The sequence below is a fragment of the Granulicella sp. S156 genome (assembly GCF_009766105.1).
Classification (GTDB): domain Bacteria; phylum Acidobacteriota; class Terriglobia; order Terriglobales; family Acidobacteriaceae; genus Granulicella.
This window is the reverse complement of sequence record NZ_LMUH01000025.1, coordinates 541,547-599,217: the sequence shown is the minus strand read 5'-3', so window position 1 is coordinate 599,217 and position 57,671 is coordinate 541,547. Positions and strand designations below refer to the sequence as shown.

Annotated in this window: 48 protein-coding genes and 1 tRNA gene (1 of these 49 cut by a window edge); 27 read left to right on the top strand and 22 right to left on the bottom strand. The window is 58.3% G+C overall.

Annotation, left to right across the window (positions count from 1 at the left end; translation table 11 throughout):
- Positions 1 to 1,046 carry the 5' end (the start) of an efflux RND transporter permease subunit gene (locus GSQ91_RS21145; protein ID WP_158823721.1) on the bottom strand. It extends 2,131 nt beyond the left edge of the window, so 1,046 of the gene's 3,177 nt are visible here — the first part of the coding sequence; its start codon is at positions 1,044 to 1,046; its stop codon lies beyond the left edge, outside the window.
- A 103-nt stretch (positions 1,047 to 1,149) separates the two neighbouring features.
- Between GSQ91_RS21145 and GSQ91_RS21140 the strand changes: the two genes are divergently transcribed.
- A complete protein-coding gene (locus GSQ91_RS21140; protein WP_254064785.1) occupies positions 1,150 to 1,443 on the top strand; it encodes a helix-turn-helix transcriptional regulator in 294 nt (97 codons plus the stop codon).
- A 254-nt stretch (positions 1,444 to 1,697) separates the two neighbouring features.
- Here GSQ91_RS21140 and GSQ91_RS21135 read toward each other — a convergent pair whose 3' ends face one another.
- On the bottom strand, positions 1,698 to 2,267 hold the full coding sequence (locus GSQ91_RS21135; RefSeq protein WP_158823719.1) for a hypothetical protein: 570 nt from the start codon (positions 2,265 to 2,267) through the stop codon (positions 1,698 to 1,700).
- Between the two features lie 69 nt (positions 2,268 to 2,336).
- Here GSQ91_RS21135 and GSQ91_RS21130 point away from each other — a divergent pair, with 69 nt between their 5' ends.
- The 3 genes from GSQ91_RS21130 to metH all read left to right on the top strand — a co-directional run bounded on the left by GSQ91_RS21130 (position 2,337) and on the right by metH (position 6,776).
- Positions 2,337 to 2,834, top strand: a complete 498-nt coding sequence (locus GSQ91_RS21130) for an NADH-quinone oxidoreductase subunit I (protein ID WP_158823718.1) — start codon at positions 2,337 to 2,339, stop codon at positions 2,832 to 2,834.
- A 115-nt stretch (positions 2,835 to 2,949) separates the two neighbouring features.
- Positions 2,950 to 4,065, top strand: a complete 1,116-nt coding sequence (locus GSQ91_RS21125) for a homocysteine S-methyltransferase family protein (RefSeq protein WP_254064784.1) — start codon at positions 2,950 to 2,952, stop codon at positions 4,063 to 4,065.
- A complete protein-coding gene (gene metH / locus GSQ91_RS21120; RefSeq protein WP_158823717.1) occupies positions 4,062 to 6,776 on the top strand; it encodes a methionine synthase in 2,715 nt (904 codons plus the stop codon). Before GSQ91_RS21125 ends, metH begins: the two co-directional genes overlap by 4 nt.
- 570 nt (positions 6,777 to 7,346) lie before the next feature.
- On the opposite strand, the gene ybaK is transcribed toward metH, so the two are convergent.
- From ybaK to GSQ91_RS21100, 4 genes are all read right to left on the bottom strand, one after another.
- The gene (gene ybaK / locus GSQ91_RS21115; RefSeq protein ID WP_158823716.1) at positions 7,347 to 7,829 is read right to left on the bottom strand and encodes a Cys-tRNA(Pro) deacylase; all 483 of its coding nucleotides are present in this window, start codon (positions 7,827 to 7,829) and stop codon (positions 7,347 to 7,349) included.
- A gap of 17 nt (positions 7,830 to 7,846) precedes the next feature.
- Positions 7,847 to 8,551, bottom strand: a complete 705-nt coding sequence (locus GSQ91_RS21110) for an ATP-binding cassette domain-containing protein (protein ID WP_254064782.1) — start codon at positions 8,549 to 8,551, stop codon at positions 7,847 to 7,849.
- 358 nt (positions 8,552 to 8,909) lie between these two features.
- Positions 8,910 to 9,377 carry a cytochrome c maturation protein CcmE gene (locus GSQ91_RS21105; RefSeq protein WP_158823715.1) on the bottom strand — a complete coding sequence of 156 codons (468 nt, stop codon included), beginning with the start codon at positions 9,375 to 9,377 and terminating at the stop codon, positions 8,910 to 8,912.
- Between the two features lie 167 nt (positions 9,378 to 9,544).
- Positions 9,545 to 10,654 (bottom strand): Gfo/Idh/MocA family oxidoreductase, encoded by a 1,110-nt coding sequence (locus GSQ91_RS21100; protein ID WP_158823714.1) that lies wholly within the window; start codon positions 10,652 to 10,654, stop codon positions 9,545 to 9,547.
- A 554-nt stretch (positions 10,655 to 11,208) separates the two neighbouring features.
- Between GSQ91_RS21100 and GSQ91_RS21095 the strand changes: the two genes are divergently transcribed.
- The 3 genes from GSQ91_RS21095 (at position 11,209) to GSQ91_RS21085 (ending at position 15,070) form a co-directional block, all read left to right on the top strand.
- Positions 11,209 to 12,708, top strand: coding sequence for a TolC family protein (locus GSQ91_RS21095; RefSeq protein ID WP_158823713.1), 1,500 nt, complete (start codon positions 11,209 to 11,211; stop codon positions 12,706 to 12,708).
- Between the two features lie 2 nt (positions 12,709 to 12,710).
- The gene (locus GSQ91_RS21090; RefSeq protein WP_158823712.1) at positions 12,711 to 13,943 is read left to right on the top strand and encodes an HlyD family secretion protein; all 1,233 of its coding nucleotides are present in this window, start codon (positions 12,711 to 12,713) and stop codon (positions 13,941 to 13,943) included.
- A 170-nt stretch (positions 13,944 to 14,113) separates the two neighbouring features.
- Entirely contained in the window at positions 14,114 to 15,070 is a 957-nt protein-coding gene (locus GSQ91_RS21085) for a VTT domain-containing protein (RefSeq protein WP_158823711.1), read from the top strand.
- 83 nt (positions 15,071 to 15,153) lie between these two features.
- Here GSQ91_RS21085 and GSQ91_RS21080 read toward each other — a convergent pair whose 3' ends face one another.
- Positions 15,154 to 15,888 carry an energy transducer TonB gene (locus GSQ91_RS21080; protein WP_158823710.1) on the bottom strand — a complete coding sequence of 245 codons (735 nt, stop codon included), beginning with the start codon at positions 15,886 to 15,888 and terminating at the stop codon, positions 15,154 to 15,156.
- A 224-nt stretch (positions 15,889 to 16,112) separates the two neighbouring features.
- Here GSQ91_RS21080 and GSQ91_RS21075 point away from each other — a divergent pair, with 224 nt between their 5' ends.
- The 6 genes from GSQ91_RS21075 (at position 16,113) to GSQ91_RS21050 (ending at position 23,491) form a co-directional block, all read left to right on the top strand.
- Positions 16,113 to 17,330, top strand: a complete 1,218-nt coding sequence (locus tag GSQ91_RS21075) for an acyltransferase family protein (RefSeq protein WP_216845351.1) — start codon at positions 16,113 to 16,115, stop codon at positions 17,328 to 17,330.
- Between the two features lie 82 nt (positions 17,331 to 17,412).
- Positions 17,413 to 18,999, top strand: coding sequence for a UbiD family decarboxylase (locus GSQ91_RS21070; protein WP_158823709.1), 1,587 nt, complete (start codon positions 17,413 to 17,415; stop codon positions 18,997 to 18,999).
- Positions 19,000 to 19,025: 26 nt separating this feature from the next.
- Positions 19,026 to 19,781 carry an acyloxyacyl hydrolase gene (locus tag GSQ91_RS21065; RefSeq protein ID WP_158823708.1) on the top strand — a complete coding sequence of 252 codons (756 nt, stop codon included), beginning with the start codon at positions 19,026 to 19,028 and terminating at the stop codon, positions 19,779 to 19,781.
- A 58-nt stretch (positions 19,782 to 19,839) separates the two neighbouring features.
- On the top strand, positions 19,840 to 20,703 hold the full coding sequence (gene mtnP, locus GSQ91_RS21060; RefSeq protein WP_158823707.1) for an S-methyl-5'-thioadenosine phosphorylase: 864 nt from the start codon (positions 19,840 to 19,842) through the stop codon (positions 20,701 to 20,703).
- A 122-nt stretch (positions 20,704 to 20,825) separates the two neighbouring features.
- Positions 20,826 to 21,752: a PfkB family carbohydrate kinase gene (locus GSQ91_RS21055; protein WP_158823706.1), complete on the top strand. Its 927-nt coding sequence runs from the start codon at positions 20,826 to 20,828 to the stop codon at positions 21,750 to 21,752.
- Positions 21,753 to 21,814: 62 nt separating this feature from the next.
- Complete coding sequence (locus GSQ91_RS21050; protein ID WP_216845349.1) at positions 21,815 to 23,491, top strand: hypothetical protein; 1,677 nt, start codon at positions 21,815 to 21,817, stop codon at positions 23,489 to 23,491.
- 51 nt (positions 23,492 to 23,542) lie between these two features.
- On the opposite strand, the gene GSQ91_RS21045 is transcribed toward GSQ91_RS21050, so the two are convergent.
- The 3 genes from GSQ91_RS21045 to GSQ91_RS21035 are packed head-to-tail and all read right to left on the bottom strand — an operon-like array spanning position 23,543 to position 25,380.
- Complete coding sequence (locus tag GSQ91_RS21045; RefSeq protein WP_158823705.1) at positions 23,543 to 24,082, bottom strand: hypothetical protein; 540 nt, start codon at positions 24,080 to 24,082, stop codon at positions 23,543 to 23,545.
- A complete protein-coding gene (locus tag GSQ91_RS21040) occupies positions 24,066 to 24,935 on the bottom strand; it encodes an N-acetylmuramidase family protein (RefSeq protein ID WP_158823704.1) in 870 nt (289 codons plus the stop codon). Before GSQ91_RS21040 ends, GSQ91_RS21045 begins: the two co-directional genes overlap by 17 nt.
- A 22-nt stretch (positions 24,936 to 24,957) precedes the next feature.
- Positions 24,958 to 25,380 (bottom strand): hypothetical protein, encoded by a 423-nt coding sequence (locus tag GSQ91_RS21035; RefSeq protein WP_158823703.1) that lies wholly within the window; start codon positions 25,378 to 25,380, stop codon positions 24,958 to 24,960.
- A 552-nt stretch (positions 25,381 to 25,932) separates the two neighbouring features.
- On the opposite strand from GSQ91_RS21035, the gene GSQ91_RS21030 reads away from it, so the two are divergent.
- The 4 genes from GSQ91_RS21030 to mpl are packed head-to-tail and all read left to right on the top strand — an operon-like array spanning position 25,933 to position 29,883.
- Positions 25,933 to 26,709, top strand: a complete 777-nt coding sequence (locus GSQ91_RS21030; protein ID WP_158823702.1) for an MgtC/SapB family protein — start codon at positions 25,933 to 25,935, stop codon at positions 26,707 to 26,709.
- Complete coding sequence (gene dapF, locus GSQ91_RS21025) at positions 26,706 to 27,518, top strand: diaminopimelate epimerase (protein ID WP_158823701.1); 813 nt, start codon at positions 26,706 to 26,708, stop codon at positions 27,516 to 27,518. The genes GSQ91_RS21030 and dapF overlap by 4 nt, the downstream gene beginning before the upstream one ends.
- A gap of 28 nt (positions 27,519 to 27,546) precedes the next feature.
- On the top strand, positions 27,547 to 28,416 hold the full coding sequence (locus GSQ91_RS21020; protein WP_254064780.1) for an LD-carboxypeptidase: 870 nt from the start codon (positions 27,547 to 27,549) through the stop codon (positions 28,414 to 28,416).
- Positions 28,417 to 28,419: 3 nt separating this feature from the next.
- Positions 28,420 to 29,883, top strand: coding sequence for a UDP-N-acetylmuramate:L-alanyl-gamma-D-glutamyl-meso-diaminopimelate ligase (mpl, locus tag GSQ91_RS21015; RefSeq protein ID WP_158823700.1), 1,464 nt, complete (start codon positions 28,420 to 28,422; stop codon positions 29,881 to 29,883).
- A 160-nt stretch (positions 29,884 to 30,043) separates the two neighbouring features.
- On the opposite strand, the gene GSQ91_RS21010 is transcribed toward mpl, so the two are convergent.
- Positions 30,044 to 31,876 (bottom strand): DNA mismatch repair protein MutS, encoded by a 1,833-nt coding sequence (locus tag GSQ91_RS21010; protein ID WP_158823699.1) that lies wholly within the window; start codon positions 31,874 to 31,876, stop codon positions 30,044 to 30,046.
- 91 nt (positions 31,877 to 31,967) lie between these two features.
- Here GSQ91_RS21010 and GSQ91_RS21005 point away from each other — a divergent pair, with 91 nt between their 5' ends.
- Positions 31,968 to 32,657, top strand: coding sequence for a 1-acyl-sn-glycerol-3-phosphate acyltransferase (locus GSQ91_RS21005; RefSeq protein WP_158823833.1), 690 nt, complete (start codon positions 31,968 to 31,970; stop codon positions 32,655 to 32,657).
- Between the two features lie 41 nt (positions 32,658 to 32,698).
- Here GSQ91_RS21005 and GSQ91_RS21000 read toward each other — a convergent pair whose 3' ends face one another.
- The 7 genes from GSQ91_RS21000 to GSQ91_RS20970 all read right to left on the bottom strand — a co-directional run bounded on the left by GSQ91_RS21000 (position 32,699) and on the right by GSQ91_RS20970 (position 39,773).
- The gene (locus tag GSQ91_RS21000; protein WP_158823698.1) at positions 32,699 to 33,397 is read right to left on the bottom strand and encodes an SPOR domain-containing protein; all 699 of its coding nucleotides are present in this window, start codon (positions 33,395 to 33,397) and stop codon (positions 32,699 to 32,701) included.
- Between the two features lie 24 nt (positions 33,398 to 33,421).
- The gene (locus GSQ91_RS20995) at positions 33,422 to 34,105 is read right to left on the bottom strand and encodes a hypothetical protein (protein ID WP_158823697.1); all 684 of its coding nucleotides are present in this window, start codon (positions 34,103 to 34,105) and stop codon (positions 33,422 to 33,424) included.
- Entirely contained in the window at positions 34,102 to 34,590 is a 489-nt protein-coding gene (locus GSQ91_RS20990) for a hypothetical protein (protein WP_158823696.1), read from the bottom strand. Before GSQ91_RS20990 ends, GSQ91_RS20995 begins: the two co-directional genes overlap by 4 nt.
- A gap of 84 nt (positions 34,591 to 34,674) precedes the next feature.
- Positions 34,675 to 36,273 (bottom strand): tetratricopeptide repeat protein, encoded by a 1,599-nt coding sequence (locus GSQ91_RS20985; RefSeq protein ID WP_158823695.1) that lies wholly within the window; start codon positions 36,271 to 36,273, stop codon positions 34,675 to 34,677.
- An 86-nt stretch (positions 36,274 to 36,359) separates the two neighbouring features.
- Positions 36,360 to 37,640: a UDP-N-acetylglucosamine 1-carboxyvinyltransferase gene (gene murA / locus GSQ91_RS20980; protein ID WP_158823694.1), complete on the bottom strand. Its 1,281-nt coding sequence runs from the start codon at positions 37,638 to 37,640 to the stop codon at positions 36,360 to 36,362.
- A gap of 68 nt (positions 37,641 to 37,708) precedes the next feature.
- Positions 37,709 to 39,235, bottom strand: coding sequence for a hypothetical protein (locus GSQ91_RS20975; protein ID WP_158823693.1), 1,527 nt, complete (start codon positions 39,233 to 39,235; stop codon positions 37,709 to 37,711).
- Between the two features lie 103 nt (positions 39,236 to 39,338).
- Entirely contained in the window at positions 39,339 to 39,773 is a 435-nt protein-coding gene (locus GSQ91_RS20970) for a hypothetical protein (protein ID WP_158823692.1), read from the bottom strand.
- Positions 39,774 to 40,209: 436 nt separating this feature from the next.
- Between GSQ91_RS20970 and GSQ91_RS20965 the strand changes: the two genes are divergently transcribed.
- Positions 40,210 to 42,528, top strand: coding sequence for an isoamylase (locus GSQ91_RS20965; RefSeq protein ID WP_158823691.1), 2,319 nt, complete (start codon positions 40,210 to 40,212; stop codon positions 42,526 to 42,528).
- A 324-nt stretch (positions 42,529 to 42,852) separates the two neighbouring features.
- On the top strand, positions 42,853 to 43,143 hold the full coding sequence (locus tag GSQ91_RS20960) for a hypothetical protein (RefSeq protein WP_158823690.1): 291 nt from the start codon (positions 42,853 to 42,855) through the stop codon (positions 43,141 to 43,143).
- Positions 43,144 to 43,573: 430 nt separating this feature from the next.
- On the opposite strand, the gene GSQ91_RS20955 is transcribed toward GSQ91_RS20960, so the two are convergent.
- Complete coding sequence (locus tag GSQ91_RS20955) at positions 43,574 to 44,866, bottom strand: hypothetical protein (RefSeq protein WP_158823689.1); 1,293 nt, start codon at positions 44,864 to 44,866, stop codon at positions 43,574 to 43,576.
- A 373-nt stretch (positions 44,867 to 45,239) separates the two neighbouring features.
- On the opposite strand from GSQ91_RS20955, the gene GSQ91_RS20950 reads away from it, so the two are divergent.
- Positions 45,240 to 47,792: an ABC transporter permease gene (locus GSQ91_RS20950; RefSeq protein WP_158823688.1), complete on the top strand. Its 2,553-nt coding sequence runs from the start codon at positions 45,240 to 45,242 to the stop codon at positions 47,790 to 47,792.
- Positions 47,793 to 47,934: 142 nt separating this feature from the next.
- Here the strand turns inward: GSQ91_RS20950 and GSQ91_RS20945 are convergent, their stop codons facing one another.
- Entirely contained in the window at positions 47,935 to 48,432 is a 498-nt protein-coding gene (locus GSQ91_RS20945; RefSeq protein ID WP_158823687.1) for a hypothetical protein, read from the bottom strand.
- Positions 48,433 to 48,663: 231 nt separating this feature from the next.
- Positions 48,664 to 49,587 carry an N-acetylmuramic acid 6-phosphate etherase gene (murQ, locus tag GSQ91_RS20940; protein ID WP_158823832.1) on the bottom strand — a complete coding sequence of 308 codons (924 nt, stop codon included), beginning with the start codon at positions 49,585 to 49,587 and terminating at the stop codon, positions 48,664 to 48,666.
- Between the two features lie 171 nt (positions 49,588 to 49,758).
- Here murQ and purH point away from each other — a divergent pair, with 171 nt between their 5' ends.
- Positions 49,759 to 51,339 (top strand): bifunctional phosphoribosylaminoimidazolecarboxamide formyltransferase/IMP cyclohydrolase, encoded by a 1,581-nt coding sequence (gene purH, locus GSQ91_RS20935; protein WP_158823686.1) that lies wholly within the window; start codon positions 49,759 to 49,761, stop codon positions 51,337 to 51,339.
- A 217-nt stretch (positions 51,340 to 51,556) separates the two neighbouring features.
- On the top strand, positions 51,557 to 53,665 hold the full coding sequence (locus tag GSQ91_RS20930) for a tetratricopeptide repeat protein (protein ID WP_158823685.1): 2,109 nt from the start codon (positions 51,557 to 51,559) through the stop codon (positions 53,663 to 53,665).
- Between the two features lie 278 nt (positions 53,666 to 53,943).
- On the opposite strand, the gene hpnH is transcribed toward GSQ91_RS20930, so the two are convergent.
- Positions 53,944 to 55,056: an adenosyl-hopene transferase HpnH gene (hpnH, locus tag GSQ91_RS20925; protein ID WP_158823684.1), complete on the bottom strand. Its 1,113-nt coding sequence runs from the start codon at positions 55,054 to 55,056 to the stop codon at positions 53,944 to 53,946.
- Positions 55,057 to 55,134: 78 nt separating this feature from the next.
- Between hpnH and GSQ91_RS20920 the strand changes: the two genes are divergently transcribed.
- From GSQ91_RS20920 to GSQ91_RS20905, 4 genes are all read left to right on the top strand, one after another.
- The gene (locus tag GSQ91_RS20920) at positions 55,135 to 55,779 is read left to right on the top strand and encodes a TetR/AcrR family transcriptional regulator (protein WP_158823683.1); all 645 of its coding nucleotides are present in this window, start codon (positions 55,135 to 55,137) and stop codon (positions 55,777 to 55,779) included.
- 130 nt (positions 55,780 to 55,909) lie between these two features.
- A complete protein-coding gene (locus GSQ91_RS20915) occupies positions 55,910 to 57,019 on the top strand; it encodes a deoxyguanosinetriphosphate triphosphohydrolase family protein (protein ID WP_371417135.1) in 1,110 nt (369 codons plus the stop codon).
- 99 nt (positions 57,020 to 57,118) lie between these two features.
- A tRNA-Glu gene (locus tag GSQ91_RS20910) sits at positions 57,119 to 57,193 on the top strand.
- A gap of 178 nt (positions 57,194 to 57,371) precedes the next feature.
- Complete coding sequence (locus tag GSQ91_RS20905) at positions 57,372 to 57,626, top strand: hypothetical protein (RefSeq protein WP_158823681.1); 255 nt, start codon at positions 57,372 to 57,374, stop codon at positions 57,624 to 57,626.
- Positions 57,627 to 57,671 lie beyond the last annotated feature (45 nt).

Genomic DNA, 57,671 nt, shown 5'->3' with positions numbered 1-57,671 from the left:
ATCATCAGCGCCGTAAGGCATGCTGCGATGGCTCCTTCGCGCAAGACACCCACGATGGCTGCTTTCACAAAGATGGACTGATCGAAGAGTTCCTTGATGTTGAGCCCCTTCGGAGCCGCAGCTCGTGAGGCGGGAAGAACGTCGTTCTTGATCTGGTTGACGATGTCCAGCGTCGAGACCGAGCCTGTCTTCATGATGGCCAGCAGGACCGCAGGCTTGCCGTTGGCGCGGGCCGAATTCTGTTGCACAGCCCAGCCGTCCCGTACGTGAGCCACATCTCGCATATAGACAAGAGAGCCGTTGACGGTCTTGATGGGCACGTCATTCAACATCAATGCATCGACAGGACTGGAGTTGGTGCTGACGGTGTACTCCCGGTTGCCAACCTTTGCGGTGCCTGATGGAAGCGTCACATTTTGGGCATTGATCGCTGCGGTGATATCGATGGGCGTCAGACCTTTGGCGAGAAGGGCATTCTGATCCATGTCCACCATGATCTGCCGGGCTACGCCGCCATAGGGTGCTGGCAATAAGGTCCCGGGAACTGTGGATAACTGCTGTCGAACACGAAACAAACCGTAATCGTAAAGTTCCGATTCCGAGAGCGTGTCGCTGGAGAGTGCAAGCTGGATGATGGGTACGGTTGACGCGCTAAAACGCAGAATCCACGGCGGATTTACACCGGGTGGCATACGGAAGCGAATGGAATTTACCGCGGCGTCGATTTGGGACATGGCGCTATCGATTCGTACCTGGGGCTGGAACGAAATCTTGATAACACTGGCGCCACTGGTCGTTTGCGAATCGATGGACTTTACGTCATTGACGACGGCCATGACGAACTCACTGAAGGTGGTGACGCGCTGCTCCATCTCCTTGGCGGGGAGCCCGGAGTACGACCAGATGACCGTGACAACAGGGATATCGATATTAGGAAAGATGTCGGTCGGCGTGGTCGCGATCGACGAAAAGCCCAGAACCAGAATAAGGATCGAAGCTACAATGAACGTGTAGGGTCGGTTTAGCGCAAGTCGAACAATCCACATCGTGATATCTCCATCTACACAGCACTTCGGAAGCGTGATGTGTATTTAGATGAGCATCGAAATAGTTGGATTCAGAATTGTGTTTGCCGCGTCTGATATACCTATGGGAAAAATGACGGACGACGAGGTGGCGCAGATAGGAAAGGCTCTTGGAGACCCCAATCGCCTGGCTATCTATACGCAGATCGCGGAGCACGATGAGTTGTTCTGCGGTGAGATGCATGCAAAACACGCCATCTCAGGAGCGACGCTGTCGCATCATCTTAAGGTGCTGACAGATCTGGGGCTGATTACCTCTCGCAAAGAGGGACTCAATGTTTACTACCGGGTCGTGCCGGAGAAGTTCGCGAAGTACCTTAAGTATCTGACCAATATTGGGTCGATGGTGAGCCGGTAGCTCATTCGTGTACCGGAGTCGTTTTTTGGCTTGTCGCCTAAAAAATTGTCATCTCGACCGAAGGCGCGTACTTTGCGCCGTAGTGGGGAGACCCCTGTATTTTGCCCATAGCCGTAATGCTGCTCCAGGAAAAATACAGGGGTCTCTCCACTACGCATGACTTATAGCTGTCATGCTTCGGTCGAGATGACAATTTTGGTGGGGTATGCAGAAATATGCGTTTTGCACCCGATCTCCCACCGGGGAAGCCACCACTACTTCGTAACCGTCTGCGAGAGGCTCATGACATTGAGGCTGGTCAGACCGTGGACCCAGCGGGCGGCCTTGGTGTCCGTCGTATTGACGAGTTGGATGAGGCCGCCGTCGTTGTCCGGCAGGCCGAATTTCATGACTGCGACGATGACCTTGCCGGTGCTGAACGCGGGTTCCACTTCGGCGGCGGAGTACAGGACGTAATAGTGGTCTGTACCGGTGGCCACGACGCTGCTGTGGAGGATGAGCGGCTGGGTCTCGCGGGAGGAGACGAGGCCGGCTTTGGCCAGAACATCCGAGACCAGCGGGCCGGTATAGGTTTCGTCCTTATTCGTGTGGGCGTTATGCACGTTGACGGTGACCTGGGGCAGGTTGATCAGGTCTTCCAGGGAGAGTGTCGTGATCCTGCCTTCAAAGGTGATGCTCACGGATTTTGAAGGGGGGACGGGAGCTTTGGCGTGCTCCACAGCCATGCCGTCCTGGGCTTTGCTGTCCTGCCCCGCGGGGGCCTGGGCGACAAGGGAGAGCGGCGCGAGGGCAAGGAGGAGAGCGGCAAAAATAGAGGTCTTCATCTGCCCAGAGTACGCCGCCTGGGCGGGGACGTATAGATCTTCAAGGAAGAACACGTATACTTAAGTTCTATGTCGATCATCCGCAACGTCGCCGCCATTGCGAAGGGTATGAGCATCACGCTCCGAGAGGGTTTCCAGCCGACCGAGGTGGAGAACTATCCGGACGGCAAGGGACCGCTACGCGGTGCGCAGTTGCAGGAGCGCTTCCGCGGCAAGCATCAGCTGCAACGCGATGAGAATGGCCTGGAAAAGTGCGTGGCCTGCTTTCTGTGCGCGGCGGCCTGCCCGTCGAACTGCATCTACATTGAGGCCGCGGACAATACCGAAGAGACTCGTATCTCCTCGGCTGAGCGCTATGCAAAGGTCTACAACATTGATTACAACCGCTGCATCTTCTGCGGATACTGCGTGGAAGCCTGCCCGACCGATGCGATTACGCACGGGCATGGTTTCGAGCTGGCGAGCCTGAACGCAACCACCATGGTCATGCGCAAGGAAGACCTGCTGGTGGCTGTGTCCACAGGTCTTCCGAAGTCGGACAAAGAACACGCCGAAGTGCTGGCTTAGGAGCGGTTAACAGAGATATATCGTTAGCGGCGAACAAGATTCACCAGCGGCGAGCCTTCGGGCTCGCCGCACTGCGATAGGCGCGTGAGCAAACCGCGACGATGAAAGGTATGAGATGGCTAATACTCTGAGCTATCCGGAAGAGATAACGAAGGCTTCCAGGCACCCCCTTGAAAAGATCCTCGAGAATCGAATCGCGATTATCGATGGGGCGATGGGCACGACGATCCGCACCTACGGCATGACGGAAGCTGACATCCGCGGGGAGCGCTTCAAGGACTCGACGAAGGACCTGCTGAACAATGGCGATCTCTTCTCCTTGACGCAGCCGCAGATGATCTGCGATATCCATCGCCGGTTTCTGGAGGCTGGGGCGGACATCATTGAGACGAACACCTTCGGCGCGACCAGCATCACGCAGAGCGAATTCTTCGTGGAAGATCCACGGGAGCATGGCGGCAGGAAAGACCCCGAGTTCTACCAGAAGATCATCGACGACTCATTCCTCGACGGGCTGGCCTGGGAGATCAATGAGCAATCGGCGCGGCAGTGCAGGGAATGGGCCGATCGTGTGGGGAACGAGACGGGGCGCCAACGCTTTGTGGCGGGGGCTATCGGACCGCTCACCGTATCTCTTTCGAACTCGCCCGATGCCGATGATTCCGGCTTCCGTGTGGTCACGTTCGATCAGGTGAAGGCTGCCTACGCCCAGCAGGTGCGCGCACTGATTGCCGGTGGTTCAGATTTACTTCTGGTTGAGACGATCTTTGACTCGCTGAACGCCAAGGCGGCGCTGGTCGCGATTCGTGAGGTATTCGATGAGGATGGCAAGGAGTTGCCGGTGATGATCTCTGCGGCGGTGGGGCGTGGCGGCGAGACGCTGATCTCCGCACAGACCACGGAGGCTTTCTGGAACGCTGTGAAGCATGTGAAGCCGCTGTCGGTGGGGCTGAACTGCTCGCTGGGGCCTGACCTTATGTATCCGTTCCTGGAGGAGCTCTCGGAGAAGGCGAACGTGGCGATCTCGTGTTACCCGAATGCCGGATTACCGAATCCTCTTTCGGAGACGGGGTTCGATCTTGGGCCGCCGGATATGGCCCGGTACTTGAGCGATTTTGCACGGGGTGGGCTGATCAATATCGCCGGTGGCTGCTGCGGCAACACGCCTGAACACATTGCGGCGATTGCCAAGGCGCTCGAAGGTAAGGCTCCGCGAAAGTGGGTAGCATGAGCGGGACCGCCCTAAGGGAAACAAAGCCGCTCCGTCTTTCGGGATCGCAGCCGTTTACGCAACAGTCCGGTGTCTACATCATGATCGGCGAGCGGACCAATGTGGCCGGTTCGCCGAAGTTCGCGAAACTGGTCAAAGAAGGCAAGTTTGAAGAAGCAGTAAGCGTGGCTCGGCAGCAGGTCGAGAACGGGGCCAACGTTATCGACATCTGCATGGACGAGGGGATGATCGATGGCGTAACTGCCATGACCCGCTACCTGCAGCTGCTGGCGAGCGAGCCTGAGGTCGCCAAGGTGCCTTTTATGGTGGACTCCTCGAAGTGGGAGGTCATCGAGGCAGGGCTGAAGTGCCTGCAAGGCAAGGGCATTGTGAACTCGATCTCGCTGAAAGAAGGCGAGGAGAAGTTCCGCCAGAATGCGGCGAAGGTGCTGAAATACGGCGCGGCGGTAGTGGTGATGGCCTTCGACGAGCAGGGCCAGGCTGCGACCTTCGACGAGAAGATCCGCATCTGCGAGCGGGCTTACAAGATCCTTGTAGACGAGGTCGGTTTTCCGGCCGAGGACATCATCTTCGATCCGAACATCCTGACGGTTGCCACAGGGATGGAGGAGCACAACAACTACGCGGTCGACTTCATCAACGCCACGCGCTGGATCAAGGCCAATCTGCCGCATGCGAAGGTTAGCGGCGGCGTCTCGAATATCTCGTTCAGCTTCCGAGGCAACAACACGGTTCGCGAGGCCATGCACTCGGCGTTTTTGTACCATGCCATCGGGGCGGGCATGGACATGGGTATCGTGAATGCCGGGATGCTCGAGGTGTATGAGGAGATCGAGCCCGAGCTGAAGGTGTTGGTCGAGGACGTGTTGTTGAATCGTCGTCCTGACGCGACAGAGCGCCTGGTGGAACACGGCGAAAAGCTGAAGGACGTTGGCAAGGTCGTCAACGAGAAGAAGGCCGAAGAGTGGCGCCATGGCACGGTGGAGGAGCGTCTTTCGCACGCACTGGTCAAGGGCATAGATGCGTACATCGAGATCGATGCCGAGGAGGCCCGCGTCAAGCTGGGTCGCCCGCTGCTGGTGATCGAAGGCCCGCTGATGGCCGGCATGAGCGTGGTAGGCGATCTGTTTGGCGCCGGCAAGATGTTCCTGCCGCAGGTGGTGAAGTCTGCCCGTGTGATGAAGAAGGCTGTGGCGCACCTTACGCCGTTTATGGAGGCCGAGAAGGCGGCCATGGTTGCGGCTGGAGAGGTCGTCAAGGCGCAGGGAAAGATCCTGCTCGCGACGGTCAAGGGGGATGTGCACGACATTGGCAAGAACATCGTCGGTGTCGTGCTGGCCTGCAATAACTACGATGTCATCGACCTTGGAGTGATGGTTTCGTGCGAGAAGATTTTGGAGCGTGCCAAGGCGGAGAAAGCGGACATGATCGGCCTGAGTGGCCTGATCACGCCGTCTCTGGACGAGATGGTGCATGTGGCTCGCGAGATGGAGCGCCAGGGTTTCAAAGTGCCGCTGCTGATCGGCGGGGCAACCACCAGCCGGGCACATACGGCGGTCAAGATTGCGCCGCATTACAGCGAGCCAGTGGTCCATGTGCTGGACGCCAGCCGGGCAGTGCCTGTGACGTCGAGTCTTTTGAGTGACGATGGCAAAGCGGAGTTTGTGGCGCAGCATCGCGCTGACTATGAGGCGCTTCGCAAGGCACATGCAGCGCCGAAGCTGAAGGTTGTTCCGCTTGAGACTGCGCGCGCGCGGCGAACTCCGATTGAGTGGCGTGCCGAAGACTTGCCCACGCCGTCGTTTACCGGGGTGCGCGTGTTGGATAACTTTCCTCTGGCGACGCTGCGCGAGTTTATTGACTGGTCGCCGTTCTTTCATGCCTGGGGGCTGAAGGGTATCTATCCTCGCATCCTTGAGCACGAGGGGCACGGTGCGCAGGCGCGTCAGGTCTTCAAGGAAGGCAATGCTCTTCTGGATCGCATCATTGAGGAGAACCTGATTGCGGCGCGAGGTGTCTACGGCTTCTTTCCCGCCAGCGCCGTGGGTGACGATGTCGAACTGTACACCGACGAAACACGCGAAAAGGTGCTGGAGCGATTCCACTTCCTCCGTCAGCAAACCAACAGAGAAGGCGCGGAACCATGCCGGTCGCTGGCTGATTTTATTGCGCCGAAGGAAATAGGGTTGCCCGATCACATAGGTGCTTTCGCCGTAACCAGCGGGATCGGAATGAAGGAGTTGTGCGACCAGTTCAGGGCGGAGAATGACGACTACAACGCGATCATGGCCGAGGCGCTTGCCGATCGCCTGGTTGAAGCTTTTGCTGAATGTCTGCACAAGCGGGTTCGGGATGAGTGGGGCTACGGTCTTGAGGAAAATCTGAGCCCGGCAGAACTGATTCAGGAGGGGTATCGGGGTATCAGGCCGGCTCCGGGGTATCCGGCGTCTCCGGATCACACGGAGAAGGGACCGCTCTGGCATTTGCTGGATGTGGAGGCCAATACCGGGATGCTAATTACGGAGTCGTTTGCGATGTGGCCTGGCTCGAGCGTGAGTGGAATCTACTTTGCGCATCCTCAATCGCGCTATTTTAGCCTTGGCAAGATCGATCGCGATCAGGTTGCGGACTATCACGAACGCAAGGGCATGAGCGTGGCGGAAGTTGAGCGATGGCTTGGGCCGAATCTGAACTACGATCCTGCTGAGTAGCGTATTTGCTCAGGCCTTCGATCGGGTGCAAACGACATAAAAGTGCCCTCGCAGACCGGATTGAAGCGGCGAACACTCAACCTGATCCGAATATTGTTCCACGTGAAACAATGTGGTGAAATCGAGCAGATGGCGGAGTCATGTCATGCTGGATGAGCGATTTACACGCCATAATTCTAGATTTTGAAGAAGAATTTATGGTAATGGTTCAATAATTGAGTGTTTCAATCAAATGCGAGATGGGTTGCTCAAATTTGAATAAAACCGGCTAGAGTCATGGAGCGTATCTCTTAGCTTCTTCGGCACTTCGATCACCGGCTAAATACAGGGGTTTCTCCGCTCCCGTTGGTCGGTCGAAATGACAGGTGTTGGAGGTAGGCTTCTTTCTGTCCGTAACCCAGGGTGGAGGCGACACGGCGAGCAAAAAGCGCTCGCCAGCCGCCTCCACCCTTGATGCAGAGCGTGATCCAAAGATTTGTGTCGCGCGCTTTGCGTCACCACTCTGGGCTGGTATATATCGCCCCTTTGGGGCTTGGACCTGTGGCGGGTTGAGTCTCTGCTGGTTCCTCATCATTTCGTCAGGTCAGCCAGCTCGGCGTTCGCGGCGCGGAGGTAGTCTGCGGGTGCCATGATGAGTTGCAGACCACGTTGGCCGGCGGAGATCGAGATGGTGTCGAAGAGTTCTATGGTCTCGTCGGCAAAGGAACGGAAGGGCTTTTTGGCGGCGAGTACGGTTACGCCGCCGCGGATGTAGCCGGTGAGCGGTTCGACTTCCTTGAGTGCGGCGAGTTCGGCGTTGCGGGCACCGGCGGTAGCAGCCAGCTTTTTGAGATCGAGTTCGCTGTCGCCAGGGATGACCGCGAAGACGTGTTCTTTGTCGCTGGTGTGGGTGAGGAGTGTCTTGAAGACCTGCTCGGGTGGCAGGCCGATCTTGTGCGCGACAGAGATGGCGGTGAGGTCGTTTGGATCGACTTCGTAGGCGCGTAGTTCGTACGCGATGCCGAGAGAGTCGAGCAGGCGGGCGGCGTTGGTCTTGGGCGGCTTCGAGGGCATGGTGAAAGGACGATTGACTACGAGTTGGTAGCGGCGAGTTGGATCTCTTCGCGTTCGACGATGCGTCCTTCGCGAAGTGTCAGGACGAGGCTGGCCAGCGGCCGCGCGAGCTCCGGCTGATGCGTGGTGAGCAGCAGTGTGCGGCGGGTACCCTCGGCGGATGGCGTAGCTAGATACTCTCGTAGCCGTTCTACCATGCTGTTCGCCGAACCTCTATCGAGGTTGGAGAAGGGTTCGTCGAGCAGGAGCAGATCGGGTTCGGTGAGGAGCACACGAGCCAGAGAGGCGCGCTGGCGCATGCCCTGTGAGTAGTCGCCAACACGTCGCGGCAGCGCGGGATCGAGGCCGACGTCGCGCAGCGCCTGTTCGGGCGAGAGGTCTTGCAGGGCAGTATCGGCATGCAGGCTGGCGAAGTAGCGCAGATTTTCGAGTGCCGTGAGCTCGTCGTACAGCATCGTTGCGTGGCTCATGGTGGCGACGCGGTGGCGCTGATCGAGTGGCTTGCCCCCAAAGACGGAGATGGTGCCGTAGGTCGGTGTCGCGAGTCCGGCGACGATCTTTAGCAGCGTGGATTTGCCTGCGCCGTTTTCCCCGAGCAGGACGACGCTCGCGCCTGCCGGAAGGCTTAGGGAGACTTCGCGGAGAGCGGCGAAGTTGCCATAGAGTCGCGAGACGCGGTCGAGGACGATGGCGGGTTCAGAGGATAAAGTGGCAGAGATCACGATGCTATTTGAGAGTATAGAGCGGCCGCTCGTGCAGAACGCGTTGGCTCAGTGAAGAGGGCGAGGAGTCTGTTCTGAGCGGAGCCGAAGGAGCCCGAAGGTTCTTATGCATCCGCGGATAGGATCAGCAAGAATTTGGTGGTTGAAAATGGCTTGGGCTGTATTGGTGAGTAGAATTCTTCGGGGTCCTTCTGACGCAAAGCGCGCCACAAACATTTGCATCGCGCTCTGCATCTGGGGTCCTTCGACTACGCGTCCCCAAAGGCCGGGACGCTCCGCTCAGGATGACGAATTTATGGCAACGAATTTATGGCAACGGAAATACAAATCCCACTGGTACAGCTACTGTGGGATTGCTCTAGCTCTGTGGCTTTGCTGCTGGGGTAAGAGCTGCGGTATTGCCTGTAGGCGCGGCACCGGGCTTGGCAGCTGGCGCGTATTTGCTGGCGCACTTGGCCTGGAGCTGCGTTGCGTGGAAGACGCCGTCGCGGCCATAGGTGCCGATGGCGAGGGCCTGAGCATCATCCTTGAAGCTGTCTGGCGGTGGCTCCGCGCCCTGGTAGTTCACACGCAGCGCTTTGCCCTGTTCCATCAGCGTAAAGGTGGCGTTGGTGCCTACGTGATTGATGCTGCCAGGTTGGACATTGCCGGCTACCCGCAGATGGCGCGTATAGGCTTTGTTCCCTAGCTGCTGAAGCTCGCTGATGGTCACGTAATACTGCTTGGTGTCGCTGGAGGCAGAGAGGGCGAGCCAGGCGACGGTGGCCAGGACGATGATGCCCGCGATGATGAACTTTGCCGGAGATTGTTGGCTCTGAGTCTTCACAATGGATTTAGTTTATCGCGTGGGCCATGTTTGCGGTGGCATAGGCAAAAAGACCTTGACGCAAAGTTCACGAAGAGAAGAGCCAAGTTTCGCCACGGCTGCCGTGGCGAAACTTGGCTTTCTTTGCAGGCTTTGCGTCAAGGCCTTTATTGAGAGAGCCTTTACCCCTAGAAGGTGACGGGCAGGGTGCGGCGTTCATGGCTGCTTTGGCGGGCGAGTTCCAGCAGCCGGATGACGCGATAGCCGTCCTCTGCGGAGATGGCCAGAGGCGCGTCGCCGCGAATGGCATCGCGGACGTTGGCGTAGAACAGCCGGTAGTCGCCGGTAACACTGGGGAAGGGAGCGCTGTCGAGCTGGATGGGTTCGCTCAGGTCCTTTGCGGCAGCGAGCGTGCCCCAGGCCGATTCGGGCTCGGGAAGCCAGGGGTCCGGAGAGCCGAGCTGCGGGGGGCGGGCGCCTCCGATCAGGGCAGCCTCCTGCGGGTCTAGGCCCTGCTTGGTGTAGCTGCCGAGCGTTCCGTGGACGCGGAAGCGAGGGGAGGGAGTGGCGGCGAGCATGGTGGCGTGGCACTCGTAACGCAGGCTGCGAGGGGCGCCATTTTCGGAGGCGATATCGTATTCGTAGACGATGTCGAAGGCGTCGTCGATATCGGTCTTGTCGCGGTCGGTACGGACGCTGGCCGTAACGCGCGCTGGTGGTCCGAAGAGTGCGAGTGCCTGGTCGGTGAGGTGGGGGCCGAGGTCGAAGAGTAGGCCGTTGGGGTCTCCTCCGGTCTCCTTCCACGTGTTTGGGCGCTGCAGGGGACGGAAGCGGTCGAAGTGGGCGAAGACCTGGGTGATACGTCCCAGAGTGCCTTCGCGATGCAGCTTGCTTACGGTGAGGAAGTCGGTATCGTAGCGGCGATTGTGGAACGGCGCGAGGATGCGGTTGTGCTGTTTGGCCAGGTCAATCAACGCACGGGCGGCAGTGCCGCTGATCGTGACCGGTTTGTCGACGACGACGTGTTTGCCGGCCTGCAATGCCTGGGAGGCGAGGTCAAAGTGGGTCTCATTCGGAGTGCCAACGACGATGAGATCGATGCCGGGGTCGGAAAAGGCCTCTTCCGGGGAGCGCAGGATGCGGGCATTGGGGTAGGCCTCGTGGGCTGTGTCCTTGCTGCGCTGGACGATGGCGGTGAGTTCCAGCCCCGGAACCGCGGCGACAAAGGGGCAGTGGAAGACTCGACCGGCGAGGCCGAAGCCGATGACAGCGGTACGGATAGGGGTGGGAGCGCTCATACCGGCTATCGTACGAAGAGCAGAGAGGAAACAGCAAACAGGAAACAGGAAACAGTAAACAGGAAACAGGAAACAGCAAACAGCAAACAGGAAACAGTAAACAGGAAACAGGAAACAGAGAACAGGGCTCAGGGCCCAGGGAACAGATAGGACTTACGCAGGAACCCAGAGATGCCTATCGCCAACCGCAAAATGTGTTCTTGCTGCAGACGAGTATGTCCTTGGAGGCATCGCAAAATACAGTGGTTTCTCCGCTCCCGTTGGTCGGTCGAAATGACAGGCTTTGGGGTGGGCCTATACGTACAACGGCAGTATTAGGCTGGGATATATGGCCCCTTTGGGGCTGAATAATCGTGCAACTCTGCGGATTTTGCGTAAGTCCTAACAGAACGGACGAAACAAAGGCCTGTTTGCTGTTTCCTGCTTTTTGGATTTCCGCAGGAAGTTTTTGCATACATCGACAAAGGAGGTGCATCTAGTACAGAGAATAGTGTTTACGTCTGGCGATGGAAGATTCAGGCCTGAGGCACTGTAAACGATTTAGCATGAGAGATATGGTCAAAGTGAACAAGCGTGCGTTTCCCGCCGCGCTCGTCTTTCTGCTGGCGGCGGTTGGCGTGCCGGCGGTGGCGCAGACGCAGAGTAGCGGTAGCAGCAGCACTGACGACTCGTCAGCCATTCAGTCGGTGACGACGGTGCAGCAGCAGCTTTCCAAGCCGGGACCGAGTGCTGCGCCCACGAACAGCATAGATTCTTCGTTCAATGGCAGCATCGTCCGCGATAAGGCTACGGATGGCGTGCTGCAACTGACGCTCGACGACGCGATGCAGCGCGGGCTGCGCAATAACCTCGGGCTGGTGTTGCAGACCTCGAATGAGAAGTCTGCCGGCGGACAGCGGTTACAGCAGCTTCAGGAGCTTCTTCCGACGGTAAGAGGATCGGCCTCGATCGAAGTCGAGCAGATCAATCTGGCAGCGTATGGATTGAAGTTTCCGGGCCTGAATCCGATCATCGGACCCTTTCAGGTGGTGGATTTCCGGGCTTACCTGACGCAGAAGCTGGTGGATGTGCAGTCGCTGGAGAATTACATCTCTTCCAAGCACAACTTTGAGGCAGCCAAGCTCACTGCGCAGGACGCACGCGATCTCGTGGTTTTGACAGTCGGCAACGCCTATCTGCTGTGCATCGCGGATGCCGCTCGTATCGAGGCGGTAAAGGCCGATATGGCGACCTCCAAGGTGTCTCTGGACCAGGCGGTCGCGGCCCACGACGCGGGCACAAGCCCCAGGCTGGATGTGCTGAGAGCGCAGGTGGACTATCAGAACGAGCAGCAGAATCTGATTGCAACGACGAACCAGTTGGCCAAGGACAAGCTGGCGCTTGCGCGAGCGATTGGTCTGCCTCTGGAGCAGAAGTACGAACTGTCCGATGCGGAGCCGTTTGCGGCGCTCGATACCCCGGATCCTGAGGCTGCATTTCAGCAGGCATTGAAGCAGCGCAAAGATCTCGCGGCGATGGCTGAACAGTTGAAGGCTGCGGAGGCGGGAAAGAAGGCTGCATTTGCCGATCAGCTGCCGTCGGCAAGCTTTAGCGGGGACTTTGGCGATATGGGAACGACGCCGGCTCACTCGCATGGGACCTATACGGCAACCGGTCAGGTATCCGCTCCGATTCTGCAGATTGCCAAGACACGCGGCGATGAAGAGGTTGCCGGGGCGCAATACGACCAGACGAAGGCGAAGCTCTCCGATCAGGTGCAGCAGGTGAATGCGGATGTTCGGGATGCGATTCTCGACATTCAGTCGTCCGCCAAGCTGGTCGATGCGGCCAAGAGCAATGTGGACCTGGCGCACGAGGCGTTGATTGAAGCGCAGGAACGATTCAAGACCGGTGTTGAAGACAGTTTGCCGGTGTCGCAGGCGTTGTCTACGGACGAGCAGGCGAATGACCAATACATTAGCGCGCTGTACCAGCACAACGTGGCGAAGCTTTCGCTCGCACGGGCGCTGGGTGCAGCGTCGACGAACTACAAAGATTATCTGGGAGGGAAGTAGGCGTGGCCGATCAGAACGAAACAAATAAACAGGACCAGTCAACAGAACAGGTTCCTGAGAAGAAGTCGAACCGCAGGGGAATCGTCATTGTCGTGGTCATCATTCTGGTGATCGCTGCAGGTTTCTATTACTGGCGCTCGACCTTTACCGAGGATACGGACGACGCGCAGGTTGATGGCGATCTGTACCAGGTAAGCGCGCGTGTTGCTGGCCAAGTGGTGCACGTCGACGTGACGGATAACCAGTGGGTAAAAGCGGGTGATCCGATTGCCGAAGTAGATCCCAAGGACTTTGAGGTTGCTTTAGCGCAGGCTCAGGCGAACCTTGCCAGCGCGCAGGCTGACCTCGAACAGGCCAGGGTGAACTTGCCCATTACCAATGTGAATGTGCGTACGAGCGTGTTTACGTCGGGTTCCACTGTGCTTGGCAGTCAGGCATCGCTGTCGCAGGCGCAGGCCAATGTGGCGGCGGCGCAGTCTCGCGTGGACCAGGCCCAGGCGAACGCCGTGAAGGCACAGTTGGACGTGGACCGTTACACGCCGCTGGTAGCTAAGGACGTTATCTCCAAGCAGCAGTTTGACGGTGCGGTACAGCAGGCTGCGGCAACGAAAGCGGCGCTGGCCGAAGCGGAGCGTTCCGTAAAGGCCCAGCAGGACCAGGTGAACTACGCACAGCAGCAAGTGTCGCAGTCCCGCTCACAGGCGCAGCAGAACGTTCAAAATGCTTCCGGCCAGGTGAAGGCGCAGGAGGCTCGCATCGCTGCGGCGGTGGCGAATGTAGCGCAGCAGCAGGCTAAAGTCGACCAGGCACAACTCAATCTCAACTATACGAAGATTGTTGCGCCGATCTCGGGCATCGTCAGCAAGAAGAATGTGGACGTTGGCGAGAACCTCAGCGTTGGACAGGACCTTCTCACGGTTGTTCCGCTGGACAACCTGTGGGTGACGGCGAACTTCAAGGAAACCCAGCTTAAGCAGATGAAGAAGGGACAAGAGGTCGACCTAAAGGTGGATGCTCTTGGCGGACGGAAATTCAAGGGTGAACTGGATCAGATCGGCGGAGCCACGGGCTCGCGGTTGAGCCTGTTCCCACCGGAGAACGCGACCGGCAACTACGTGAAGGTGGTGCAGCGTATACCGGTTCGCATCAACTTTACGAACCTTGCGGAAGACAATAAGGACCATGCGCTGCGGCCGGGAATGTCGGTAACGCCGGATGTCGCAGTGAAGCAATAAAAAAACTTTGCTAACCAATGAAAAACCTAGTCGTCCAATAAAACAGACGAGAAGAGACAGTGGCCCGGAGCAATCCGGGCCGTTTTTTTTCTTAATGCGACTCGCGGGATTTGCGAACATCTACATAGCATCAGAACATTAGGATCAAGTACGCTCGAGAGGAGGCGCTTATGAGTTCGATGATGTTTTTGCTGCTGCGCCATACCTACTCGGTGTTATTTGGTTGGGTGCTCATCGAGCAGGCTGGGCTGCCGATTCCAAGCATCCCGTTGATGCTGGCCGCGGGAACGATGAGCGCGGCCCATAAGTTGCATGTTGCCTATGCGTTACCGATTGTTATGCTGGCGTGCCTGATATCCGACTCGATGTGGTATTTCCTCGGGAAGCGTTATGGCAGCAAGGTGCTGGATCTGCTGTGCCGGTTTTCTCTGGAGGCTGCGAGTTGCGTGAGCAGAACCCAGGGAACCGTGACCAAGCGCGGCGCCTTTACGCTGCTGTTTGCGAAGTTCGTTCCTGGCCTGAGTACGATGGCTGCGCCTATCGTGGGCCAGGCGAAGATTCCATACCCGACGTTCGTTCTCTATGACATGACGGGGACGCTGATATGGGCGAGCGCTTGGCTCTTTGCCGGGCGTTTCTTTGGTGATCTGGCCAAACGCAGCACCGACTTTTTCGCCGCTCTGGGGCATTTTGCCGGCTTGCTAGTCGTTCTGATGGTCATCGCGGTGGTGGTGTACCGCGTGGTGAAGCGGCGCCAGTTTGTGTCGGAGCTGCGCGGGCTACGGCTGGAGCCGACACAACTGCTGGCCATGATCGACGACGCCAAGCGAGAGGGCAAGGATCCGCCGTTTATCGTGGATTTGCGTCACCCCCTGGACCTTCTGCCTGACCCTCGCGTGCTTCCCGGGGCTCTCCGGATTGGGCCCGATCAGTTGAAGGAGCGCAGCACCATGATTCCGCGTGATCGCGACATTGTGCTGTATTGCACGTGTCCAAGCGAGGAGACCAGCGCCAAGGTGGCGATGGAGCTTCGCCGTATGGGAGTGCGGCGCGTGCGGCCGTTGCGCGGTGGGTTGCAGGGGTGGAAGGACGCGGGCTTTCCCCTGGAGATTATTGAGTTGGTCTAAGGGTGCGAGTTGTCAGTTCTCCGTAGTGTCGTTTTACTGACAACCGAGAACTGAGAACTCGCACCATCACTTTATGGGGTTGTTTAACCGCTGATTTTGAAAGAGATGCTGAACGTGGTTTCGACCTCGGTGGGCTTGTCGTTCAGTAGATACGGCCGATAGTGAGCTGAGCGGACGGCAGCGAGCGCGGCTCCTTGGAGCAGGGCAGGCCCGCTGACGACGTGGGCGCTTTCGATCGTGCCGGTCTTGGAGATGACCGCCTGCACGATGACGATGCCTTCGGTATGCGTGGCCTTGGCAATCTGTGGGTACTCAGGACGAATCGGCGCAAGAAGCATGCCACTAGAGACACCTGTGGATATGTTCAACGGTCCCCTAGATGCCGTACCTGCAACAACCACATGGGGGGAGGGGCTACCACCACCTGAGGACAGTCCAAACGGCATGTTGGAGCTGCCAATGCCGAGGCCCAGAGGATTGGTGGGGGGAGCGTCGCCGGCATTGTTGGCTGCCATAAAGGTGCGTGTTATCTGCTGTGCGTTGGTAGGTGCCGCAGCGGCAGGTGCTGACGTAGACATGGCGTTCGTCGGAGCAAGATGGACGCGCTGTGGTGGCGGCGGTGGTGGCTCATGCGGGTGGGGTGGCGGCGCAAAGAGGGTCATCGTTGGCGCGTGTAGTTTGATGACTTCCGGATGCAGCAACGGTATGGCGACGATTGTGGTGGCGATAGCGGCTTGAATCGCGACCGAGATGACTGTGGGCCAACGGTTGCGGGTCTGGAGCACAGCGGTGGATTCGATGAGCGATTCCTCAAACATGGCAGCACCTCGAAGGAGTCGATGTGCGCATCCATGCGAGGAATGCGGTTGTTGGCTTAGACACCAGCGCTGAGTTCAATGTTCCCGGGACAGGAAACAGAGAAGAGAGAATAGAGAATAGAGAAGAGAGAACAGGGATCAGGGATGAGAGACAGTAGGCCTGCGACCATACCGTTTTCTGTTTCCTGTTTGCTACTTCCTGTTTCCTATTCGATGATGAACAGATGGCATCTCTTCAAACGGTTTCTCCGGCAGAGACGACGGTGGTGAAGCCGGTGCGTGTGCTATCGGTAGACGTCTTGCGCGGCATCACCATTGCTCTGATGATTCTGGTGAACGATCCAGGGGACTGGGGGCATGTGTTCGCGCAGCTGGACCACGCTACGTGGAATGGCTGGACGCTGACCGATACCGTGTTTCCGACGTTCCTGTTTCTGATGGGCGCGTCGATTATGTTTTCGCTGGAAGCTCGTGCGTCGCGAGGGAACTGCAAAAAGACGCTTGCTGGACACATCTTTGTTCGGGCGGTGAAGATCTTTGCCCTGTACTGGCTGATGGTGTTCTTCCCGAAGATGCACTGGTCGGTGCGGTTGTTTGGCGTGCTGCCGCGGATTGCGTTGTGCTATCTGCTAGTAGGACTGTTGTTGCTGTTCACGCGGCGCGTGCGCGTGCTGGTTGTGATTACCGCGGTGCTTCTCGTGGGCTATTGGGTGCTGCTGCGGTGGGTTCCCGTGCCGGGGCTTGGACTGCCGGGACGGGATATTCAATTCATGGACCAGAACGCCAATCTGGCCTCGTGGATCGACCGGGGATTCAGCGCGTGGACGCTTCGGTGGCTGCATACGGGAACCCTGTACCGGGGAACGCGCGATCCTGAGGGGTTGCTGAGTACGCTGCCTTCGGTGGCGACGACGCTGCTGGGTTCGTTGACGGGAATGTGGATGCTCCGCAGCCAGCGCGTTGCCGGTGGGATGCGTCGGATGCGCCTTGGGCTGGTGGTTGCGGGCGTCGTTGGAGTGGCTGCCGGCGAACTTTGGTCGCTATGGTTTCCGATCAACAAAAACCTGTGGACTTCAAGCTATGTGTTGCTCATGGCGGGATTGGCGGCGTTTCTGCTGGCTCTTTGCTCCTGGTGGATCGATGGCCGGACTCAGCCGTGGCCTCGCTGGTTGCAGGTCTCGAGCTGGCCGTGGCTGGTGTTTGGATCGAATGCCATTCTGGCGTACACGGTGTCAGTTGTGCTGGTAAAGGCTGGGGCGTTTATCAAGATCGCAGATTCGCATGACAACCGGCATAACCTTTTGTGGGTGATCTATGTGAACCTCTTTGCCCGGCATGGCTCGACGGACTGGACGTCGCTGGCGTTCGCGGTATGCTTCGTGATGGTTTGCTTTTTGCCGAACTGGTTGTTGTGGCGGAAGAAGATTTTTCTAAAGCTGTAGCGTCAGTAGCTCATGGACGGCGGGACTGAAGTCCCGCCCCTGCAAAACGAAGGCAAGATTCAAGATTGTAGAGGAGTTGATTTTGGGATACGAGAGTTTGCGGGATTGGTTGAAGGCGCTGGATCGGGCGGGCGAGTTGACGCACGTGAAGGCTGAGGTGTCGCCGATTCTGGAGATGGCCGAGATTGCCGATCGTGCCGCCAAGAGCGGTAAGGGCACGGCCAAGGCCGGTGGCCCGGCGCTGTTGTTTGAGAATGTAAAGGGCTACAAGGGCGCGCAGGTGTTGATGAATCAATTCGGCAGCGAGCGGCGAATGAAGATGGCGCTCGAGGTCGAGGGCTTGGACGATATTGCCAAGCGCATCGAGACGCTGCTGCATCCGGTGGCGCCGACAGGCTTCATGGACAAGTTGAAGATGCTGCCGATGCTGGCCGAGGTGGGTGGATTTTTCCCGAAGCGTGTGGAAGCGAAGAATGCGCCGTGCAAGGAAGTGATTCTTCGCGGAGAAGACGTGGATGTACTGAAGTTCCCGGTGTTGCAGACCTGGCCGCAGGATGGAGGAAGGTTCATCACGCTGCCCTGCGTAGTTACGCGCGATCCGAAGTCAGGCAAGCGCAATGTCGGCATGTACCGCATGCAAGTCTATGACGGCCAGACGACGGGCATGCACTGGCAACGGCAGAAGGTCGCGGCCGAGCACTTTCGCGAGCGCATGCGGGGCGCGACTCAGGACGCCGCAGGTGCGGTCGATGTGATGGCGTTGACTGCGGGGGGAACGACCGCTGCTATCGATACGAGCAGCGTTCCGCAGACGGTGCTGACCAAGATTCGTGGTGAGCGTATGGAGGTTGCCGTGGCGATCGGCACCGATCCGGCAACGACGTTTTCGGCCATTGTGCCGGCGCCGCCCGAGGTTGAGGAGTATCTGATTGCGGGCTTTTTGCGGCAGAAGGCCGTGGAGATTGTGAAGTGCGAGACCGTTGATCTCGAGGTCCCGGCGACTGCGGAGATCGTGCTCGAGGGGTACGTTGAGCTGGGCGAACTGCGTACCGAGGGACCTTTCGGTGACCACACGGGCTTTTACACCATGCAGGACGAGTATCCGGTCTTCCACATTACCTGCATTACGCACCGCAAGAATCCGATCTATGCGGCGACGGTGGTGGGCAAGCCTCCGATGGAGGACGCATGGATGGGCAAGGCCGTGGAGCGCATCTTTCTGCCACTGATGAAGCTGACGCTGCCGGAGATCGTGGATGTGAACCTGCCGGCGGAGGGGGTGTTTCACAATCTGATGATCGTGAGCATCCGCAAGAGCTACGCAGGCCACGCGCGCAAGGTAATGAATGGTATCTGGGCGATGGGGCAGGCGATGTTCACCAAGTGCGTGATCGTCGTGGATGAAGACTGCGATGTGCAGGACCTGGCCGAGGTGACACTGCGGGTGACGAATAATATCGACCCCGAGCGCGATATTCAGTTCACGCTCGGACCGGTGGACTCTCTGGATCACGCGTCGCGGCTGCCAAATTTTGGCAGCAAGATGGGGATAGACGCGACACGGAAGTGGGCGGCGGAGGGTTTCACCCGGCTATGGCCGCAGATGCTGACGATGCCGGATGAGGTGAGGGCGAAGGTGGACAGTATCTGCAAGGGGCTTGGAATTTAGCAGGGAATTCAATAGGCGGGGATTGAATGAGAGCTTGTGTGTGGGGCGTCGTGTTTGTTTGGTTGGTCCTTGCAGGGAGCCTATCGGCTCAACAGGCAGACGAGTTCAGCAGGAAGAACACGTGGACGGTGTTTGCGGAGTATTCGAATACGTCGAGTCCCATTTTGATGGGCTCGGCACGGCAGCGCAAGCTCGCCGATCTGGGCGGTGCCTACACTCGGAGAGTGGTGCGCTTCTGGGGATCGGACCTGAGCTATCACGTTGAGGTGCGACCGGTGATGTTTGAGAGCGATCCGGTACAGATCATTAAGGAGACGACGACCCTGCAGGTGCCGAACGCCCCCGTAACCACCTCAGAGACTTCAACGACGGCTGTAGTCGGTCCGTGTAGGCCTTCTTCAAGCTCGATAAGCTTCCCGCCCAGTAACGGCTTTCCTGGAGTGACTGAAAACTTCAACGATATTTGCGGTCGCCAGTGGACGTTTGCTCAGGCGTTTTCGCCGCTCGGGTTCAAGTATTCGATGAGAACGCGGCACCCAGTGCAGCCTTTTATCGTCGGGACGCTGGGTTATATGTATTCAAGCCGCCCGATTCCGCTTGCCGATGCCGAGGCGTTCAACTTCCTATTCAACTTTGGCGCTGGTGTTGAAGTCTTCCGCTCGAAGAAAAGGTCGGTTTCGCTGGAGTGCCGGTATAACCACTTTTCCAATAGAGACACAGCGCCAGCGAATCCTGGGACAGACAATGTCATGTTCAAGGCGTCCTACAGCTTTGGACGCTAGGTGAACGATATACTGGAGATTGCGTGTCATAGCGCAAAGTTTGCATGAGGAGACAGGTTTGCCGAAGGCAGAGATTGGAATTATCGGTGGCAGTGGCTTGTATGGCATGGCCGGACTTACGGACGTACGCGAAGAGCGTGTAGAGACACCGTTTGGAGACCCCAGCGATCCTTTTGTCCTAGGTAAGCTCGAAGGGCGCGATGTCGCCTTCCTGGCACGGCATGGCAAGGGCCATCGCATTCTGCCCAGCGAGTTGAACTTCAAGGCGAACATCTATGCGTTGAAGAAGCTCGGCGTGACGAGCATTCTGAGTGTGAGCGCGGTAGGCAGCCTGAAGGAAGAGCACAAGCCTACGGACTTTGTGATTCCCGACCAGTTCATCGATCGCACCTTTGACCGCACAGCGACGTTCTTTGGTGATGGGGTCGTGGGTCATGTGGGGTTTGGTGATCCGGTATGCCCGATTGTGACCGATGTGTTCGCGAAGGCCTGCGAAGAGGTGGGCGTCGTTGGCAAAAAGGGCGGCACCTATGTGTGCATGGAAGGCCCACAGTTTTCGACCCGCGCTGAGTCGAACCTCTATCGTTCGTGGGGCGCGGATGTGATCGGCATGACTAACCTGCAGGAGGCGAAGCTCGCTCGTGAAGCTGAGATCAGCTATGCCACGCTGGCGATGGTGACCGACTACGATTGCTGGCGCGAAGGCCACGACGATGTGACTATCGAGCAGATCGTTGCGGTGATGCACCAGAACTCCGGCAACGCGCAGAAGGTGGTAAAGGCTGCAGTGCGGTTGATGCCTACGGACCTGAGTGCAAGCCCTGCGCAGACAGCAGCGAAGTTCGCCATCATGACGGATAAAGCTGTGATTCCGGCAGAGACCAAGGCGAAGCTGGATGTGTTGTTTGGGAAGTATTGGTAGGGTCGCCGCTTCGGGGGCTTTGTTCCGCGAAGAGCTGAGAGGGATTGAGCGAAGAGCCAAAGCTTGTTTCGTTCAGTTTTGAGTTTTGAGTTAATCAGTTTTGAGTGATTTGGGGGAAAGATTTGTCGATTCTAGTGGTAGGTTCAGTAGCGTTCGATTCTCTGGAGACGCCGAGCGGTAAGCGTGAGCGTGTGCTGGGTGGTGCGGCGACGCACTTCGCCCTGGCTGCCAGTTTCTTTACCGATGTGCGTGTTGTCGGCGTGGTGGGTGAGGATTTTCTGCCTGAGTATGAGCTGGTATTGACGTCGAAGGGCGTCGATACGACTGGCATTGAGCGTGCGCCGGGCAAGAGTTTTCATTGGACGGGAAGCTACGTGAAGGACCTCAATGAGGCCGATACGCTGGCGACGGACCTGAATGTGTTTGCGGAGTTCTCACCCAAGATTCCGGAGAGCTACAAGGACTCGGAGTATCTGTTTCTGGCCAATATCGATCCGGTATTGCAGGCGCAGGTGCGGGCGCAGATGCCGAACGCGAAGATGGTTGCGGGCGACACGATGAACTACTGGATCAGTGCGCATCGCGAGAACCTGCTGAAGGTGCTCCGCGAGCTGGATGTACTGGTTATCAATGACAAAGAAGTGCGGATGTTGAGCGGCGAGACGAATGCGCTGGTTGCTGCACGGAAGGTGCTGGAGTTGGGGCCGAAGTCGCTGGTGGTGAAGTATGGCGAGCACGGTTCGGCGGCGTACTTCTCCAAGGACAGCTTCAGCGATGGGGAGACGCGTAAGCTGTTCCGTGCTCCGGCAACGCCCCAGGAAGAGGTTGTGGACCCGACCGGCGCGGGCGACTCGTTTGCGGGTGGCTTCTATGGATACATTGCGTCGCAGGGCAAGCTGACGCCTGAGGTCTTCCGGACGGCGATGTTCTATGGCTGCGTTCTGGGATCGCTTTCGGTAGAGGAGTTTGGTACGGCAAGGCTACAGCGGACTACGCGGGCGGAGATCGAAGAGCGGTTCCAGCATCTGAAGGAAATCTCGCACCTGTAGTACAAAGTGAACGCACATCCGTTTCGGATTGAACGGAGAGACGTGTGCTGGAGGAAGGCATCGTGAGGCAGAGGCGTTGGTTGCCGGCTGAGACCGTGGTCGTTGATCCTGAGGCGGTGCGTCCAGTCACTCGTGGCGAGACGCATATCTTCTTTACCGCGGGCATTCTGCTGGGCTTTTTCGCGCTGATGGTCTGTTCCGCGAAGGGCTACATTCTGCTCTACGGCGATGCTGTCGCGCATCTGGGAATTGCGCGGCGGATCGTCGATGCCCGCTATCCTGGGCTGGCCCAGATTGGCGGGGTCTGGCTACCGCTGCCGCATCTGCTGATCGTGCCGTTCATCGGCAAGATGTCGATGTGGCAGAGCGGCATGGCTGCGGTGCCGATGTCGATTCTGAGCTATGCGGCCAGCGTTGCTGGGGTGTGGCGGCTTGGGCGCAGGATGATGCGTGCGCGCTGGGCCATCGTGGCAACAGCGTTTTACGCTCTGAACCCGAACCTGCTGTATCTCGCTACGACGGCGATGACCGAGGCGCTGTTTCTCGCCCTGCTGGTCTGGACCGTCGTTGCAACGGTGGAGGGCATCGCCGCACTGCGAGCAGGGCAGGTAGGTGTGGCCCGGATGCGCATGCTGTTGGCGGGCCTGTTGATTCTGGGGCAGGTGTTTACTCGCTACGACGGCTGGATCGTCGGCGCAGTGGTGTGGTGCTGCTTTGCGGTTGCGATCTGGCGCAGTGAAGAAGCTGTGCGGCGGCAGTTGATGCCTGTATTCCTGATCTTTACGGTGATGTGCGTTGCGGGGCCGCTGGTGTGGTTCTGGTACAACCATCACTTCGAGCACGACTGGCTCGACTTCCTGCGTGGGCCGTATTCGGCGAAGCAGATTGAGCGCAAGACCGCGCCTCCGGGGCAGCACTATCGCGGCTGGCATAACGTTGGCTGGGCGCTGTTGTTCTACACTCGCACGGCGCAGATCGATGCCGCGGCGTGGGAGACAGGTTTCGGGCTGATGCTGGCGGCGATCTATGGGCTTTGGCTGGCAGGGAAGAGGCGTGCGACGGCGCAGGCTCAGAGTCTCGGCGAGACATTTGCGCTGCTGTTGTGGGTGCCGCTGCCGTTTTACATCTACTCGGTCGCGTATGGCTCGGTGCCGATCTTTATTCCGCAGCTCTGGCCGCACTCATATTACAACGCTCGCTATGGCATGGAGATGCTGCCGTCGTTGAGCCTCTATGCTGCGCTGGCGGCGGAGAGGCTGGATGTCTGGCTGCGTGCGGCGAAGCCTGAAAAGTGGGCGCGCCTGTGGCAGCCTGCAGCGCTGCTCCTCTGCGCTGCCAACTGCGCTGTGATGATCTATCGAATCCCTCCGGTGCTCAAGGAGGGGATCGTGAATGCGACGACGCGAGTGCCATTTGAGCACCAGCTCGCGGTAGTGATGGAGGAGATGCCGCCCGACGTGCCGATTATGATGTCGACCTCCGCGCATATTGGTGCGGTACAGGTCGCGGGACGGACGCTGCGCAGTATGATCAGCGAAAATGACAGCGACTCCTGGCAGGCGGGGTTGGCGGATCCGGCGGGCAGCGCGGCGTATGTCATCGCGATGAAGGGTGACCCGGTGGAAGCGGCGGTGAAGGCGCATCCGCAGGGTCTGGCGGAGCTTGAGGTGATCTGCACGACAGGCCAGCCTTGTGCGAAGGTGTACCAGTCGACCAGTTGGGCGGGAAATAAGAAATAAGCCCAGGGAGATAGGAAGCATCCGGCAGGTGGTTGAAGGCGTTGAGAGGTACTACTTGAAGTCGACCGTGTCCATTGTGTAGTGCCCCACTCGCGGATCCCAGCGCACCGTAAATGTCTGTAGAAATGGGTGTGGGCCAGCGCTCATATCCCCGGTGAATTCAAACATCGGCTTACCGCCCGGAATACGATGTAGCCGCACTGCCGCTATGTCTGCGCACCCAAACGGCGTATCACCTTGCCCATCGAGGGGATTGAAAAATTGGATGGGGCCGCTCGGCGGAATGAGGTATACACCGCAGCCACCGATGGAAACCCCTTGGCTAGGGTGCGGATCCTGGAAAGCAATAGAAACCAGGTTAGTCTCCCCCTCCCCATGCAACATCAGGCGAAAGCTCTGTTTGGGGTCCACATAGAAAATCTTAGCTGTGGGTGATATGAGCTTGGGGTCTAGCCGAGCTTTGAGGTGGATCAACTGTGCGGGTGGGATAAGGGTCAAGCGCTCGGTGGGATCTCGTGGAGGTGCTTGCGCGAACATCAAATGGCTGGCTGCAAGCGCGGCGGTGGCCGCGAACCTAAGAAAAACGTGCATATGCCTTTGCGAGCTGTGTGTCATAGTGGTTTATTTTAAAGTGCTTGCCGTTGTAGTGGAGGGCAAACTGTGCCCAGTCCTTTTTTTGGAGCGCTACAAGCCGGGCGTGGTTCGACTTGACGAAGTGAACGAAGGTGTCTTTCTGCTGCTGTATCGATCCACATACGGCCCGGATAAATGCTCCGACGCTTTCGCATCCCGCTTCGTGGAAGTTATCGCCCAGAATCTGGAAACCTCCCCAGGAGGTTGCACGGAGAGCTGGGATGGGATCCAGGGCGTATGCGTGTTGCAGGCGTACATACTGATCCAGTTCAGGCCAGGAGTAACCGCCCGGGGCTGGATTGGAGATGGCGGGGAAATGAGCGTCATACCGCCGAAAAGTGAATTGGCTGAAAAGGTGGCGCTCAAACAGAATGGTAGGGCGGCCCTTCTTGTCATACGGCAGTTTCCCTGATTCTACAAACTGGACGGCTTTGACTGCGGCGACCTCGCATTCGAGTGCTTTCGCTATATCGATGAAATCCTGATCGGAAAATGAATCGGGCCCCATCAAAGGAAGAAAAAGGATACCGCCCAGCGCGCCAGCCAAAAGGTGCAGAGGAGTGGTCTGCGACAGTCTCCAGAAGGTCTCGTCCCCGGGACGGATCACTCCCGTCGCAAACCGCTGACGCATGATGCGCCGCTGATAGTCAAGGATGGCAGCGGCGGTTGCGGAGTCGAAGCTACCGTCGTTGGAGAAACGAACCCGCACCATCCCATGCTGGTGCAATAAACGTTGCACCGTACGGACATCCAGTTCCCGGTTTGCCTGCCTTGGACCTACGGCGTCCAGCAGAATATTGCCGATCATCATCGATCCCCGGTGTCGTAAGTCTTCAGTTGCCGATGGTCATTTCGGTGTATTGGTTGTTGGATAGTGTGGGCTGCACCGAGATTGACAAAACGTGATTACCCCCGCCGCCACTTGTCACAATCCATGAACTCACCCAGCCTTTGAAACTAAGGCTCAGAATCGCCTCGTTGCGGTTTTCATCGGTCCAGAATTCGATCTTTATGTTTTTGATCTTGTCCTTAGTGGGCAGGTAGCAGAGCTCGTAAAGCTGCTTGACCGTAGCGAAGGGGACGGCATGCTGGTCGTGAATGTCGGCTGAAAACTCCAATGTGGGCACCATAGACCCCATCACCGGCATGCCACTCGTCCCATCCTGAACGCTGGTGATACCGGCTGTGCTCGAAAACACATTAACGGTCATGTCGTCGATTTTGAGACTTGCATTGGACGGATACTTGCTTGCCATCGCGGGTCGCTCCTCACCTTTGGCTAGTTGCTGTGCGGTAGGTACTTTACCGGTTGCTCTTTTGCGGTGGCCAACAGCCAAGGTACACCACGGGCATCACCAAACGCGTCTTATGGCGGACTGGCGTAGATGTTGTTGTCGAATAGTGAACCGGGCCCAGCTCCATACCCTTGTATTGTACTGCTGCTGAAAGAACTTGAATTGAACCGCTCTTATCCCCTGAGGAAATTTGTCGTTTACCGAGTGCAGGGGGCCATTTATGCGAGTTCTTTGCGCGTGAGTAGGTGGCGATAGCACCCTCGGACACTCCTGTTTATGACGATACGCAGACGAATTAGCAGCAAATATGCCCTTTTGTACTGAAAATATCCACCTTCGTCCTTTGCTTGCCTGTTTTGGGTAAGTACTAGACGATGGTGTCGATATGGTGTCGATATAGATGAACCTCAAATACGCCAGGATGATGGATACGTCACCCTCCGTCTTACTCGTGGAAAAGAGTCTCTTCGGAGTTTCGGTGATACACCGCCGTCGGAGTAGTATTCTGACCCGATGGTAGATCCGAGTCACATCCACTTCTCGACATTTGAGCAGCTGAGCCTTTCAGGGGCCGCGTTCAAGCGGATGCTGATGGCGTGCGCGATGGGCGGCATCGTCGGCATCGAGCGCGAGTGGCGGCATAAGGACTCGGGGCTACGCACCAACATGCTGATCTGCATGGGCTCGGCGCTGTTTACGATCATGAGCGTGGTGCTGAGTGGGGATTCCACCGCTAACCACGGCCAGGTTGCGGCGAACATCGTGCAGGGCGTTGGGTTTCTGGGTGCCGGGTTGATTCTGCATACGAAGAATCGCGTGCTGGGGCTGACCAGTGCCGCGACGGTGTTTGTGGTGGCGGCGATCGGCATGACCTGCGGTACGGGGCTGTACATCGATGCCCTGATCGCAACAGTGATGGTGTTGGTGGCGCTACAGTTTGTGGGAGCTGTGGAGAGCAAGCTAGGCTGGAAGCGCTATCCGATGATTTACGAGGTGCGCGCCGATGTTGGCTCGGCACTGTCGAAGGAGATTGTGGGAACAGAGCGGGCAGCGGCTCTGGCTGAGGGGGTTGAATCCGCCTTGCATCGGATGCAGCGCGCGATCCTGACGGTACTGGATTCGGCAAATCAGCGGCTGGCTGTGCTGGAACGCGATAACGTGGCTGGCATGGAGCGGGTCGCATTTACGGTAGTGGCTACTCGCCGGACGCATGATCGCCTGCTGAGGGAATTGCGGGCAAGTGATGCGACCGATCAGGTTGCGGTGTTTCGAGATACGGAGGAAGAGTGAGCAGGATCGAGTTTGTAAAGGCGCACGCGTGCGGCAACGATTTTTTAGTCATTGAAGAAGCCGCTGCAGCAGGCAGGCACGAGGCAATGGCAGTGAAGCTGTGCGCGCGCAATACGGGCATTGGAGCGGATGGGATTGAGTTTCTCGATCGCCGCCCGGATGGTTCGTTGTTTCTGAGGTTGTTCAATGCGGATGGCAGCGAAGCCGAGTTGAGTGGCAACGGTACGCGCTGTGTTGCGGCATGGCTGGCTGCAAGCGAAGGCCTCAAGGAGGTTGCTCTGGGGACGCATGGCGGCGTGAGGACTTGCCGCCTGGTGGAGCGCAAGGGGGCGGAGTGGTGGATCGAAAGCGCGATGGGCGTGCCTCGCGTGATGTCGCGTTCGATTGTGATTGCGGGTGTGGACGGCGCGATTGAAGGCGCCATGGTGAATGTCGGGAACCCGCACTATGTGATCTTTGTGGAGAGGGAAGACTTCAGCAGTCATGGACTGAGTTGGCAGGAACTAGGCGCAAAGATCAGCATCGATCCGCTCTTCAAGTTCGGGACGAATGTGGAGTTTGTTCGTGTGCTGGGGCCGCATGAGATTGCGTTTCGTATCTATGAGCGTGGCTGCGGGCCAACGACCTCATCGGGAACGGGAACGTGCGCATCGTCGGCTGCGGCCATGACGCTGCGCGAGGTTGCCCGTGAGCTTTCGGCGGCGGCACAGGGAGGAACGCAGCGGGTAGTGTGGCCGGACAGCGCGAGCGAGATGATGCTGACAGGGCCGGCGGAGATCATCTGTAAGGGCGAGGTGGAGTTTGCGTGATGGGTTGAGGCTGCGGCGCGGATCGCGTGTGGCTGTGGTATCGCCTGCAGCGACGGCGAAACCGGAGTTGGTGGAGCGTGGCGTCGATCGGCTGCGGGCGTTCGGGTATGAGCCGGTGGTGATGCCGCATGCACTGGCACGCGGGCCACTGTATTACGCGGGTACTGCGCAGGAGCGCGTGGCGGATCTTCATGCAGCGTTCGCGGATGGGTCGGTTGACGGGGTTCTTTGCACGCGCGGCGGATGGGGTTCTGTCGAGCTTCTGCCTCTGCTGGATCGCGAGCTTATTCGCGCGAATCCCAAGGTGTTTGTGGGATACAGCGATCATACGTCCCTGCACGCCTGGTTTTGGAACGAGTGTGGCCTGCGCACGTTCTATGCGCCGATGGTGGCGGCGGACTGGTCGAAGGACGATGGTGTGGAGGAGCGTACCTGGCGCGCTGCGTTAGAAGGCGATGGTTCGTGGCGCGTCGGCCCTGCGGACGGGCTTCGAGTCCTGCGCGATGGCAGCGCGGAAGGCCGTTTGCTGGGCGGGTGTCTGTCGATCCTTGAAGCGGGGTTGGGAACGCCCTGGGCCCTGAAGATCGAGGAGCCTTGTGTGCTGTTCGTCGAAGACATTGGGACGAAACCGTACCAATGGGACCGGATGCTGCAGCACTTAAAGTTTGCAGGCATGATGCGGTATGTGCGCGGTGTGGTGCTTGGCGATATGAGTGCGAATGTCGGGACGAGTGAGATGGAATTGCTGGAGGCGGCGTGCCTGCATGCGCTGCGCGAGTTCGAGGGGCCGGTATCGATAGGGCTGCGCTGCGGTCATGTGGCGATGCAGAACCGGTCGATGCCGCTGGGGGCGTGGGTGGAGATGAACGGATCTGAGTTGAAGGAAGTAGCAGGATAGACGATGGCAAAGCATGTGCATTTGATTGGGGTATGCGGAACGGCGATGGCTTCGCTCGCCGGGATGTTGAGAACTCAGGGGCATCGCGTAACGGGCTCGGATGTGGCGGCGTATCCGCCGATGAGCGACCAGTTGCGAGCGATGGGCATCGCCATCATGGAGCCGTATAGCGAGAAGAACCTCGACCAGCGGCCGGACCTGGTGGTGGTTGGCAATGCCATCTCGCGCGGCAATCCTGAGTTGGAACGCGTGCTCGATGAGCGGATTCCGATGACATCGATGGCGGCGCTGATTCACGATGAGTTTTTAAGCGGACGCGAGTCGCTGGTGGTCTGCGGAACGCATGGCAAGACGACTACGACGAGTATGTTGGCGTGGATCTATGAAGTTGCAGGAAACAGGAAACAGGAAACAGGAAACAGTGATGGTGCGAAATGGACGCCTTCGTTTTTGATTGGTGGCGTGGCGGAGAACTTTGGTACGAGCTTTCGGGTGCAGGAGGGGACGCGGCCCTTCATTCTTGAAGGCGATGAGTACGATACAGCCTTCTTCGACAAGGGGCCGAAGTTTTTGCACTACTTTCCTGATGCGGCCATTCTGACCCACGTTGAGTTCGATCACGCGGACATCTACACGGATCTGAATGCGGTCAAGACGGCGTTCAAACGCATGGTGAATCTGATTCCTCGGCGCGGACGTCTGGTGGCGTTTGACGGAAGCGAAAATGTCACCGAGTGTGCGGCGAAGGCGTTCTGTACGGTGGAGCGGTATGGCTTTGGGAAGGACTCGTACTGGCAGGCTGTTGACATGCGCCACGAAGGCGTCGTCACGACCTGGACGCTGCTGCGTGGTGGTCAGAAGTTTGCGGAGCTGTCGCTGCCTATGGCCGGTGAGCACAATGCACTGAATGCGACGGCAGCGGCGGCCTTAGCCGCGGGGCAGGGCGTTCCGGTTGAGGCGATCATCGAGGCGTTGGCTACGTTCAAGAGCGTGAAACGGAGGCTTGAAGTGCGGGCCGAAGTGGCAGGTGTGACGGTGATTGACGACTTCGCGCACCATCCCACGGCCATCCGCGAGACGCTGCGCGCACTGAAGAGCGCTTACTGCGGGAGAAGGTTGTGGGCTGTGCTGGAGCCTCGCTCGAATACTCTGCGCCGCAATGTGTTCGAGCGTGAACTGGTGGAGAGTCTTTCTCTTGCGGATGAGGTTGTGTTGGCCGCAGTCTTCAAGAGCGATGCGATTCCGGTGCTGGAACGTCTTGAGCCGGAGCACGTGGTGGACGCGCTGAACGCGAAGCATGTTCCGGCGGTGTTGTGTGCCGATGCGGATGCCATTGTGGCCGAGATCGCGCCGCGTGTGCGCCGGGGTGATGTCGTGGCGATTTTGTCGAACGGCGGCTTTGGTGGGATTTATACCAAGTTGCCGCTGGCGTTGGAGAAGTTGCCGAAGGCTGTGGCACACAGTTAGCTCTACAGTTGTACCTACGAGCCGACTTCGAGGCTAGGTCATACGGCGTGTCCCTTTGGCTTCTTCGGTAGCACAAGCATTAGCGAAATACAGGGGTTTCTCCGCTCCCGTTGGTCGGTCGAAATGACAGGTTTCGGGGGGGGGACGTGCAACCGTCGTATTAGTGAGATGGGTGCGATTTGTCGACTGGAACCTGAAGACCGATGGAGCGCATGAGTTCGAGGGCGTTGCTGGCCTTCACGATGCCTGGTTTTACCTGGTAGTCAAAGATTAATTCGCCGTTTTCGAATCTGTCCTCGACGTGGAAGTTGGCTGCCAGGGTTCCGAGCGACTCGGGGATCTGCGTCAGAGCCAGGTCATGAGTGCTGATGATGCCGATGGCACCCTTCTCCAGCAGATTTTGCACGATGAAGGTCGTGCCTTTCAGCCGGTCGTGGGAGTTGGTTCCGGAGAGAAGTTCGTCCATGAGGAAGAGTACGGGGAATGGGCCGTCGGCAAGGTCTGAGATGAGCTTGATGCGGCGAATTTCGGCGTAGAAGCGGGAGATGCCACTGCTCAGTGAGTCGCTGATGCAAATGGATGCGGCGATGGCGAGAGGAGAGAGGGTGAGGCTGCTCGCAGGGACTGGAGCGCCACAGTGGGCGAGGACGACGTTCAATCCGATGCCACGGATGAGCGTGCTCTTGCCGGCCATGTTGGGGCCGCTGAGGACGATCAGTTGCAGATGGGTGTCGAGCGTCAGGTCGTTGCGTATGGCTCGTGAGGCTGGAAGCAAAGGGTGGGCAAAGTTGACGGCTGCAAAGATTGGGCCATGGGGCGTAAATGTTGGATACACATTGTCAGGGTGTTCATACGCGAAGCCGGATATTGCGGCGAGAGCTTCGAGCTCTCCAATGGCGTCGAGCCAGGAGCGGATTTCGGGGCCAAATGTTTCTTGCCAACGTTCTGCCGACAAGGCCAGATGGACGCTCCAGAAGGTGACATTATCGAGGATGCGGCCCATGGGATTGTGACGCGATTCGAGAAGATCGACGATGCGGCGAAGTCTCGCAACGGCCGCAGAGGGTTGGAGGCCTCTGCGCTTCAGTACATCCTGCAGTCCAGTTAACTTGGGCGAGGAAAAGCTCTCTTCCTCGAAGAGTTGAAGAACGGAGGCGAGCAACCCAAGGTCCGCTGTGGCGGCTTCAATCGCGGTCGCTGATTGCGTAAGGCGAAGGTTGAGGTAGCGATAGTAAGCGGCGCTCAGAATTGTCATGCCGATCGCGATGGAACCAAGATGCCAGATGCCTGACCCTATAAGGCTAAGGATCCATAGGGTGGTAAGGATCAAGGCTACGACGGCAATGGATTTGTCCCTGAGAATAGGCGCGCTCGTTCCCCAGCTGGAAAGAGCCTCGGGGTGAACGCCTATACGAATCGTTTGGCCAAGGGAAGAAAGTTTTTCCCGGAAGTCGACACGCTCTTTTAGATCGAGCACTGCGGCTTGTCGTGCAAGAGCTTCGTCGATCGCTGCAGGGGTGAGAAGCCAGCGAGCCAGGGTCTCTTCGCCGGCTCGTGTGCGCGCCGTGCAGAGCAGTTCAAACAGGGAGGCTTTGCCGAAGAGATCGAGATCACGGGCGTAAGGATGTTCGAGGTCGAGGAATCGATCGCCGGTTTCGCCGGTGCCAGGCCAGAGATCGTCGAGTCTTGCCATGCCGCGCTCGAAGAAACTGATGGAGCGTGCGCGATAACGCAGTGAACGTAGGGCTCTTTCGTGGAGAACGGCAAGAACGGCGAAGCTCGCTATGAGGGCCAACAGGGGGATGAGCAACGCGAAATAGCGTAGGAGCAACATTGCAAAGATCGCGATTAGAAACGCCAGAACGAGTTTGGTGTAGCCGAGGACTCGTGCGCGCCGTTTCTCCGTGATCTGCAACTGTTGCAGGTCTTGCATCCGATGGGTGTAGACCTCCGCAGGAGTCTGGTGTAGCTCCTTTACCGATACTACATCCATCCGAGGGTTCTCCTGGAACTAGAGTACCCTTCCACTCCATAAGTGACAGGCGGACACGGTATCCTGAAGGTACATGTTTGCCGCTCTTCGGATGTTGTTTGTGTTTATAACTTTGGGTGCGCCCGCGGCGCTGGTGGGTATTCCGTGGTCGGCACTGCGCGGCAATATTCGTGCCATGTACCGGTGGGGCATGGGAACGGTCCGGCTGGGCGTGCGCGCTGCGGGAATTCGGGTGCGTGTTGAGGGCCTCGAAAATATTCCGCAAGGCCGTTCCTGCATCTTCATGAGCAACCATGTGTCGAATCTCGATGCTCCGGTGCTGTTGCCGTCTCTTCCGGGTATGGTCAGCGTGTTCCTGAAGAAAGAGCTGATGCGGATTCCTCTGCTGGGAATGGCGATGCGTATGGGGAAGTACGTCCCGGTGTCGCGTGGGCACTCTCGTGAAGAGGCCCGTAAGAGCGTAGAAGCGGCAGCAGACGCGCTGCGCTCAGGACTGCATATCTTTGTGTTTCCCGAAGGGACGCGGTCGCCTGATGGAAAGCTGCTGCCGTTCAAGAAAGGCGCATTCTTCCTCGCGGCAGAGACAGGAGCGCCTATGGTTCCAATCGTGATCCGTGGAACCGAGCGCATGATGCGAAAAGGCAGCTTGAAGGTTGTGCCGGGCGAGGTCGTCGTGCGGTTTCTTCCGGTGGTCGAGCCTCAGAGCTTCGCCACGCGAGAGGACCTGATGGTGGCTGTACGCGGTGAGATGGAGCGGGCTCTAGAAATGCCGATTGGCTAGATCAAGTGGTCAACTACGAGCCATGAGGAATTGAGTAATTCTTATTTGACGATGGCGTTATAGCCATCGTCGAGTAGCCGCTGGCGCATGGCGTCAGCATCTTTATGATTGCTGAAGGGGCCGACCTGGATGTGAATCAGCTTATCCTGTGGCTCGCTACGTGCTGCGACGGCGTATCCCTTGCGCTGGAGCGCGCCTACGAGTAGCCCCGCGTCTTCCTGGTGAGAAACGGCGGCTACCTGAACGACAAAGGCTCCGGTGCCAGTTGTTGCTGCCGGTGCGCTTGGCGGCGGCGCTGGATGGTTTACGGGAACAGGTTCAGACGTGGAAACGAGTTTAGGGGTAGCGGTAGGCTGGGCCGTAGTCGTTGTTGTAGCGACGTGGGGGGGCGTTTTGGCTACGGGAGCAGAATCATCTGAGTCGTCCGACTCTTCTGTTGTTTTGGACACCGGAGCGCTAGCAGGGGGATTGGCCGCGGGGGAATGGCCTGCCGGTGAGCCTGCGGCGGGTTTAAAGGAGCTGAAGTTGGTTGAGGTCGAAGGCGTGTCGGAGGTATCCGAGGCGGCAACGACGGGCGGCGCGGATCTATGCCCCACGTTGTAGCCGAAGGCGAAGAACAAGGCGCACAGCAGTACAAGGCCGAAAAAGATGCCGAGAACTGAGCCTGTGCTGAGGGTCAGTTCCCGGTGGTTCTGTCGACCATGGAGGTCGTCATCGTCGTCATCAAGAAGGTGGCTCATGGGAATATGAAGGCCTTGTGGGGATTAGTAACGAAGGTAGAAGCCGATCGTAGGCTCGGTGCTGGTGGTGTGCTTCAGGATCGTAAGGTAATTCTGACCGAAGTCGGGGGCCAGGAAGAAGAGCTGGCGGAAGGAGGCGCGGAAGCCAAAATGGCTTGAAAAGTACTCCTGCTGCAATCCAGCCGAATAGTAATAAGTGGCTCGTGCCTGTTCGGGCAAACCCTCACCGCCGTGTGGTGTCGGTTTGAACTCTGTGGCGCCCGCACCCCCCGAGACGAAGGGCTGGAAGCCAAAGAACTTGTAGGCAGGTGTGTAGATATAACCGAGGGTGTATTCGCTGGCTCGTGTCTGCGCGCCAAACGTGACAGGCTGAGACGCGAAGTTCTCAGTGTAGCGAGCGTAGCCGTAGTTGAACTCAAAACCGACAAGCGGCTTCACAATGTAGCGAATGGTGAACACTCCGCCGATTGTGTTCGATGGAGATAGTGTGAGGGGGCAGGCTTGGCGATCCGTTGCGGTGCCACAGTTATACAAAGCGGTAGAAATCACCGGTCCGGAGACATTCTTATTGAACAGGCCTGCGCCGCTGATCCCGAAGTCCATACGAGAGAGCTGACGGTCGAGAAGTGATACCTGCTGGGCGCCGGCGCTGCCGAACGTAGAGGCAAATAAGGCTGCGGCGAGGAAGAGCGAGACTTTGCGAATCAAGACTTGAGGACTCCGGGGCGCGAGGTGCGCGCTCGTTCTAAGTCTAAACCCTTGTTGGCACGGGCGCGGCGGGCCAGATGGGTAAGAAGTGAGGTTCCTGCTCCCAGGACGAGACCGCACCCCGTAGCAGTGAGGGCATGGACTTGGGGACTGTCAGCTCTTCCGACGAGATGCAAGAACCCGAAAATCAATGCGAGGGTTGCTGTAACCGCAAGCAATAGAGGGGTTTGACGCGTAAGGCCGAGCAGCAGCAGGCCTGCTGCCGCAGCTATAAGAACAACCCCAATAGGGCTCAGAGGCAACGGCAGGAGCACCGCAATAGCCAGCAGGACGATCAAAAGGCCGATTGCACCGGGAACAATCAAACCGGGCCGGTTAAGTTCCAGATAGATAAGTAACAGGCCGAGTGTGAGGCAAAGGACAGCAGCATCCGGGGAGAGATGGAGGGAAGGGATGATTTCAAGGGCAGTACAAACAAAATACATCGATCTCTCCATTTCTCCTTCGACTCACCGCTTTTGTGCAAAGGGGGTGAGAGGTCAGATGTTTGCGGGCTGGAGAAGCAGCGCTTACGGCACAGACTGGCCGCGCTGCTGAAGATTCTGGCGCAGGGCCTGGGCGGCAGTATTGGAGGGTTCGAGGCTCAGGGCACGAGACACATCGTCAGCGCAGGCGGCTAGAAGTTTGTCGGCAAGATCGAGCCGTGCGAGAACCAGGTAAGCGGTGGCGTTCGGTTGGATCTTGAGGGATTTGTGAGCTTCATCGCGGGCTTCTGTTGGGTCGCCGCTGGATTCACGAACCTGGGCAAGACCGGCGTGGGCTGCGGCGTTATTAGGGTCGGCGGTGAGCGCGGATTGGAACTCTCCCTCTGCCTCTGGCAGCAGTCCCTGGCTTAAGTAATCCTTGCCAAGTTTTGTATATTCAGTCGCCTGTTGAGGGGGTGGAAGTGTGGCCATGCGCACCGCGCGCATCTGGTCGAGCTGGAAGGCCGCTTGGCGGAAGCTGGCCTCCGAGTAGTTCCGACGGACGCGTTCGACTGGACTAAAGGAGTTCGTAACGCTGTCAGTGAGTTTTGTTCCAGGGGAGACGATACTGAGGTGAGCGCGGAGAGATCCGGCTTCGTTGTCGTTGGATTTGAGTTTCAGGGCAGCGTCGGCTTCTTTGAGCGCGGCAGCGGTATCTCCGCGGCGAAAGAGCGCAATGGCGAGGTTGTAGTGGTAGTCCTCATCGGAGGGATCGGCTGTGGATGCACGCTGGAAGAGGCCCGCGCCATCTTTGCCCTGACGGCTTAGAGATACAGCTTGATCGTTGACCACTTCCGGCAATGGGAGGCGCGCGGCAATGAAGGAGAAGGCTTGCTCCGCGCCGGCGTAGTTGGCGGAGTTGAAGCGCGCAAGCCCGAGATAAAAGTTGGCTTCGAGGGCAAGGCGGTCGCCGGCAGGGACCTTTGCGAGAGTCGTTGCCGCAGAAGCGAAGTCGCGCGTGGCGTATTGCTCTTTGCCGAGAGCCAGCAGCGCGGCTGTGTAGTCGGGCACGATCGTAACGGCGGCTTGCAGGCGCTTGATGCGTTCGTCGGAGGCCGCAGCGTTGGTTCCGCGGATGTAGTTCTCGAAGGCTGGCAGGGGAACGGCACCGGGTGCGGTGACGAATGTGCTTTCAGCCACATTGAAGTGCGGATCGAGAGAGCGTGCGATCTTCCAGGCGATGGCGTTTTCGGCGTCGAAGAGACGGTTGAGTGGGGAGCCATCTTCGATTGGAGCCGTGAGGGTGAGGGCATCAATGGAGAGCACCCGTGCCTGGATGGAGATGGTGTCCTTCACGACGTTGTAGGTGCCGACGATCACGTAGTTGGCGTCGAGTTGCTGGGCGATCTTGATCGTGGTCGCGCGGGAGGGCTTGAAACCCGGCGGCAGTCCTAGATGGTCCAGCGCATAGGCGCGGTCGTCGCGCGAGATGGTGAGAAAGCCGGCTGAATTGAGGCGTTTGTCGAGGGTGTCCGGGAAGGAGTCGCCGATCCAGTTGAGGGACGGGTTGCCGGAGCGATTGTCGAAGGGCAGGACGAGGACGACGCGACCGCCGGCTTCTTGCGCATGCGCTGGAGTGGTGATGGAGGCGAAGATCGCCGTAAGAGCGAGGATCAGGGCGAAAGGCTTCGACAAGGACCGCATTGAGTCGATTATAGGCGGTTGGCGCGTGTAGAACGGCTTCTCTGGGGGATAGAGCGAGCTATGGGCCGTGTGGCCCATAGCTATGGTTATTTTTTGCCGAAGACGTCGCCCATGCGGCGTATCTGCGCTCCGACGCCGCGGAGCTTCTCTTCCATGTGCTCATAGCCGCGGTCCATGTGGTAAACGCGGTCGAGGATGGACTCTCCGTCGGCTACCAGCGCTGCCAGTACGAGTGCGGCTGAAGCACGGAGGTCTGAGCACATCACGGCAGCGGATTGCAATTGGGCTCCGCCACGGATCGTGGCTGTGCGACCGCTGACCGAGATATTTGCGCCCATGCGGTTGAGTTCGCCGACGTGCATGAAGCGATTTTCGAAGATGTTCTCTGTAACGACGGAGGTGCCTTCGGCCTGCGTGAGCAGTGTCATGAACTGAGCTTGCATATCGGTAGGGAAGCCGGGGTACTCTTCTGTCGAAATATCGGCGGCCTGGAGCTTGCCTCCGGAGTGAACGCGCACATTCTCTTTGCCGACGTCGAGTTTGACGCCGCACTGCTCCAGCTTTCCGAGCAGCGCACCAAGGTGCTCGGGGTTGCAACAATCGATGTTGAGATCTCCTCCGGTGATTGCCCCGGCGATGAGAAAGGTTCCGGCCTCGATGCGATCAGGGTTGATGCGGTGCCGGGCGCCATGGAGCTTCGCTACCCCCTTGATGCGGATGGTCGAGGTGCCAGCACCTTCAATCTGTGCGCCCATTGCGTTCAGCAGGGCTACCAGGTCGGTGACTTCCGGTTCTCTTGCGCAGTTCTCGAAGAGTGATTCGCCTTCTGCGAGCGCAGCGGCCATCAGCAGGTCTTCGGTGCCGGTGACGGTGATCTTGTCGAAGACGATGTGTGCGCCCTTCAGCCTCTCGGCGCGGGCTTCGAGGTAGCCGTGCTCCTGGGTGATGGTTGCTCCCATGGCTTCGAGGCCTTTGATATGCAGGTCGATGGGGCGTCCACCGATGGCACAGCCGCCGGGCATGGCGACGCGGGCCATGCCGGTACGCGCGATGAGCGGACCGAGCACGAGCGAACTCGCTCGCATGGTCTTGACGATCTCATATTTGGCGACGGGGTCGGAGAGTACAGCACACCTGATCGACGTACGGTGCTGCGCGCGCCCATAGCCGAGTTCGACCTCTGCACCCATGCTCACGAGCAGCTTGCGCTCGGTCTCGATGTCCTGTACCTGAGGGATGTTTTCGAGGATGACCTCGTCTTCGGTGAGGATGGCGGCAGCCATGCAGGGGAGCGCGGAGTTTTTCGCGCCGGAGATTTTGATGGTGCCGAGTAGAGGGTTGCCGCCACGGATAACAAACTTGTCCATCGTCACAGTTTACGAAAGGGTTAAGAGGAAAGGGGGGTGCTGAGGTGGATACGGGACGGCCTGAGCGGTTAATCTTTGCGGCGAACATGCCAAATCGTTTCGACATCCGATTCCCGGCGAAACTCACCCACCCGCTCCACCGTAAAGGCTGGGTTGTTCTGCACTCTGTGTGCGAACCAAAGCTCCGAGGGGTCGCTAACGACCCAAAACTCCCGTTGTTGGGCCAGAAACTGCTCCGAAGGTTGAATGGCGCTCGCATAATAGCCTGAAATCTGCCAGTTCTTCATCTCGTGATAGCCGGAGACCTCGCCTCGCAGGCTCTTCGGTGATAGGACTGTCTCCCAGTCGAGCAGATAATTCAGCGAGATCTCCGGCTCCGCGACGATACTTTCGGCAAAGATATCCACACGCTCCACCACGACTGGAACATTACGAGGCAACAGGGAAGCCATTCTGCTCGTATAGGAATGCGGAGGGACCTTGTAGAAGTTGGGCATGTCCCATACGGCTCCCCACACTGTACCGGCGGCTGTGGCGAGCACAGCGCACCCGACCGACCACGAGAGCCATGCGGGGCGCTGCGCTGGAACGAGCCGCTCCAGCGCAGCGCACAACAGCAAAGCGGCGCCTATGATCGTCGGCAATAAATAACGGTCGACAAAATAGGACGTTCCATGGAGAGAGACGATCCAAAGCGCAGGAATCACAGCTACCAGGGCAATTCCGATCACTAAGGCCGGCGAATCGACGGTCTCCATCTGAGTAGGTCTTTTCGTGCGTCGGATGATGAACCACCGTACGGCGATGCAGAAGAGAATAAATAGCCCCAGCCATTGGATCTCATCTGTCCAGAAGGCCAGGGCATCGCACAGGTCTCCGAGCACGGGTGTGGTTGTCCAAAAATGTGGTTTACCTACCGCTGCCGAAGCGGACATAGCCGCTCGTGATGGCCAAAGTATCCACCAACCCGCTATCGCGGCACTATAGAGCCAGGGCCTCCAGCGCCGCTGGAAGACGTCCGATGCGATCATTGCGGCGATTACTGCGGCGCTGTAGAGCAGGCCAAAAGGATGTACCCCGACCAGAAAGCAATGTGCTGCAAAGACGGCCCCTAACTTCGGCAGACTGAGCGATACTTCCTCAGCTGTTACGCAGTAGCAGAGGACAGCGCCTGCTACTGCCGCCATCAATAGGCCATAGAACCTTCCAACCATCATCTGCCGCAGCATGGAATGTGCCGTGAACCAACAGAAAGGCAGAGAAACTGCAACCACTTCGAGCCGGTACCATCTTCGCGATGTCACCCAGGTTAGAGCGAGTGCCACACCCATACAGAAAGCTGTGAACATTCGCAGGGCCAGCGCCGAATCGCCAAAGACATCCATCCAGGCGCGTACCGTCAGGTAATAGAAGATGCCGCCGCCGTCGGCACCCAGTCGCCATGCGGCAAACATATGCCGCAGAGAGGGATCACGGGCCATCACCCAGCCAAAGATCTCATCACTCCAGAACTGTCGTCCCCAGGAGAGTCTTAGGCACTCTAGAAGAGTCGCTGCCAGCCAAAGTGTCAGCCATACTGCGTCACTTCGATTCAACCACTGCCTGGAAGGTTTAGGCACAGTCTGAATGGTACGACAGGTTAAAAAGTAAGGGTCTTCGCGAGATGAACTCGCGAAGACCCCGTGATGCTGGTAAAAGTTATGCAGCTGGAGGAGGCGTAGGAGGCTGCTCCTGACCGTTTCCACGGTGCCCGTGGTGCATGGCCTTCAACTGCTGGACCTGGTCGGGGGTGAGGACGGCGTCGATCTGCTGCTGGGTGCTCTCATGGATGGCGCGCATCTGCTGGTGCTTGTCCTGCTGAGCAAGCGCGGTGTTCGACCACAGGGCTGCCATCTTCTGATCGCGGTCGGCCAGGATGGGCTCTACTTTCGCGGCCTGGTCGGTGGTGAGGTTGAGCTGCTTGGTGAGGTGTGCGGTTTCGCGCTCCGGGCTGGGGTGGCGATGATGATGTTCTGGTGCGGCTGCCGCGGGCTGCTGGGCGTCGGGAGCCGGGGTCGTCTGGGTCTGCTGGGCAAAGGCTACTGAGCCGGCGAGGACGAGGGCGAGTGCTGCGGGAAGGATTGTGCGTTTCATCGAGAACTCCTTAATGCGGCGCCGGGGAGGTGCTCGCCGCTTGCTGTTGGAATAAACACATCTGGAGCGAAATGTCGCGAACTGTTGGAGACTGCCGTAAAAACAGACATTTGAGTTGAGAGATCAGGAAACAGAGATCAGAGAACAGAGACGAGAAGATATCTAGGATTCTTAGTCGTTCTCCATGCTTATGGCGGGTTCTAAACTTGCTAAATTCTAGAGTTCCTCTGTTATTTGCTGGATGATGTGTTGCGTGTAATTTATTGATTTGGAATGAGTTGGCTGTGGTTGAAAATTTGATCCGTAAAGGAGGGCAAAAGGATTGCGCTGATGAGGGGAGTTCTTCGAGAGTGCGCGGCGTAGTTCAAAGCCCTCTACCGTTGTGCGCTGGCGTGACGCCAGGGGCTGAGAATTTTCAGGATGGAGACGGTCGACCATGAGATATTCGAAGATCCTCGCGACGCTAGTGCTGGCAGGTGCTGCCTTTGCTGCCGTAGTGGCTCCGGCCCATGCGGCCATTAACAGCATGAGCCTCGGGGCGACGTACACCGCGCAAAATACCGAGATTAGCTTTCGGGTCTACTCTTCTCAGGCCACCCGCATGGTGCTCTACCTCTATTCGGCCGGGTATGGCGTTCAGGAGTCCGCGACCTATGTGCTGAGTCCGGCTGGAAGTGGTGTCTGGGCGGTGACGGTTCCGGTTTCGGCCATTCAGTCCGCAGGGATTACCGGGACGGTCTATTACGGCTATCGCGCCTGGGGACCGAACTGGCCGTATAGCGCTGTTTGGACCAAGGGATCTTCGGCTGGCTTCCTCTCGGATGTGGATGCCAATGGCAACCGCTTCAATCCGAATAAGCTGCTGCTGGACCCCTATGCGCAGGAGATCAGCCAGGACCCGCTCAATGCCTCGAACCAGAATGGCGACATCTTCGCGTCGGGGTCGCTGTACCGGACGATGGATAGCGGTACGTACAACTCCAAGGGCATCGTGCTGCCGGCCAGCAGTCAAAGCACCGGCACCAACCCGACGCGTGCGCAGAAGGACGATGTCCTGTACGAGGTGAATGTTCGCGGCTTGACCAAGCAGGATCCGAACACCGCGACCGCCTATCAGGGCACGTACTATGGCGCCGGACTGAAGGCGAGCTATCTTGCGAGTCTCGGTGTTACTGCCGTTGAGTTCGAGCCCATTCAGGAGACTCAGAACGATGAGAACGACGTGATCCCGAACTCGGATGCGGACCAGAACTACTGGGGATACATGACCGAGGACTACTTTGCTCCGGACCGCCGCTATGCCTATAACAAAGCGTCGGGCGGGCCTACGGCTGAGTTCCAGGCGATGGTGCTGGCGTTCCATAATGCGGGGATCAAGGTTTACATCGATGTGGTCTACAACCACACCGCCGAGGGCGGCACCTGGACCAGCACCGACCCCACCACGGCGAGCATCTACTCCCTGCGCGGCCTGGACAACACCACCTACTACGAACTCACATCAGGGAATCAGTATTTCTACGACAACACCGGAATTGGCGCGAATTACAACACCTACAACACGGTCGCCCAGAACCTGATCGTCGATTCTCTTTCATATTGGAAGAACACCATGGGGGTCGATGGCTTTCGTTTCGATCTGGCCTCGGTGCTGGGCAATAGCTGCCTGAATGGAGCATACGAGAGCGCTGCTCCCAACTGCCCGAATGGGGGATACAACTTCGACGCATCGGATTCGAACGTCGCGATCAATCGCATCCTGCGCGAGTTCACGGTGCGCCCGGCGGGAGGTGGCAGCGGACTCGATCTCTTTGCCGAGCCCTGGGCGATTGGGGGCAACTCGTATCAGCTGGGCGGATTTCCTGTGGGCTGGTCGGAGTGGAACGGCGTGTTTCGGGACACGATGCGCGAGGCGCAGAACGAGCTTGGCACCAGTTCGGCGAGCTCCATCAGCCAGGACGCGACGGACTTCGCCGGTTCCTCCAACCTGTTCCAGGCCAGCGGCCGCTCGCCGTGGAACTCGACGAACTTTATCGATGTACACGATGGCTTGACGTTGAATGACGTGTACTCCTGCAATGGTTCGAACAACACGCAGGCGTGGCCCTATGGGCCGTCCGACGGTGGAACGACCACGAACTATAGCTGGGACCAGGGAGGGGCTGCAGAAGATCAACGCCGTGCTGCCCGGACCGGGATGGCCTTCGAGATGTTGTCGGCTGGAACGCCACTGATGCAGGGAGGCGACGAGTATCTGCGGTCGCTGCAGTGCAACAACAATGCCTATGACCTCGACTCGACCGCTAACTGGTTGAACTATAGCTGGAGTACCGACCAGTCGAACTTCTACAACTATGCGCAGCGGATCATTGCCTTCCGCAAGGCGCATCCGGCGCTTCGCCCGGTGACCTGGTATAGCTCCAGCCAGGTCGTCTGGTACGAGCCGAGCGGAGCGGTGGCTACTACCAGCTACTGGGACAACACCAGCAACTATGCGATCGCGTATACGATCGATGGTTCTTCTTTCAGCGATGCCAACTCGATGTATATCGCTTATAACGGGTGGTCGGGCAGCGTCACCTTTACCTTGCCGGCTCCACCTACCGGCACGAACTGGTATCGGGTGACAGACACGTGCGATTGGAATGACGGTCCTAATACGTTTGTCACACCGGGGAACGAGACATTGCTTGGTGGAGCGGGAACTACGTATGGGCAGTGCGGTCAGTCTTTGCTGTTGCTGATCTCTAAGTAGAGCGGGAAGGACAAGCAACGGCAAAAGTCTTGACGCAGAGGGCGAGGAGGAGGAACGCAAAGGTCGCGGAGAGTTCTGTGGCGAAACGAGGGTGTTACGAAAATCATTGACGGACGGTGTTATGAAGCATCATCACGTCTACTGGGTGCTCGCACCTAACGGACAGGCTCTCAGCCAGGCCTCAGCGTCGTTAAAATTCCGTTTGGTGTCTTCTCCTCGTCGAGGCTGTACGGTATTCTTTCCGCACGGAGCGTGACACATGGCACAGCCATTACGTCGGAACTGGACTCGCAGCAGTTCATGAAGATCGAGATGGGCAATTGAATGAAGCTGGGGGAGCTGTGGCGCCGATGGCAGACGAGGGACCACCCTGAGCACATGCTCACGGAGGCGGAGGCGATCGAGCGTGTGCGGCAGTATGCGGAAGCGAACGGACGCGGATTCCGCGAGCCGGTGAGCATCCGTCTGGAGTGGCGGGCGCTGGAGCCAGGGAATCGGAAGGCAGGCTTCCGTCTTGTTTATGTCATAGCTCTGGGAACGCTCCGTCCTGTGCCATTTGTGGAGGTGGACGTCATCGATGGCAAGGTGCTTGCATGGCGTTCGCTTTCACGATAGCACTCCCGGGGATTCGTTCCTTGCCACCTGTTCATCGTGGTCGATGGCCGGCTGATGCATGTGAGCAATCGTACAGGGTAGCCCGGATCCGCCTCCACCCTTGATGCAGAGCGTGATGCAAAGATTTGTGACACGCGCTCTACGTCACCACGCTGGGCTGGTATATATCGCCCCTTTGGGGCTTGTACCCGTGGCCGTTTGAGCTTCTACGCTCCATTTAGCTTTCCGCAAAAGATCAGATGAAAAGGAGCGTAGTTGCTGCTGATCCTGAAGTAGTGCAGGGGAAGAACAAGCAACTGCCTTGACGCAGAGGGCGCAGAGGAAGAACGCAAAGGTCGCAGAGGGTTCTGTGGCGAAACGAGGGCGTTACAGAAATCATTGAGGGCCGTTCGTTCTGCACGGATAACTGGCGAGAATGTGAGTTGCTCGTTCAATTTGCCGGTGGCTGGGGCGGCTCTACTGGAAGTCCGAACTGCTGTCTCAAACGCGCCATCTCCCAGCAGAACCATGTGTCCTGTTCCCCATTCCCAGCATCCTTGACTTTCCACGTGGCGTGTTCCAGGCCAGGCAAGTCGGAATCGGATAAGCGTTGCGAGAGATGGTAGGACGAGTTCTCAAGCCAAGCTCCCTCCATGTAGAGAGACGGCGCATTCACAGTATTGATGAGATTCAGTATCTGCGTGACTCGTGTCCATTCATCATGCGTCCGCGCATATTCCATCTCCCATGCCTGACCTTTGCCGATGATCTCATTCGAGAATGTGCCATCAGCATATCCGTCCGTGGGCATCCACACCTGACCATGAGTCGTCTTGAGGTTTGTCCTCTCCAGCGCTGAGACGGTATTGCTCAGCACTTGCACGTCCGGAGTCCAGCCAGCAGCGAGAGGTGAGAGCACGACCCACCCCATTCCCATGTAAGGCACGCCAGCCGCAGAGTTCGGTAGCCGCATTTCGAGATAGGTCTCCTGGCCATTGCGCTCTGTTGTAAGGCTCTTCATCATGCCGCCGCTCAAGATGTCGAGGCGCTTCTGCCACACCGCGGCAGCTTCTGTTTCGCCGCGCCTCTTCGCGATGAGCACCATGTCATGCAATGCCGCGCCCATAAAACTTTGGGTGAGCAGGTCCCACGTGTCCCAGAACCGCCCTTCCCGAGAATGCTCAAAGGCGACATTGCGCACCAACCCATTCTGAGAGGGAAATTGTCCGTACTGTAAATACGGGCGGTCCGTGCCTGACGACAAAAGATCGCTCACCTGCTTCCAGGTGCGATCTTCAAACGGAGTGCGACCACGAGCCAGCGCAAGCCGCGCCCAGCCAAGGATCAGTTGTGCCTGTCCATCAATCTGTGCTTCGTCGTCTTCTATGTAATAGGCTGAACCATGTTTTCCAATGACACGAGGTACCCGCGTGTCATCGTTCTGCCGGAGTGCTGTGAGCACGCAGGCAACGCTTTGTTCAGCTGCTTCATACTGCCTGGTTTCGGTCATCAGAAGTGCATAAGCACCGACAGTTCGAGGAAACATTCCCTGATAAGCGCCTGTCAGGGATTCAGGTAAAAACCCATCACTCTGCCTGCGCTCCTTGAGGCTCCAATAGGTTCGCGCATAAAGTCCCTGCATGCTCGGCGAAGAAAGCACTTCGCGCACCTGTTCTTTGGAAGCTTTTTCCTGGTGGCCGGGCACAGACTGTGCGAACAGACTTACCACTGGATTCGAGCCCATGAGAATCAGCACTGCACATGAAACAAGGTGCGTCATTCGAAGCCGTTTCTGGCTTGGGTATGCGATGCGGCGTCTCAATAACCTCTTCCTCTCCATCTCTTGCAAAGGGCGTCCGAATCGATCATACAGACCGGTTTGAGGGAGCGTAGTTGCTGCTGATCTCGAAGTGGTGCAGGGGAATAACAAGCAACGGCAACAGCCTTGACGCAGAGGGCGCGGAGGAAGAACACAAAGGTCGCGACGGAGACCGTGGCGAAATGTGCGGGGTGCGCTATATGAGGTTTAGACGCGGCTCGCGTACTGATTCGGTTTGTTTCTCTGGCAGGGGGACTATATAAAGAATCCATCCTGTTATGCCTGGAAGGCTCTTCGGATGACATTTCTGCTTGATCTTCGTTATGCCCTGCGGCGGTTGAAGTTTGCCCCTATGTTTACGGTGACGGTGGTACTCACGCTTGCGCTTGGCATTGGTGCATGCACGGCCATCTTCTCGCTGATTGACACCGTCATGCTGAAGTCGTTGCCCGTGACCGATCCTTCACGCCTCTACCAGATCGGCATCGGCAAGTCGTGCTGCCTGACGAATGGCCTGCAGGAAGACTGGGACCTCTATTCGTACAAGCTCTACAAGGAACTGGCGCGGACCGCGCAGCCGGAGTTCGATCAGGTTGCGGCCTTTCAGGCGCAGCCGGGCGTGTTGAGCGTGCGCTACGGTACGGATCGTGCACAGGCGCGGGCACTGATGGGCGAGTACGTGAGCGGTAACTACTTTCAGACGCTTGGCGTGAACCCGGTCGCTGGACGCATGCTTAACTCTGAAGACGACAGGCGAGGTGCTCCGGCAGTGGCTGTGATGAGCTATCGCACCTGGCAGCAGAATTATGGAGGTGATCCGAAGATCATCGGTGCGACCTTCCAGATTGAGACCTTTCCCTTCACGATCGTCGGCGTGGCGCCGCCCGGCTTCTTCGGGGACACGCTCACCAGCAATCCCATGGACCTGTGGGTACCTCTCTCGACCGAATATCTGACCGATGCCGAGGCTCCCTACAACGATGTGCCCTCGATGGCGTGGCTACGCATGATCGGCCGGTTGAAACCGGGTGCGACAACGGCAGGCGTGGCCGAGCGCCTGACCGCTGACCTGCAGCACTGGCTCCCAAGCGAAGGCGCGCTGCCGCCGCAGTTCCAGTTACAGCTTAAGGACCAGCTTTCGCGGCAGGCCATTCGTCTTGGTCCCGGCGGACAGGGCATTGGCGAGATGCGCGATTCTTATCGCAGCAGCCTTCGTATCCTGCTGGGCATCTGCGCGGCGGTGCTGTTGGTTGGCTGCGCCAATGTCGCGAATCTACTCCTGGCGCGAGGCATGGTGCGGCGCCGGCAGACGGCATTGCAACGTGCGTTGGGAGCGTCGAAGGGGCGGATTCTGCAGCAATCGTTTCTTGAAAGCCTGCTGCTCTCAGTCATGGGCGGCGTGCTCGGGGTGGCGATTGCATGGGTAGGTGAGGGGCTTATTGTGCGCTTGGCCTTTCGTCATGCCGTGGTCGTTCCGGTGCATGTTTCGCCATCGCTTCCTGTGCTGGGCTTCTGCGTGGCGCTATCGATTGTTACCGGCCTGATTGCAGGGATGGTGCCTGCGTGGCTGGCTTCGCGGACGGACCCGATGGTTTCGATGCGTGGAGCCGGCCGTACGATGAGCGGCGGCGGCGCAGGGCGGCCGCAGAGGACGATGGTCGTCGTGCAGACGGCGATTTCGCTTGTGCTGGTGGCCGTGGCGGGCATGCTCACGCACAGTATCTATAACCTGCGTCATCAGGACTTCGGCTTTCACACGGAGAATCGCGAGATCGTGACCATTGAGCCACCTCTGGCGAAGTACACGGTTGCCGATCTCGACAGGCTTTATCGAGAACTGAAGGTACGGCTGGAGGCACTGCCCGGAGTCCGCAGTGCGAGCGTGGCTCTCGACAGCCCTATGGACGGTCAGTGGGTTGAATACGTCGTGAAACCAGGCGAGGGCGTGCCACCGAGCGATAGTGCGCACCATGTGCAATACGACCGCGTGGGACCCGATTACTTTGCAACCATCGGTCAGCCGCTTGTGGAGGGCCGCGGCGTCCTGCTTTCTGACCAGGAAGACACGCGTCCTGTTGCGGTGGTGAACCAGGCCTTCGTGCGCAGGTTTTTCCCGAACGGAGATGCCATCGGCCGCCACTTCGGTTTCAACCTGCCGGCCTACAGTGACAGTTTTGAGATTGTGGGTGTGGCACGCGATGCAAAATACGCCGACCCTGCACTGCCGGCCGATCCCATGGTCTTCGGCGCGCTCTCGCAGAGTATTCACTACACCGATAGTGCGCTGAAGGAAAACGAGAAGTGGGCGCACTTCATTGGCGGCGCACAGTTGTGGATCGATGGCGACATGGGCCGGCTGGAACCGCAGATCCGGCGGGTCTTCGCAGAGGTCGATCCTAACTTCGCCATCATCGATATGCATCCGCTGCAGCAGCAGATCGATGTGCACTACGACCAGCAGCGAACGGTGGCCGAGTTGAGCACACTCTTTGGCAGCCTTGCCATCCTGCTGGCGTCGATTGGTCTCTATGGCGTGATGGCGTACGCGGTCACACGACGCACAGTCGAGATCGGTGTGCGTATAGCCGTAGGAGCAACGCGGCTCAATGTGGTTATGCTGGTGCTGCGCTCGGCCTTCGCGCAGGTGACGATTGGGCTGGCATTGGGGCTAACGATGTCCTTTGTTGCTGGTCGCATGCTGCATTCGAGCCTGTATGAAGTGGGAGAAGTCGACCTTGCGGCGCTGGGTAGTGCGACAGCCATCCTGCTTCTAAGTGCATTGATTGCGAGCTTCATTCCGGCACAGCGCGCAGCGAGCGTAGAACCGGTAACTGCTCTGCGCGCGGACTAGTGCGGGGGAAGAACAAGCAACGGCAACAGCCTTGACGCAGAGGGCGCGGAGGAAGAACGCAAAGGTCGCGACGGAGACCGTGGCGAAACTTGGAGCGTTTCCTCTGCGGGCTTTGCGTCAAGGCCGTTGCTTCTTCCTAGCATTAGTGAGTCGCCTGGACTTCAAGACGTGTGATTTTGCGATGGACAATCCATAGTGGAATGCAGCCGAAGATGCCGAAGCTGCAATCGATGAGTCTCCAGTAGAACGGAATCCCCCTGAGTGGGCCGGCGATCAGGGCTAGTGGGATGACGCCTGCGCAGGCGATCAGGCCGAAGGTGATGACCCACTTGTTGCGCACTGGGTCCAGCAGTGGGCCGATGAAGGCGATGGCCAGGACGATGTGCGCGAAGGCCAGCCAGTCCGTGCCGTAGGCGAGGAACGGGTAGCGGGCGTTTTCGTCCGTGAGTGCGGTATGCACGGTGATCAACCATTGGTTGAGGACGGGTGCGTGGTCCGCTAGATGAAGATTGGCAGAGAGGTGGACGAGCAGCGATAGCTCGGACTGAAGAGGGAAGGCGGTCACACCGCTGAGGACGAGACCGATGATAAAGATCACGAGCCAGATGCGAATCGAGCGAAGGGGATTTATGGCGGCCATGAGAAAGGAGAGTATCGCGATTTTACAGCTAGTGTGAGCAGTCTTTGTTGTTGCTGATCCCTAACTAGAGCGGGAAAGAGCAAGCAGAAGAACAAGCAACGGCAACAGCCTTGACGCAGAGGGCGCGGAGGAAGAACGCAAAGGTCGCGACGGAGACCGTGGCGAAACTTGGCGCGTTTCCTCCGCAGACTTTGCGTCAAGGCTGTTGCTTGTTCTCGATTGTTATCGCAGTTAGAGTTCGAGGCGGGAGTCGTCGATGGCGAGGCGGACGTTGCCGTCGGACTTCTGCAGGCGGCGGACAGCTTCCATCTTGTCGACGTTGGCCTTGAGCATGACGACGGCGATGGGAATCGATTTGCCCGCGGACTTGATGGTGCGGATCGCGGTTTCGCGGTCGATGTCGCAGAGCTTCATCAGGACGCGGATGCCGCGTTCGACCAGCTTGGCGTTCTTCATGTGCACGTTCACCATCAGGTTGTCGTATACATAGCCGAGCCGGGTCATCGCGCCGGTGGTGATCATGTTCAGGATCATTTTCTGCGCGGAGGAGGCTTTCATGCGGGTCGAGCCGGAGACGATCTCAGGGCCGACCTCGGCACAGATGGTGACGTCGGCGACCTGCGAGAGGTCGGAGTCGGGATTGCAGGTGACGGCTGCGGTCTTGGCGCCGCGTGAGCGGGCGTACTCGGTTGCGCCGATGACGTAAGGGGTACGGCCTGAGGCCGAGACGCCGATGACGATGTCCTTGCGCGTGGGGCGGCGGCGGGCGATGTCGCGCTGGCCCAGTTCGGGGGAGTCTTCGTTGACGTCCGAAGCGCTGGCGAGGGCTTTGGGGCCGCCGGCCATGATGTACTGCACCTGCGAGGGAGCTGTGGAAAACGTGGGCGGGCACTCGGAGGCGTCCAGGGCGGCGATACGGCCCGAGGAGCCGGCGCCGACGTAGATGAGGCGGCCGCCGTCGCGGAGCGAGCGGGCAACGATATCGATGACGATCGCGATTTCGGGCAGAGCCTTCTTTACGGCTGCAGCGACCCGGGTGTCATCGTGGTTGATGATACGTGCGATTTCAATGGCGGATTTGGTGTCGAGGCCTGTAGACGCATCGTTGGGCTTCTCCGTCGTTAGGCTCTGGAGGTCTGCGGGAGTGCGTTGCATTGGCTTCTCGATAATGAGCGGCTTCTCGATAGTGAGCGACGGAAACGAGGACATAATGTATGTAACTTTTGACTTATGATGCTTTCGCATTCTAAATCAAAGCGTGTAGAGCTGGCTTCTCTGGGCTGTGGTCAAACTCTATCACGCGCGCCATTTAGAATGATGGACGACATGAGTGACTGGAAAGTTGTACGACGTGCCCTGCTGTCGGTTACGGACAAAACGGGTTTGGTAGAGTTTGCACGCACGCTGGCTGGATTTGGCGTGGAACTGGTTTCGACGGGCGGCACCTCTAAGGCGCTGCGCGACGCGGGCCTTGACGTGCGCGATGTGGCCGAGCTGACGGGATTTCCCGAGATGCTGGATGGCCGAGTGAAGACCCTGCATCCGGTGGTACACGGCGGCATTCTGCATCGCCGCGGGGATCCGGCGCATGTGAGCGCGGTGGAGAAGCACGGCATCGGGCCCATCGACATGGTGGTGGTGAACCTGTACGCGTTTGAGAAGACCGCGGCGCGCGAAGGCGTGAAGCTCGAAGAGATCATCGAGAACATCGATATCGGAGGCCCGTCGATGCTGCGTTCGGCGGCGAAGAACTTTGAGGATGTTGCGGTGGTTTCGAGCGTGGAGAATTATGCCGCGCTGACCGAGGAGTTGAAGGCCAACGAAGGCAAATTGAGCCTGAAGACGCGCTGGCAGTTGTCCCGTAAGGCCTTTGCTACCACCGCGGCCTACGATGCGGCGATTGCCACGACGCTGGAGGCGCTGCCGGATAGTCCTGAGGAGAAGCTCGAAAAGATGAGTGAGTTGCCGGTGACCCTGCGCGTCATTGCTCCTCGGCAGGCGACGCTGCGGTACGGCGAGAATCCGCACCAGAGCGCGGCGCTCTATGTGGACGGCTCGGGCCTGGGGATTGCCGGTGCGGAGCAACTGCATGGCAAGGAACTCAGCTACAACAACCTCGTCGACCTCGACGCCTGCTGGTCGCTGGTGAGCGAGTTCGAGGCCTGCGCGGTGGCGATTATCAAACATACGAACCCGTGCGGCGTGGGGCAGGGAACGACGGTGGCGGAGGCCTATCTGCGAGCGCTGGCTGCCGATCCTGAGTCGGCCTTCGGGGGCGTCATCGGCATCAACCGTACTGTCGATGGGGAGGCTGCGGCGGAGATTGCCAAGCTGTTCGTCGAGGCGGTGGTGGCGCCGGAGTTCACTCCCGAGGCCTTGGCGGCGCTGGGAGCGAAGAAGAATCTGCGCGTGCTGCGGATTAAGCCGGCGACGCCGTCGCGCATGATCAAGCAGATTTCAGGCGGTTATCTGGTTCAGGACGAAGACACGGCAATGGTGCAGGCAGAGCAATTGAAGGTTGTCACCAAGCGCGAGCCGACGGCGGAGGAGATCACGACGCTGCTCTTCGCGTGGCGCGTGTGCAAGCACGTGAAGTCGAACGCTATCGTCTATGCGCGGTTCGATGGAGGCTTTGGGCAGACCGTCGGCGTGGGCGCGGGGCAGATGAGTCGAGTGGCTGCCGCGAAATTTGGCGCGATGAAGGCGGCCTTGCCTCTCAAGGGAACGGTTGCTGCTTCGGACGCCTTTTTCCCCTTTCCGGACGGCCTGGAGTTGATTGCGGAGTCGGGGGCTACGGCCATCATTCAGCCAGGTGGCTCGGTGCGTGACCCTGAGGTCATTGCCGCGGCAGACCGGCTGGGGTTGGCGATGGTCTTTACGGGGATGCGGCACTTCCGGCATGGGTAAAAGCCTTTAACGCAGAGGGCGCGGAGGTTTCGCGGAGGTCGCCACGGTATCCGTGCTGACCTCCGCGAAATCTCTGAATATTAAGATTTTGTTTTGCGTGCATCCTCGAAACCCTTGAGTTTTAGGCGGATTTCGGCGGAAGGCATGGCAATCAGCATCCAAACCCTGTACAGTGCCGTCTAAGGAATTAGAACGAGTGTTTTAACAGGACCTGCCCATGAGCCCAGTTTTACGTACTTCACTTTTGCCTCTCTGCTGCACCGTAGTCCTTCTCTCGTTCGCTGGCTCCGGCCGTATGCTTGCGCAGAATGCAACCGCGAAGACGGTTGCCCCTGTCCCGGCCCCAGCTGCTCCTGACGCGTTCGACCGATCTGCTTCGTACTACCACTATGGTTTGGCGAAGATTTATGAAGATGAGGCCTCCAGCGGTGGGCGGCAGGATCTCGCCACACAGGCCATTGAGCAGTACAAGCTCGCGCTCGACGCCGATCCTGGCTCACGTTTGCTGCAGGACGGCTTGTCTAACCTCTATTTCAAGCTGGGGCGGATTCGCGAAGCCGTTACGGCTGCGCAGGAGCAGGTGGACAAGCATCCTGACGATGCGGATGCTCACATGCTTTTGGGACGGGTCTATCTGCGCTCGCTGGGCGACGGCCAGGGGCCGCAATCCAACGACATGCTGCAGTTGGCGATCAAGGAGTACCAGAAGATCGCGGAGCTCAAGCCGAATGATCTGGAGACTCGTCTGCTGCTGGGACAGCTCTATGGTCTGAACCACGATTCGGCCAAGGCGGAAGAGCAGTTCAAGGCTGCGCAACAGATCGATGGAACCTCTGAAGAAGTTGTGCTGAGCATGGCCCGGCTGTACACGGAGCAGGGCGATCCGGAGCATGCGGCGAAGGTGATTGCCGATGTGCCGGAGGATGACCGCAGCGCTCGCATGGACTTTGCGCTGGCAGGGATCTACGACCAGCTGAAGCAGCCGAAGAAGGCGGTGGATGCCTATAAGCTCGCGCTCGACCAGGACCCGGACAATGTCGATGCGAAGCGTGGATTGGCGAACGCTCTGATCGCCGCCGGAGAGACCGATGCCGCGGCAAAGATCTTCGCGGACATCATCAGCTCCGATCCGCAGGATGCGCAGTCGCTTATTCGCGAGGCCGATATTCAGCGCCAGCAAGGGCACTATGACCAGGCACTGGCCACGCTGAAGAAGGCCGGTGCGCTGGTTTCGAACAACATGGAGCTCGACTATAACGAGGGGCTGGTATACGACGCCCTCGGGCGCTATGACGAGGCTATCAAGAGCTTCAAAGACATGCTGGCTTTGACGGAGCCGACAGACGGCAAGTATGACGAGCAGTCGCGAGGCAATCGTGTTCTATGCCTCGAGCGCCTCGCCTATGTCTACCGTGAGGCCAACAGGACGCAGGATGCGGTGGAGACCTACAAGCTGATGGCGGCGTTGGGGAGCGATGATCTCCAGGCGCGCTCGGCAGATGGCATCATCCAGGCGTATCGTGACGCCCATCGATGGGCTGACGCTCTGCATACGGCCGCCGATGCGGCCAAGGCGCTGCCAAACAACCGTGACGTTCAGTTGACCTACGCCAGCCAGTTGGGGGATGCGGGCAAACTGGACGAGGCTATCAAACTGGCCAATGCTCAGTTGAGCGGTAAGCCGAATGGCACTCCGGAAGACCGCGTGGTCTATTTCACGATCGCCGATATCAATTCCCGGGCGAAGCGTTGGAAGGAAGCGTCGCTGGCGCTGGATAAGGTAGATACCCTTTCTGCAAAGCCCGAAGATAAGGTGTTTCTGTACTCGTACAAGGCCAACGTTGCGGATAAGCAGAAGATGTTCGATGAGGCGGAGTCGGAGTACCGCAAAGGTCTGGCAATCGATCCCCAGAGTGCAGCTATCCAGAACGACTATGGATACATGCTGGTGGACCGCGGCATTCGGCTGGACGAAGCGGTTGCCATGCTGAAAAAGGCAGTATCCTACGATCCGCAGAATGGCGCTTATCTGGATTCACTGGCGTGGGGCTATTACAAGCAGGGGCAGTACACCCTTGCGGAAGACTATGAGCAGAAGGCGGCTGCTCGGACAGGCAATGATCCAACCGTGCTCGATCACCTTGCAGAGATCTATGCCAAGACCGGCAAGCTGCAGCAGGCCGTGGCCGAGTGGCAGAAGTCGCTGGCGCAGTATGCCACGTCGCTGGCGCCTGAGGCCGATCCTGCAGATGTTGAGAAGGTGCAGCATAAGCTCGAAGGCGCTCGTGTCAAGCTGGCGCATGCAGGCGTTGGTCCCGGGAAGTAGTTGCGCACGGGGTAGGCCTGTGACTCGCTAGCTTTTTTTGTCGCACCGAAAGAGCGCAATTCAGTAGTTGCGGCTGCGCCTTCACTCCGGCGTTCGGCAGCGAGGTGGAGTGAAGGCGCACCCTTTGGTGTGCCCGTGGCTTCTTCGGAAATACAAACATCTGCGAAATACAGGGGTTTCTAGACGCAAAGCGCGCCACAAACATTTGCATCGCGCTCTGCATCAAGGGGTTTCTCCGCTCCCGTTGGTCGGTCGAAATGACAGGTGTTGGGGTGGGTTTACGCTAGTCCGTCCGGGGTGCTTCCGATTTGGACGAGAGATCCTGTCTCCTTCTTTTGAGGCCACTCCGCGAGTAGTTGTTTTGCTTTCTTGTCTGCGTAGCGGTTGAACAATGTGGCGCGTGCCGCTGAGAAGAGACCGCTAACGCTGCTGAACATCTCATCGACCGAAGACGGCTCGTAGCCACAGGACACCATGCAGTTGTTGCATTTGGGATTTCCTGAGCCGGTTCCGTAGTTGCTCCATTCGGTGTCTTTGATGAGTTCAGCAAAGGTATTTACGTAGCCCTCCCCAAGCAGGTAGCAGGGCTTCTGCCAGCCGAAGACGTTATAGGCAGGATTTCCCCAAGGCGTGCAGGAGTAGTCACGTTTTCCCATGAGGAACTCCAGAAAAAGCGGAGACGTGTTGAACTTCCATCCGCGTTTGCGATTCGAGAGGAGTGCCTGAAACAGCTTTTGGGACTCTTTCCTTGCCAGGAAGATGTCTTTGTTGGGTGCTTTCTCGTAGGAATAGCCCGGGGAAATCACCATCCCCTCAACGCCGACCTTCATCATCTGATCGAAGAATTCGCGGGTCCTTGTGGGATCGGCATCGTTGAAGAGCGTTGTATTCGTCGTGACGCGGAAGTCCTGGCTGAGGGCTTCGATGATGCCCTCCATTGCAGTGTCGAAGACGCCGTGCTGACAGACAGAGGCATCGTGTTCGTCTTTTTGCCCGTCCAGGTGGACCGAGAACGTGAGGTATTTGCTGGGCTTGAACAGGTGAAGCTTCTTCTTGAGCAAGAGGGCATTGGTGCAGAGATAGACATACTTTCTGCGCGCTACTAGGCCGGCGACGATTTCACCAATTTGGGGGTGGAGCAGAGGTTCTCCGCCGGGAATGCTGACCATCGGTGCTCCACATTCCTCCGCGGCACGAAAGCACTCCTCGGGGGAGAGTTGCTGACGGAGAACTCGGGCCGGGAACTGGATCTTTCCGCATCCGCTACACGCAAGATTGCAGCGGAAGAGCGGCTCCAGCATGAGTACCAATGGATACTGCTTGCGACCGGCGAGTTTCTGTTTGAGAACGTAGGTGGCAACCGTAAGTACCTGCGATAGGGGAACAGCCATGAAGCCTCCGGATGAATCTTTGAAGAGCATACACGAACGTGAGCTCGTGTTCGTGTTTCTGTCCGATATTCTGTGCACATGGCATCCACGAAGGAGACCGTTGCTCGACGTCCGTTGATGGAACGCCTGTCTCGACGCGTTCCCCTTCAGGGGAGGAGTCAGCAGACGGTTGAGGATATTTTGGAAGCAACGTCGCGGCTTTTAGTGTCCGGTGGCGCCAAGGAGATCACAACGAACGCGATTGCTGCGGAAGCCGGATTATCGGTGGGCGCCCTCTATCGGTTTTTCCCAGACAAGCAGGCCATCATCGATGCGATTGCCGTTAGACATGTGGAGGCCTTCCAGAGATCGGCTGTTCTGGTTCTTATCAGTCTGGGCGCTTTCAGCGGCCCTGATTTTGTCAGTGGGCTGATCGACCATTTTGTCGCTTTTCTGGAACAGAGGCCTGACTTCCGGGCCATTGCGTTTGGCGGGCATATCAGTCAGACGACAAGAGCCGCGCACAGCTTGCCTGATTCAGCCGGGGTGAACATTCTCAAGAAGTTCATGCTGAAGTCCCTGCATGCAAAAGATCGTTCTGCTCTGGACATCAAGCTGAAGATGGCGGCGGAGACCGGAGAGCGGCTCATTGAGTTTGCGTTCAAGCAGAAGTCGGTGGAAGAGCGGTTGAAGGTAATCGCTGAACTGAAGCTAATGCTCTCCTCGTATCTTTTCAAGAAGTGAGCGGCATCCTCCCAATCGCTACGGGCTTAGGTTTTGCAACAGTCGCTTGACCTCTGCTCTACACTCATAAGTGATGGTGTCCAACCTGCATTCCTGTGGCGTTTTCGGAGAGATTGAAACGCAGTTATCGGTGCGTGCGTTTCCGGCTCCTGCCAGCGACGACCGCAAGCCGTTCGAGCGCGATCGGGACCGCATTGTGCAGGCGCGCGCGTTTCGCCGCCTGGCAGGGAAGACGCAGGTCTTTACCAGCCGCGCCTCGGACCACTTTCGCAGCCGACTGACCCACACCATAGAGGTCGCGCAGGTGGCGCGGCAGGTGGCCGGTGCTTTGGGGCTCAACGTCGATCTGGCGGAGACGCTCGCGCTGGTTCATGACATTGGGCACCCGCCGTTTGGGCATGCCGGAGAACGTGCGCTGGACGAGTGCCTCAAGCGGCATGGGCTTCGCTTTGACCATAACCTGCATGCGCTGCGTATCGTTGAACGATTCGAGCAGCGGTATGCGGGGCATCGCGGTCTGAATCTCACGCTGGGGACACGCGAAGGGATCATCAAGCACTCGCGCGACTACAGCGAGGGGGTGCACCCGGACCTGGCGGAGTACTTCCTAAGCCAGCGGCCGCCGCTCGAGGCGCAGATCATCGACCTTGCGGACGAGATTGCCTACCTGACCGCTGACCTGGATGATGGCGTGGAGTCTGGATTGCTCGACGTGCGGCACATTCGCGACCATGTCAGCATACTGCGGAGAAGTTATGCGACTGTGCAACAGGCGCATCCTGAGGCGCAGGAGAAGTACATCTTCCACGACGCACTACAGGCGATGCAGAAGACGCTGGTGCTGGACCTGATCCGCACGACGCGCGAGAATGTTGCCGCCATCGGCGCGCGGTCGTTGCCGGAGATTCGCAACTGCGAGCACCGGCTGGCGGTCTTCTCGCCACAGGCGGAGGCGGAGCGGCTGGAAGAGAAGCGATATCTTTACGACACACTGTATACGTGTCCAGAGCTCGAGCTGGAGCACTCGAAGGCTGCCGAGGTGGTGACGGAGCTCTTCGACTTCTGGGTGAATGAGCCGGAAGAGCTACCCGAGGCGTACTTTGCGGAGGTCGAAAGCGAAGGATTGGCGCGGGTGGTGGCCGATTACATCGCGGGTATGACCGACAACTTCATTCTGCTGCAGTATGCCAATGTTCGCCGTAAAGTGCGGTCGAGCTTCGCCGCAGCGCGTTTGCGCTAGGTGTTTTCCTCGCAGGAACCGCGCGCGCGACTTGCCTTTGCCTCCAGGTGTTGTTAGCCTTAAGAAGAACTGAGCAGAGCGAAGTCTCGCAATGCATGCGTCCCCGTCGTCCAGCGGTTAGGACACCGCCCTTTCACGGCGGTAACACGGGTTCGAATCCCGTCGGGGACGCCAATCAAATCAATAATTTAGAACTTAGAGCCGCTGCTAGCAGTGTGCTGTACGTCACTGGTGCGTCATAAGCTCCCCACCACCCCGAGGGTCGCCGGATAAGAACTCGTGCCCCATCCCGCAGTGCGCGAACATATTTTCGACAGGGGTAAGGGCTAATACCGCTTCGAGGAACAAGTGCATGAGCGAGCTGATTGATTTCGTTTACCAAGGGAACGACATAGTGAAGGTTGAGGGCCAGGATGGACTCTGGACAGTCAAAGGTTCATTTGGAGCAGTAGGGCAGCCGCCGAGCCGTTACGATCTCATGCTTGGGCGAGATGCCAGTAAGCTCAACATGGCAACACCTGACAAGATGACATTGGTTGAGCGTTCCACGCGGCAGGATGAAGGCGGCCCACGCCTGATTCCGGCTAGGGGCATCATGGACTACTAGCAATCCGGATATGCCCATATATCGCGCAAACGAAAACGGCTGCCC

Excerpts from the sequence above, each read along its gene's own strand:
- GSQ91_RS21140 (WP_254064785.1), top strand. The coding sequence starts at position 1,150 with ATGGGAAAAATGACGGACGACGAGGTGGCGCAGATAGGAAAGGCTCTT.
- GSQ91_RS21135 (WP_158823719.1), bottom strand. The coding sequence starts at position 2,267 with ATGAAGACCTCTATTTTTGCCGCTCTCCTCCTTGCCCTCGCGCCGCTC.
- GSQ91_RS21130 (WP_158823718.1), top strand. The coding sequence starts at position 2,337 with ATGTCGATCATCCGCAACGTCGCCGCCATTGCGAAGGGTATGAGCATC.
- GSQ91_RS21125 (WP_254064784.1), top strand. The coding sequence starts at position 2,950 with ATGGCTAATACTCTGAGCTATCCGGAAGAGATAACGAAGGCTTCCAGG.
- metH (WP_158823717.1), top strand. The coding sequence starts at position 4,062 with ATGAGCGGGACCGCCCTAAGGGAAACAAAGCCGCTCCGTCTTTCGGGA.
- ybaK (WP_158823716.1), bottom strand. The coding sequence starts at position 7,829 with ATGCCCTCGAAGCCGCCCAAGACCAACGCCGCCCGCCTGCTCGACTCT.
- GSQ91_RS21100 (WP_158823714.1), bottom strand. The coding sequence starts at position 10,654 with ATGAGCGCTCCCACCCCTATCCGTACCGCTGTCATCGGCTTCGGCCTC.
- GSQ91_RS21095 (WP_158823713.1), top strand. The coding sequence starts at position 11,209 with ATGGTCAAAGTGAACAAGCGTGCGTTTCCCGCCGCGCTCGTCTTTCTG.
- GSQ91_RS21085 (WP_158823711.1), top strand. The coding sequence starts at position 14,114 with ATGAGTTCGATGATGTTTTTGCTGCTGCGCCATACCTACTCGGTGTTA.
- GSQ91_RS21080 (WP_158823710.1), bottom strand. The coding sequence starts at position 15,888 with ATGTTTGAGGAATCGCTCATCGAATCCACCGCTGTGCTCCAGACCCGC.
- GSQ91_RS21075 (WP_216845351.1), top strand. The coding sequence starts at position 16,113 with ATGGCATCTCTTCAAACGGTTTCTCCGGCAGAGACGACGGTGGTGAAG.
- GSQ91_RS21065 (WP_158823708.1), top strand. The coding sequence starts at position 19,026 with ATGAGAGCTTGTGTGTGGGGCGTCGTGTTTGTTTGGTTGGTCCTTGCA.
- GSQ91_RS21045 (WP_158823705.1), bottom strand. The coding sequence starts at position 24,082 with ATGCACGTTTTTCTTAGGTTCGCGGCCACCGCCGCGCTTGCAGCCAGC.
- GSQ91_RS21040 (WP_158823704.1), bottom strand. The coding sequence starts at position 24,935 with ATGATGATCGGCAATATTCTGCTGGACGCCGTAGGTCCAAGGCAGGCA.
- GSQ91_RS21035 (WP_158823703.1), bottom strand. The coding sequence starts at position 25,380 with ATGGCAAGCAAGTATCCGTCCAATGCAAGTCTCAAAATCGACGACATG.
- GSQ91_RS21030 (WP_158823702.1), top strand. The coding sequence starts at position 25,933 with ATGGTAGATCCGAGTCACATCCACTTCTCGACATTTGAGCAGCTGAGC.
- mpl (WP_158823700.1), top strand. The coding sequence starts at position 28,420 with ATGGCAAAGCATGTGCATTTGATTGGGGTATGCGGAACGGCGATGGCT.
- GSQ91_RS21010 (WP_158823699.1), bottom strand. The coding sequence starts at position 31,876 with ATGGATGTAGTATCGGTAAAGGAGCTACACCAGACTCCTGCGGAGGTC.
- GSQ91_RS21005 (WP_158823833.1), top strand. The coding sequence starts at position 31,968 with ATGTTGTTTGTGTTTATAACTTTGGGTGCGCCCGCGGCGCTGGTGGGT.
- GSQ91_RS21000 (WP_158823698.1), bottom strand. The coding sequence starts at position 33,397 with ATGAGCCACCTTCTTGATGACGACGATGACGACCTCCATGGTCGACAG.
- GSQ91_RS20990 (WP_158823696.1), bottom strand. The coding sequence starts at position 34,590 with ATGTATTTTGTTTGTACTGCCCTTGAAATCATCCCTTCCCTCCATCTC.
- GSQ91_RS20985 (WP_158823695.1), bottom strand. The coding sequence starts at position 36,273 with ATGCGGTCCTTGTCGAAGCCTTTCGCCCTGATCCTCGCTCTTACGGCG.
- murA (WP_158823694.1), bottom strand. The coding sequence starts at position 37,640 with ATGGACAAGTTTGTTATCCGTGGCGGCAACCCTCTACTCGGCACCATC.
- GSQ91_RS20970 (WP_158823692.1), bottom strand. The coding sequence starts at position 39,773 with ATGAAACGCACAATCCTTCCCGCAGCACTCGCCCTCGTCCTCGCCGGC.
- GSQ91_RS20965 (WP_158823691.1), top strand. The coding sequence starts at position 40,210 with ATGAGATATTCGAAGATCCTCGCGACGCTAGTGCTGGCAGGTGCTGCC.
- GSQ91_RS20960 (WP_158823690.1), top strand. The coding sequence starts at position 42,853 with ATGAAGCTGGGGGAGCTGTGGCGCCGATGGCAGACGAGGGACCACCCT.
- GSQ91_RS20955 (WP_158823689.1), bottom strand. The coding sequence starts at position 44,866 with ATGGGCTCGAATCCAGTGGTAAGTCTGTTCGCACAGTCTGTGCCCGGC.
- GSQ91_RS20950 (WP_158823688.1), top strand. The coding sequence starts at position 45,240 with ATGACATTTCTGCTTGATCTTCGTTATGCCCTGCGGCGGTTGAAGTTT.
- GSQ91_RS20945 (WP_158823687.1), bottom strand. The coding sequence starts at position 48,432 with ATGGCCGCCATAAATCCCCTTCGCTCGATTCGCATCTGGCTCGTGATC.
- murQ (WP_158823832.1), bottom strand. The coding sequence starts at position 49,587 with ATGCAACGCACTCCCGCAGACCTCCAGAGCCTAACGACGGAGAAGCCC.
- purH (WP_158823686.1), top strand. The coding sequence starts at position 49,759 with ATGAGTGACTGGAAAGTTGTACGACGTGCCCTGCTGTCGGTTACGGAC.
- GSQ91_RS20930 (WP_158823685.1), top strand. The coding sequence starts at position 51,557 with ATGAGCCCAGTTTTACGTACTTCACTTTTGCCTCTCTGCTGCACCGTA.
- hpnH (WP_158823684.1), bottom strand. The coding sequence starts at position 55,056 with ATGGCTGTTCCCCTATCGCAGGTACTTACGGTTGCCACCTACGTTCTC.
- GSQ91_RS20920 (WP_158823683.1), top strand. The coding sequence starts at position 55,135 with ATGGCATCCACGAAGGAGACCGTTGCTCGACGTCCGTTGATGGAACGC.
- GSQ91_RS20905 (WP_158823681.1), top strand. The coding sequence starts at position 57,372 with ATGAGCGAGCTGATTGATTTCGTTTACCAAGGGAACGACATAGTGAAG.